The sequence below is a fragment of the Paenibacillus sp. FSL W8-0426 genome (assembly GCF_037969725.1).
Taxonomy (GTDB): Bacteria; Bacillota; Bacilli; order Paenibacillales; family Paenibacillaceae; genus Paenibacillus; species Paenibacillus hubeiensis.
Genome location: NZ_CP150203.1, coordinates 5,377,850 through 5,435,520 on the forward strand (window position 1 = coordinate 5,377,850; position 57,671 = coordinate 5,435,520).

Sequence of the window (57,671 nt, forward strand, 5' to 3'; positions counted from 1 at the left end):
TTTTGACATTAAGCAGCTGCATCGTCATGAACGATAAACCCGCAAAGATACAGTGTACAGCAAACAAAATCGGTGCAACGAACAGGAACGAGAACTCCAGCGGCTCTGTAATCCCTGTCAGGAATGATGTCAGTGCAGCTGAACCCATGATACCAGCAACATATTTTTTATGTTCAGGCCTTGCTTCATGGTACATCGCAAGTGCGGCTGCTGGCAAACCGAACATCATGAACGGGAATTTACCGACTTGGAACGTCCCGGCAGTCAGCGCAACGCCGTCACGCAGCTGGCTGAAGAAAATCTTTTGGTCTCCGCGAATGACTTCACCCGCTTTGTTCACATACTCTCCGAACTCAAACCAGAATGGGGAGTAGAAAATGTGATGCAGCCCGAACGGAATCAGTGACCGTTCTACTACACCGAAGATGAAGGCCGACAGCGTCGGGCTTGTATCAACCATGAAGTGAGAAACGGCATTTAATCCATTCTGAATTGGAGGCCAGATGACCACGAGCAGCAACCCGAGCAGCAGGGAAACTACCGAAGTGACAATTGGAACAAAACGTTTACCCGCGAAAAATCCAAGGTAAGACGGCAGTTCAATTTTAAAGAAACGATTGTAGCACAGTGCTGCGATGATACCGACAATGATACCTCCAAATACCCCTGTGCTTAAAGTTGGAATACCCAGGATACTCGCATAACCTGGCACATTGCCAATCATGGCAGGTGTAACACCTACGGCAGAGCCCAAAGTTACGTTCATGACCAGATAACCGATGATGGCTGCAAGTCCTGCAACGCCTTCACCTCCAGCCAGCCCGACGGCTACGCCGACCGCAAACAGCAATGCCAGATTATCAAATACGATCTGACCTGCGTTCATCATGATGGTTGCAATTGAGTTTACCCAAGGGGTATCGAGCGCAGTAACATATTGCAGGAAATCCGGATTTACCAGCATGTTACCAATTCCGAGCAGCAAACCTGCGGCTGGCAGAATCGCTACAGGCAGCATGAGAGCTTTACCTACTCTTTGCAATACACCAAAAAGCTTTTTAAACATCGCGTCGTATTCTTCCTTTCATGTGAGTATGTCGTGATGCAAGCAAGGGAACACAAAAAAGGCATGAACTAATAAAGTGAACTGTGCCTACCTTGGGGTATAGCATACCCTTAAAAAGGTAGAACAATCACACTCTAATTAACTCATGCCTGATCGAGTCAGTAACACGTCGCTTATGTTTATTCAGTTGCTTGATTACGGTCACCATTGTAGCATCACTTTGGACGCATTGCAAGCCTTTACAGAAAAAACGTTATTCCGGTGTTATTTCAGAGCTTATTTTACTGATTTTCTTCTTTCCGCTGGTTCAGCCGCTGAAGATGTATCGTTAAGTAGCCAACTTCTGCCGGATAAACAGGCAGCTTTAGTCGTTGCTCCATCACTTTGGTCAGCTTCCATGCAAGCGAGTACATTTCGGGATACTCCAATTTGAGTAGGGAATCCAGCTTGTGAAGCTCCTCCACTTTATCTCCGCGACGTATACGCTCAAGGGCAAACCGTAGATGCGTTAACAGACGGGAATAATCCAATGATTGCGTTTCAAAAGAATAATCCAGCTGGTCTGCGACCAGATTCACCAGATCCGTAATTAACTGCGAATGCTGCCGCACCTGGGAGATGTTCTGGTTTGTCATCGCGCTATAAATATGCAGCGCAATAAATCCGATTTCATCCCTTCCCAAATCTACGCCCATTTTGTCCTTGATCAGCCTGACGGCATACTCGCCCATCCGAAACTCTTCAGGGTATATCTCCCGGGTTTCGTACAGGAACGGATTTTGAATAACGATGCCCTGTTCCTTGCGCTTCAACGCAAAAGAAATATGATCCGTGAGCGCGATATGAATATGCTCGTTCAACGGCGCGTCCGCTCGCTCTGAAATATACGTAACCAACTCGTTAATGATCTCGATCAACGCCTCGTCCACTTGCGGAAGAAGCTGCTTATATTGCTCCTGCTCTTGCTGGTTCTTCAAAATGAACATTTTCTCCACAGCCATCAGCGGAAGGATATCGCCTGTTTTTCGGTTAAAGCCTATGCCCTTGCCGATGACGACGACCTCACCATGTTCGGGATGCTGTGCAATGATTACATTATTGTTCAGGGCTTTGGCTACGTGTAGGCCGCTCAATGTTCGCACCTCTTTTTATCAAACCGTCTTGATTCTTCCGATAGTCGATTGCAATGTCTTTTCATACATGAAATAAAAAGAACGAAAAAACACCCGGCGCGGGCAAACCACGCCGGACGTCTCGCTTAAAAAGTAACAAAATTTCGCTTCAAGGTCAATAGAGCTGCCTTACGGCACAAGCATTCCCTACTCTTCCGTTCCCGCTTTATTCAAAATGGTGTCTGTTGGCGATGCTGCCACAGCAACCGGCGTCGCTGTTTTGGGCTTGGTTAACCCCTGAATCAGCTGCTCCACATCGATGCCGGACACGCTCTTAAGCATTTCCGGCGCAGTCGCCATCAATTCGGTGACATAATTGCTCACGCGAGCTGCACCTTCGCCTTTGCCTGTATCCACGACCGTCAACTTGTCAATGGAAGAGATCGGTTCCGCAATTTTGCCGGCAAGCTCAGGCAGCATTTTGACGATGATGTCCAATACCGCGGCTTCGCCAAACTTCTGGAACGCCTCGGCCAGCTTTTCTTTGGCTTCCGCTTCGGCAAGACCTCGCAGACGGATAACCTCGGCATCCGCCGAACCTTTTGCCAGTTCGGCATCAGCCACGGCCTGACCTTCAAGCCGCTTCTGCTCGGCCGTTGCCTTGGCCTGCGTCTCGATCGAATACTGCACCGCATCCGCTTCGCGCATTCGTTTTGCCTTGTCGGCTTCGGCAGCCTGCTCGACGGCGTAACGGTCCGCCTCGGCCTTTTTCTTCACTTCCGCGTCGTATTGCTTCTCACGAACCATGATTTCTTTCGCCTGCAGGTCGATTTCCCGTTCTTTCCGAACCAATTCAACCTTCATCTGCTCTTCAACCACCGTTTGTTTCGCCCGGGCTTCCTGAATGTGGTAGGCCTGGTCGGCTTCTGCTCTAGCTGTATCCTGATCTCGTTTAAACGCCGCCACTTTCAGCTCTTTATCCTTTTCGGCTTCCGCAATGTTCGTATCGCGCAGCAGTTCCGCCTTTTGTCCCTGCTCTTCCGCGTTGGCCTTCTGAATTCTGGCATCTCTGACGGCCTCAGCCTCGGCAATCTCGGCATCCCGTTTCACGGCAGCGATTCTTGGCTTACCGAGCGCATCCAGGTAACCCTGCTTGTCGCGGACGTCTTTAATGGTGAATGACACGATTTGCAGACCCATCTTCTTCAGATCTCTTGCTGCCACGCCCTGAACCTCCTGCGCAAAACGATCACGGTTCCGATAGACCTCTTCCACCGTCATTGTGCCCAGGATGGCACGCAGATGCCCTTCAAGCACTTCCTGTGCTTCCCCGCGCAGCGCTTCCACCGGTTTGCCGATAAACTGCTCGGCTGCCGTCGCCACGTCCTCGACCGAACTTCCTACCTTGATGATCGCGACGCCGTCCGCAAGAACGGGCACCCCTTGCTCGGTATAAACTTCCGGCGTGGTTACGTCGAGCTTGTGGGACAGCAGCGAGATGAACTCGGACTGCTGAAAGACCGGCCAAATAAATGCACCGCCGCCGCGCACGATTTTGATTTTCCTGCCGGATTCGTCCTCGGATATATTTTTGTTGCCCAAAAATGAACCGGTTACAATCATCGCTTCATCCGGACCCACCGTTTTGTATCTGGCCCAGAACGCAAGACCCAAAATCAAAATCACGCCGACAACAATCGCGGGAACCAACAGCACTTCCATATCCAGAGTCATTCCGCATCTCTCCCCTTCTCGTTGTAAATGGTAATCAATACTACATCATACGCGCTAAACCCCTGTGTTACTTAAGTACATCCTCTTCCCATTCGGACACACGCAGCACGCCATCCGATATGTCTACTACAACGACACGCGCCCCAGCCGCAATGGGGCGATGTTCGAAGCTCGATGCGGTATGGATCGTATTGCCCGAGGCAATGCGTATCATGACTTCCCCGAAACCCTTTTCCGGCACGGGAATCGTGATCTCGCCGATCTTTCCCGCCAGTTCCTGCATGGAGAAACCGATGGACACCTCACTGTTGCGGCTCGGCTTAATATAAGCAAAGAACACCAGCATGGCTGCAGCGACTCCGATCAACAGGGCCAGAATCAAGGCGGCCATCGTACTTACCGAGCTGTAACGCGTCAGCATGATTCCCGCCCCGCCAAAAGCAGTAATGGAACCAGCCAGTACAACCGGTTTGAAAATATCAACGCCCGGAAACTCGAAAGCACCATCCAGCAAACCATCAATCAGATCTCCCAGTATCAGGCTGACGACCGCAAATATCGCTCCCCCGATCAAACACCCCCAATAAATCGACTCCATCCCTTTACCTCCCCTCTTCTGCTGCAACTCCATTTCGATAGATGACTTTCCTCATGTAAATAAATACGTACCAAATCCGGATATGTTTCAAAATCTTCCCTCTTTTGTCTTGAGCGCCCGTTATTGGGCATGATCGCATTCAAAGCATGCAAAAAAGCCGTAAAGCTCCCCGCTGGGGAACCTTACGGCCCAAATCTGAAATGAAACGATCCATATAGGCTTACAGAGATGCCTTGTAGATGGATACAACATCCTCACGCTGCAGCTTTTTGAAGTTGCCGAAAGGACCAAACAGCATCGCTTTGTCAGCCATAACATCGATTTTGCTGTCATCGATATCATAATCGGCCAAACGGCTAGGCGCTCCGATGGAGGTCCAGAATTGACGAAGAGCTTCAATGCCTTCCTCTGCAACCTGCTTGTCCGATTTCCCTTCCGGATTCACGCCGAATACGTTGACCGCCAAACGTTTGAAGCGATCCACTTTGACGTCGATATTATGCTTCATCCAGTGCGGGAACAGGATCGCCAGACCGCCGCCATGCGGAATATCATACACGGCCGACACGGCATGCTCGATATTGTGAGTCGCCCAATCGCCTGCAAGGCCCATGTTGAGCACGCCGTTGAGAGCCATCGTACCGCAGTACAGAATGGTCTCGCGCAGTTCATAGTTTTCGAGATCTTCGATGAGGCGAGGGGCCGCATCCATCACAGTGCGCAGAATCGTTTCGCAGAAACCGAGCTGCACGGGCGTGTTTTCATCCAGATGGAAATAATGCTCGAGCACGTGGGACATCATGTCGACCATGCCGTAAACGGTTTGGTCACGAGGCACCGAATACGTATTCACCGGGTCGAGAATGGAGAACGTAGGGAAAGAAACCGGGCTGCCCCATCCCAGTTTTTCTTGGGTATCCTGATTCGTGATGACGGAACCCGAGTTCATTTCCGATCCGGTAGCCGCCATGGTCAGAATCGTTCCGAGCGGGAGAGCGTCTTTCGCGACGGCTTTGCGTGCTGCAAAATCCCACATGTCCCCTTCGTATTTGGCGCCTACTGCGATCGCTTTGGCACAGTCGATGACACTGCCGCCGCCGACAGCAAGGATCAGTTCGATATCGTTCGTTTTGCACAGATCCACGCCTTTATGCACGGTTGCGAGACGAGGGTTCGGTTCAACGCCAGCCAGTTCGGTCACTTCTGCACCGATTTCGTTAAGCAGGCCGATCACTTGGTCATACAACCCGTTGCGTTTGATACTGCCGCCGCCATAAACCAGCAGAACGCGTTTGCCATACTTCGGAACTTCGGTTTTCAGCGTTTCAACTTGGCCCTTGCCAAAAATCAGGCGGGTCGGGTTATAAAATTGAAAAGTTTTCATATCTATGTCGCCTCCAGAGGAATTTGATGTTTTCAGCGCAACCCCCATTATAATACCCTATATCTATGAAAACAAATATATATATACCTATGCTCGATCGTAAATTTGCTTTATGGTCCTAAACGAATTTCAATGGAGACATGCTTCACAAACAGCTTTGTTAGTGTAACCTTTCACGGACTGGATTATGAAGGATTCCAATCAGAATACCTTAATCGCAATGATACTTTATCCCCTTTTCATTATACATTGCGGAATATCGCAATTCCATGTTTTGCCTACGGGAAGAGCACCGGGTTTTGAAATTGGTTTCGCAGGCGATGCGGAAGCATATAAATAAGAATGGACCCTGCCTCCCGGGAGACTGGATCCATTCTTCAACCCTTCTTTAACGAACAAACTATTCGGTGTATCCCATGCTGGCAATGAACCGGCGGAAGGCCGCACGGCCAGCCTCATCATGTTTGTATACCCCGGCGTGCTCCAAAATTTGCGAAAATTTCAGGCCGACTTCCTGCTGCACAAGCGCAACTGCCTGTTCCTTGTCCAGCTGGCCTCCGAACCGACTTTGCAGCTCTTCTGTCCAAAGCAGATGTTTGTTCAGCTCATGTTCTTCGGATTTTGCCGCTTCGGCCAGCTCGCTATTGCCGGCAAGGATTTCGGCGATGCCGTCCAATTCTTCTTTAAGGCGTCCCGGCAAAATCGCCAAGCCCATAACTTCAATCAGGCCGATGTTTTCCTTTTTCAAATGGTGCATCTCGCGGTGCGGGTGGAAAATGCCTTCCGGATGTTCCTCGTTCGTGCGGTTGTTCCGCAGGACAAGATCCATCTCGTAGCCGCCGTCCTCGCTGCGCCGTACAATCGGCGTCACGGTATTGTGCGGAACGCGCGCTCCATCCACTTCGCTGAATGCTTCCACCTCCGCGGAAGGATCGCTGTACCCTTTCCAAGCCTCGTAAACGGCATTTCCCGCCTCCAGCAGCTGTGCCGGATCATGGGAAGACAATCGAAGTACAGACATCGGCCATTTCACCAAACTAAGGGTAAGACCCGGTGTGTCCGGATGACGGAAGACCGCTTCCGCCTTGGCCTTCTGAATGGCAAACGTGTGCCGCCCTCCCTGGAAGTGGTCATGCGTCAGAATCGAGCCGCCCACGATCGGCAGATCCGCGTTCGAGCCGATGAAATAATGCGAATACTCGCCAACGAAAGCCAGCAATCTGCGCAAGGTATCCTTCGTCAGTTTCATCGGCACATGATCATGGTGGAAAATGATGCAATGCTCGTTATAGTACACGTACGGCGAGTACTGGAAGAACCATGGCTCACCGTTAAGCTCCAACGGAATGATGCGCAGGTTCTGGCGCGCCGGATGGTTGACCCGACCCGCATAGCCGACGTTTTCGCGGCACAGCTGACATTTCGGATACACCGGCGGCGGCAGCAATTTCGCCATGGCGATTTCCTTCGGACTTTTCTCCGGTTTGGACAAGTTGATCGTAATTTCCATCTCGCCGTATGGCGTCTCTTGCGTCCAGTAGACGTTTTTGGAAACTCGGTCCATACGGATATAGTTGGAGTTGATCGAAAGGTCGTAGAATTGGCTTGTCGCCGCCTCAATTCCTTCGCTCTCCGCCTTCTCGCGGAACGCCCGAACGACTTCCGAAGGTCTGGCCATCAAGTGGCCCATGATCTTGGCGTCGAGCAGGTCGCGATACGTATCGGTATTTTCCGGGATCAGCCCGATTTCGAACCCGTAGTCGATCAACGTGTCGATCAGAGGCTGCGGTCCGTCCAATACGGTTTCATCGAGCACGCCATCGTAAGGCTCGGAAAAACCGAATTGCTCCAACAGCAGGTTGCGGCCGTAATCGCGGTCTGCTTCCTCAATCAGTCGTTTCCGCAGGGCAAAGAGTACCAGACGCTCAATGGCATGCAGTGCTTCCTGCTGCTCCGGGGTCCGTTCTGTGGTGCCTGCTCCAGTGGTTGTCTGTGACATATCCTTTCGCCTCCTAGTTGTTTCCATAGCCTTGCGGGTGAGACTGATGCCAATCCCATGCGCTCTGAATGACGTCTTCCAGCTTCGAGCGTGTCGGGTTCCATCCCAATACCGATCTGGCTTTGGCGGACGAAGCAACCAGCACAGCCGGGTCACCCGCGCGACGTGGCTCCTGCACAACCGGAATGTCGAGTCCGGTTACTTTTTTCGCCGTTTCGATGACTTGTTTGACGGAGAAGCCTTGGCCATTCCCCAAGTTGAACACATTGCTGTTCTCGCCCTTGCGCAAATAATCCACCGCTCGCAGATGCGCGTCGGCCAAATCACTGACGTGGATATAGTCGCGGATGCAAGTGCCGTCTTCCGTCGGATAATCGTCGCCAAACACCGCGATATGCGAGCGCTGCTTCAGCGCCGTTTGCAGCACCAGCGGGATCAGATGGCTTTCCGGCTGGTGATCCTCGCCGATTTTGCCGCTTTCATGGGCCCCGGCTGCATTAAAGTAACGCAGGGACACGTATTTGATATTCTGCACCTTGTCAAACCAGGCCATCATGCGTTCCATCATGAGTTTGGTTTCGCCATATACGTTCGTTGGCTCGGTGCGGTCGCTTTCCTCGATCGGCACCTTCTCCGGCTCGCCATACGTAGCCGCCGTGGACGAGAAGACGATTTTGCGCACGTTCGCCGCGTTCATCGCTTCCAGCAGGCACAACGTACCGAATACGTTATTGTCGTAGTACTTGACCGGATTCTGCATGCTTTCGCCAACCAGGGAGTTTGCTGCAAAATGAATGACCGCATCGATCTCATTTTCGGCGAACAGCTTCGCCAACAGTTCTTTGTCGCGCAAATCGCCCTCGTACAATTTACCGCCCAGAAGCGCCTCCCGGTGCCCTGTCTGCAAGTTGTCAAGCACAACCACTTCTTCTCCACGCTCAAGCAAAGCCGCCACTGTATGAGACCCAATATATCCTGCTCCACCCGTTACCAAAATCGCCATCTTACTTCGCCTCCTTCAATTCTTTGACACCGTCGCCTACACCGCAAACGTAGAATTCGCCCTTTAGTCCGGTACGAGACTCGTACGCTGCTCCTACTTCCTTCACAAAACGTTCTGCATCATCTTCATGAACTAAAGATACTGTACATCCGCCAAATCCTGCGCCCGTCATGCGCGCGCCAAGCGTGCCCGGAATACGTCTTGCCTCTTCCACCATAACGTCCAGCTCTTCGCAACTGACCTCGTACAGATCGCGCAGCGATTCATGCGATGCGTTCATCAGCTGGCCGAACGTCTCAAGGTCGTTATTGCTCAGCGCCTCTACGGATGTAAGCACGCGAGCGTTTTCTTCAACGACGTGCCGTGCACGCTGTCTTACCTTTTCGTCCGTGATGTGTCCTTCATGCTCTGCAAATTGTTCCGGCGTCAGCTGCGCCAGATAGCCGAGCTCCGGCCGCTGCTCCTTCAGAATCGCGAGCGCTTGCTCGCACTGGGAACGGCGTTCGTTATACGCGGAGTCCACCAGACCGCGGCGCTTGTTGGTATTGCCGATGATCAGCTTGTATGCACCGGTACGGAAAGGCACCTTTTTGTATTCAAGCGTGTCACACATCAACAGAATCGCGTGATCCTCGGCTCCGTTCGCCACGGCGAACTGGTCCATGATGCCGCAGTTGACGCCAACAAATTCATTTTCCGCTTTTTGGGAAAGAAGGGCAAGCTGTACGGTGTCGATATTTTCGATCCCTTCCAGCGCCTGGATCGCGAATCCCGTCAACACTTCGAGGGAAGCCGAGGACGAGAGGCCCGCGCCATTCGGAATTTCGCCATGATAGAGAAAATCGTATCCTCTGGTGACGTTCACGCCTTTGGCCTGCAGTTCAACCATGACGCCGACCGGGTAATCCGTCCACTCTCCCGTTTTCGCCTTGCCAATCGTTGCAATCTCCAGCAGCCCTTCGTACTCCATATTCGTCGAAGCCAGCTGCAGCTTGTCGTCCTGACGTTCCCGGATGATCAATGTTGTTCCGAATTCCAGCGCTGCCGGGAGAACGTAACCGCCATTGTAATCGATATGTTCCCCGATCAGATTCACGCGCCCCGGAGAGTGGAATACACGAATGGCATCTTTGCTCTCTCCATACCTTTCAATAAACTTTTGTTTCAATTGCTGGATGTCCATTGATGCGGCACCTCATCTCGATGTTGTTGTTTTTCTAAGCTCATTATATAAGAAAGCGATCTCCATCGAAATGAATGCATGTGTGATCTATATGGATAAATGTGACCTTTATATCTATAATGAGAAGAGTATGCCACGATCATCAAAGTGGAAAAAGACATGAAAAGGAGCATCAGGATGGTCAAACAGCACCATGATCCGCCACCCGTACGGGAAGCAGCAGCTGACAAGAAACAGGAATTCTCGGTCAAAAGCGGTGCCCGTACCTACTCGGTCGCCTCCAATCCGAAGTACCATGAACAAGGGACATTGCATGTCCTGTTTGCCGGAGCGAGCGAAACCCTGCCCGGGCATGCGCTTGGCCCCAAGCTATACGACTACTTCCTGCTTCATTATGTAGAAAAAGGAACCGGAACCTTCCAGACCGAGCTTCATACTTACGAATTGTCCGCAGGCGACTGTTTTCTCATTCATCCCGGCCAGTTGGTCAGTTACCAGTCCGATGAGCGGGATCCTTGGCAGTACCGCTGGATGGCTTATACCGGCAAACAAGCAGCAAAACTTACGCATGATGCGGGATTCCGGCCAGAAAAATCCGTTTTCCATGCCGGAACGGCCTGCGGCGTCGCAGAACAGCTTGCCAGGATTCAGGCGACATTCACCGAGCGGAAGGAGAGCTCTCATTTTACGTCACTTGGCATGCTGTACATGATCCTCGCCGAAGCCCAAAATCATCTGGCCCAGGACGAGACACCCATCTCGGGGGAATCCTCCATTCGGCGCACGGTCAAACAAATGATTCAATATATGTCCACGCAATATGCATATCCGGTATCCATCGAACAGATGTCGGCCAGCCTGGGGTACAATCGCGCTTATCTTTCCCGCATTTTCAAACAGGAAACCGGCTTGTCGCCCGTGACGTACCTGCTGAAGCTGCGCATCGACAAATCGCGCCAGCTGCTGCGGGAACGACCGGATCTGTCCATCGAACAGGTCTCGGCTTCGGTTGGATTGCCGGATGCGCTCTACTTTTCGAAACAATTCAAGCGATTTCACGGCGAAGCGCCGAGCCACTACCGGGAACGCATTCTTTCGAGGGACATGCCTTTACAAAAATAAAGGAATGCAAAAAAGGGCAATCCCGGTTCAGAATCAACCGAAATTGCACCTTTTTCTTGAAAATTCACATTAAGCGGTAGGGCGAGCCCTGTGCCGCCTTTATTTTTTCGAGCGGTCACCATGCTCCGGCCGCAGGATCGATTCGATCCGTTCCAGTTCCTCCTCGGAGAAATCGGGCTGGCTGAGCGCCGCGACATTCTCCTCGATCTGCGACGGCCGGCTGGCGCCGATCAATGCGGACGTCACTTTGCCGTTGCGGAGCACCCATGCCAGCGCAAACTGTGCCAGACTCTGTCCACGCGCCGCCGCAATCTGGTTCAGCGCCCGGACCTTGCGCAGCGTTTCCGGCGAAATGTTGTTTTCGTTCAGGAAAACCGAGGGCCCTTTGGCCCGGGAATCCTCCGGAATCCCGTTGAGGTATTTGTTGGTCAGCACCCCTTGCTCCAGCGGGCAAAATGCAATGCTGCCTGCGCCATACTCTTCCAGAACATCCTGCAGTCCATCCTCGATCCAGCGGTCCAGCATGGAATAACGCGGTTGATGAATCAATAGCGGGGTTCCGAGCCCTTTGAGAATTTCTGCCGCTTCCCTTGTTTTCTCCGCCGGGTAATTCGATATGCCGACATATAGCGCTTTGCCGGATCGAACGATATGGTCAAGCGCTCCCATCGTCTCCTCAAGCGGTGTGTCCGGGTCGAAGCGGTGAGAATAAAAAATATCCACATAATCCAGGCCCATGCGCCGCAAACTTTGGTCCAGGCTGGATACCAGATATTTGCGGGAGCCCCAATCGCCGTAAGGCCCTGGCCACATGTAATACCCCGCTTTGGTCGAAATGACCAGTTCATCCCGATAAGACTTCAGGTCCTGGGCCAGCACCTGTCCAAACATCTGCTCCGCCGAACCTGCGGGAGGGCCATAGTTGTTGGCCAAATCAAAATGGGTGATGCCCAGGTCAAACGCCCGGGTAATCATGTTGCGGCCGTTCTCCGCATTGTTGATTCCGCCGAAATTATGCCACAGCCCGAGCGAAATGGCCGGCAGCTTCAAACCCGAACGTCCAACACGGTTATATTTCATCGTTTCGTAGCGTGCATCGCTTGCCACATAGACCATAAATGAATCCCTTCTTTCCCCAGGTTCCGCTTCCTTGCCGGCTGTCTGCCGAGAAATGCGGTCATTCAACACATGTCACGGTCAGCCGAGAAGCCGATCAACAGTATTCATTACCTCACCAATCGGATCGGTAATCAACAGATCGGCCCGATGATCGTAGGCGGTAGGCGTTGCGTTCAGCAGCACCGTATGTTTTCCGCGAAAATAGGTAATGAGCTGCGCGGCGGGCTGGACGGTCAGCGACGTTCCGCCAACCAGCAGCAGATCCGCGGAAGAGATGGCATCGACTGCCCCAAACAACACCGATTGGTCGAGCTGCTCCTCGTAGAGCACGACGTCCGGCTTGACGATTCCGCCGCAAGCCGTGCAGCGAGGCACGATCGATGCAGAATCGATCATGTGATCCAATGTATGAAAACGTCTGCAGTCCATGCAATAGTTCCGGTGGACCGATCCGTGCAGTTCCAGCACGGTATGGCTGCCTGCTTTTTGATGCAGGCCGTCGATGTTTTGCGTAATGACGGCCTGCAGGCGTCCTTCTTGCTCCAAACGGGCAAGCAATCGGTGGCAACCGTTCGGCTCTGCGTTTGGATGAAGCATTTTGCTGCGGTAGAAATCAAAGAAGATATCGGCATGCCGATCAAAAAAGCTGCGGCTCAGCAGCTCCTCCGGCGGATATGGGGAGTGCTGTTCCGTCTGATATAGGCCTGCAGCGGAGCGAAAGTCGGGAATTCCGCTTTCCGTCGAAGTTCCTGCCCCTCCAAAAAAAACGATCTTCTCGCTTTCCCGAATCCAGGAAATGAGCTGCTCGGTTGCGTTCATCCTCTCTCCCCCTTATGTGATGATGCTCCGTCAGGCATCTTTGATGATGCTGAGTTCAGCGTAATCTCGAATCATGATATCGGCGTCTCGTAACCGGGCCGCTTCGCCTCCTGGCGGACTTACGCCAATGAGCAAAGCAGCGCCTATGCTGCGCCCCATCTGCATGTCGCCATTGCTGTCGCCGACGATTACTGCAGACTCCGGACGAATGTTCAGCTCACGGCAAGCCAGCAAGGCCGACTCTCCGTCGGGTTTGCCCAGGGTCACCCGGTCGCAGCCCACGATCGATGCAAAAAAAGGACGCAGCCCCATCCATTCCAGATGTTCTTCCGCTGCCGCCGTGCTATCGGAGGTGACGACGGCGAGCGGCAGCGCTGCTTCCATGCAGCTCCGGACAAATGCGGGCAGCCCATGCAAAGGCTCGGCATGCCGCTTCTCCCGCACATGGCACATCGCTACTGTGGACATGCTCCGGATTGCGGTCACCGCGTCGTTCCACGCCATTCCCGCCGCATAGAGCTGCCCGGCCAGCAAACCGGTGCTTTCGTCCACGGTGGCAATGGCCAGCGGGCCCTGCGGATCATAACCCACAATCCGTCCATGCGGATCGTGCACCGTACCGAAGACCTGTTCCTTCGGCAGCGTAAACGTGCCACCCATCTGCTCCAGCTTCCGTTCAAGCTGATTCAGCAAAGATTCGGCCCACGGCCCCCATAACTGCAAAAATTCCAGCAGCGTGCCATCCTTGTCGAACAGAATGCCGTCGCAGGCGATCTGTCTGCCTTGCACCTGAAGTATTGCCATGGATATTCCTCCTGGAAACAAGGATGTATTACTCGATGCCGTGAAGCCAGTCGGAGATTGTTTTTACGGTCTGGGACTGCTGTTCCTGCACATCGATGCCGGCTTCACCGTCTCCGCTCTGATGGCCGTAATCGCCGAATTGCGAGTGGTTGCCTCCCTCAATCGTGTAATATACGGTATCTTCAGGCAAATATGAACGGCCTTTTTGGTACTTTTCGGCATTGACGACCTCATCCTTCGTACCCAGAATGGACAAAGCAGGCATGCCTAACGATTTCACGCTTCCTTTTTCATCAGGATAGGAGGCGAGAAAAAATATGCCTTTCAACGCGTCCGGATGAGACGCAGCATACCTCGCAGCCATCGAGCCGCCCAACGAATGACCGCCCATAACGAATTGTTCTTCCGGGTATGCATTTCGAATGTCATCCGCCAAGTTCTGCTTCAGTACCGCCAGGTTAACAGGCATCTTGGCAATAATGGTGTGATGTCCCATCTCGGCAAGCCCGCGAGCCAGCGGGGCATAACTCTCCGGTTTGACCAAACCGCCAGGATAAAAGATGACGCTGACTCCTATGGATTTTGCAGGAGCGAAATCAATCCACTTTTCCTGTTCGCTGACGGTAACCTGCTCCGAGGTTTCCATAGCTTTGCCAGCCAGCTCCTGCGGCCCGTAAGGGGTCAACAGCTTCCAACCGACATATCCGCAACCAATGACGACAAGCGCCAAAAGCACCAGCAAAAATTTGCCGACGCCTCTTCTTTTGCGCCCTGTATTATAATTTTTTGCCAACGACAATCACCTTTCTCCGCTATCGCTGGTACCGGGTTCCGCGAGACAAGAGCCAAAGCTTCCGCATGGCCCTCGTCTTCGCATATTTCCGTTCTATTCGGCCTTGGCCTTGCGATAAGCGTCCATGTATTGTTCCGCCTTCCGCCGCACATGGCTCAAATCTCCCGTTTTGACCGCTTCGCTGGTCAGGTCGGACCCGATGCCCACGGCCACCGCTCCCCCTTTGATCCAGTCTCCCAGGTTGGAAAGCGAAACACCGCCGGTTGGCATGAAATTCGCCTGCGGCATCGGGCCTTTCATCGTTTTGATGATAGATGGGTCGTACAGATTGCCTGGGAACAGCTTCACGATGTCCACGCCAAGCTCAAGCGCCCGCTGAACATCGGCAATCGTCATCACCCCCGGCAAGATAGGGATGCGATAGAGGTTGCAGATCTGCACCGTTTCGGGGTTCAAGGACGGTCCAACGACAAACTCGGCCCCAGCCATGATGGCTGCACGCGCCGTCTGGGCTTCAAGGACAGTCCCGGCCCCGATGATGGCAAACTTTTCGGGATCCTGTGTATTCCAGTGATACATGCGGCTCAGTTTCTCAATGGCTTTCAGGGCACTAGGCACCGTCATCGTAATCTCGATTACCTTGATGCCGCCCGCGATGGCCTGTTCGGCCATGGCAATGACCTGATCGGCGGAATCGCCGCGCAATACGGCGACAACGCCATTTTCCGTAATTTTCTGCAGCAGCTGAAGCTTCTTCATTTCGTTCTCTCCCTTGTCCATGTGGTTGTTCGGTACATCCCTTACATTTTCAAAAAAGAAGATGAGACATGCATGATTTCAGCAACAACTAACGCTCAACATGAGCCACGTTGTTCAATTTGGCCTCCACCTGATCCCAGGTCGGTAAAGCCTCCCAGTCACCCACGGCCTGAATGACCATGGAACCGGTCAGGTTACCCAGTCTTGTCGCTTCCTGGGGAGTATACCCTTTCAGGATGCCCGTCAAAAATCCGGCACAGAAACCGTCCCCCGCACCCACCGTATCGAGCACGTGATCTGCCTTGAAGTACGGAACTTCCGTTAGGGTACCATTGACCAATGCATAGGTCAAATCGGGTCCGCCCTTCACGATGCAGATTGCATTCATGGCGGACAGTCGTTCTAACACCTTGGCATCGCTATCTTCATCGTAAAGCAGTTTCATCTCGTCCAGCCCCGGCAAAAAGTAGTCGGCCTGCTCGGCGAGCCGAAGCAGCACGGGACGGGCTTCCTCGGCCGACCATAGCTTCAGGCGCAGATTCGGGTCAAAGCTCACCTTCACGCCAGCCTGTTTGGCGATATGTATGGCTGCCTCCACCGTTTCCAGCCCCGACGCGCTGATGGCGGCCGTAATGCCGGTAACATGCAATATTTTGGCACCGGCGATATAATCCGCGTCAAGATCATCCGGCGTCATTGCGCTGGCGGCGGAAAGCTTCCTATAATAGTGGACGGAAGCTTTGCCGGAAGCGTTCTCACGAATCATCAAACCCGTCGGTTCCGCATCGCTCATGCGGGCTCTCGAAACGTCCACGCCTTCGCCGCGGATCGCCTTCAAAATCATATGGCCGATCGGATCCTTGCCAAGGCGGCCAAACCAGCCGCTTGTATGTCCAAGCCGGGATACGCCGATCGCCAGATTGCTCTCCGCACCGCCGAACGATTTATCCAGCGAAGCCGCATATTCCAGCCCTCTCGTATCCTTTGCCGTCAACAATCCCATACTCTCGCCGAAAGTAATGATTTCGGGACTTCCTGAAGCAATAACAGGCATGATCTCTTTCCTCCCTATATTTACAATCCTCATCTTCTTTTACCATTGTCATGTTCGATGTAACCGTTGTCAATCCCTGCCGTTCATTTTGTTGTCACAGTTCATGGAATGGATAGCGCTTTCCCTTGTGAATTATATCACAATCAATACACAACTTCCGTATTACCCTTAATACAGATGCAAAAGACTCGCTTATGACGAGTCAACTGGGGGGCGACAGCATGAATGGCGGAATTCGACTTCGCGATGATCAAGAATCCTTTTTCTATAACCTGCGCTTTCTGCTCATCGTATGCGTACTTGTGGGGAACGCGCTGGAACCGCTTGTCGCCCGCTTTGCAGAAGCCGAAGCACTCTTCTTTTGGATCTATACATTTCATATGCCTTTGTTCGTCTGGGTGACCGGATATTTTGCCAAACCTTCCTTAAGGGGAACTTCCGGGCGCAGCACGCTGGCGCACATCGCATTGCAATATATCCTGTTTCAATCGTTGTATTCCTTGATGGATTATACGTTATTCCATACGCCGCACATGCGGCTTTCCTTCTTTGCTCCCTATTTGCTGTTATGGTTTTTGGCAAGCCATTTCTGCTGGAGGCTCCTGCTGCGGCTCACCCTGTCATGGAAACCCGTGCACCGCTTGACGGCGTCCATCCTGCTCGGCGTTCTTGCCGGGTACATGCCTGTGGACGGATTTTGGCTTAGCTTCAGCCGCACTTTTGTATTCCTGCCTTTCTTCATTATAGGATACGATTACGGCAGCAGCATCCGTTCCCGTCTGCGTTCAGGCTGGGGACGACGCTTCGCCGCCATATTTTCGGCCGGTATGCTGATATGGCTCTTACTTGGCGGACCACGGGTGGCGCATGGTTGGCTGATCGGCAACATGACTTATATGGAACTCGGACACCGCGAATGGTATGCAGGTTTTTACCGGCTTGGCATTTACGGGCTGCAGGTGGTATCGGCCGCCGTTTTTCTTGCGTGGGTACCGTTCATGACCTCCAGAATGACCGAGCTCGGCCGAAGAACGCTGTACGTATTTCTGCTGCACGGCTTTATCGTCCGCTTGGCCGTCTGGTCTGGCATCTTTGGACAGATTGAGAGCAGCTTGTATATTCCGGTCGTCATCGCGGCGGCTCTTCTGTTTGCGGTATCGCTCGCCCATCCGGCCGTTCGGCAAACGTTTCGTCCTTTGGTCGAACCGGATTTGACTCGTTTTTCATTGAAACGGCACCACATATTCAAGCGTTCGGCCTGATGCAGCCTGCAAAAGATAACCCAAAGAAGGAAGCTGTTTAAAGCTTTTGCGCTCCACCCATCAATGTTTGAAACACTTCGCTTCATCCAGAGGAAGCCGGGCTCCAGTAAATTGGGCAGACGGCTTCTTTCTTATTGAATGTAGAAATATGACGACGATTGTGATAGACTCAATAGAAAAACCGGGCTTTTCATGAGTTTAAAGCAGCAAAGGAATGTTTAAACGATGGCAGCCTGATACCGGCCAAACCGGTCTATTTTTTAGAGTACAAGATGAAATTAAACGACAGATGCACTGCCTTTTTATTTCCATTCATGTTGCTCGATCACAATATATATTTGGGGGGAATACACCATGTCAGCCAAGAAGATGCGTTCCGATATGATCAAAAAAGGTTTTGACCGCGCACCTCACCGCAGTTTGCTCCGCGCGGCGGGCGTCAAAGAAGAGGATTTCGGCAAGCCGTTCATTGCTGTATGTAACTCTTACATCGATATCGTGCCAGGACACGTTCACCTGCAGGAATTCGGTAAAATCGTCAAGGAGGCCATCCGCGAAGCTGGCGGCGTTCCTTTTGAATTCAACACCATCGGCGTCGATGACGGCATTGCGATGGGACACATCGGCATGCGTTACTCGCTGCCAAGCCGCGATATCATTGCGGACTCCTTGGAGACCGTTGTATCGGCTCACTGGTTCGATGGCATGGTATGTATTCCGAACTGCGACAAAATCACGCCAGGCATGATGATGGGCGCACTGCGCGTCAACATCCCTACTGTGTTTGTCAGCGGCGGTCCGATGAAAGCCGGACGCGACAGCAACGGTAAAGCACTCTCCCTGACATCCGTATTCGAAGGCGTAGGTGCTTATCAAGCCGGCAAAATCGACGATAAAGGTTTGCTGGAACTCGAACAGTACGGTTGTCCTACCTGCGGCTCCTGTTCAGGTATGTTCACGGCCAACTCCATGAACTGCCTCGCCGAAGCGATGGGTCTGGCTATGCCGGGCAACGGTACCATCCTGGCGGTAGCTCCTGAACGCCGCGAGTTCGTTAAACAGTCTGCAAAACAATTGATGGAACTCATCAAAATGGACCTCAAGCCTCGCGATATCGTTACGCTGGAAGCGATCGACAACGCGTTTGCCCTGGATATGGCCATGGGCGGTTCCACGAATACGGTTCTGCATACGCTGGCGCTGGCGCACGAAGCGGGTCTTGAATACCCGATCGAACGCATCAATGAAGTAGCCAACCGCGTTCCGCATCTGGCCAAACTTGCGCCTGCATCCGATCTTCACATCGAAGACGTTCATAATGCGGGCGGCGTAAGCGCCGTGCTAAACGAGCTGCTCAAAAAACCGGGTGCGATCCACGCCGACTGCATCACCGTAACAGGCAAAACGATCCGCGAAAACGTGGAAAACTCGCCGATTCTGGATCACAACGTGATTCATTCGCTGGATAACCCCCATTCCGAAAAAGGCGGCTTGGCCGTATTGTTCGGTAACCTGGCCCCTCAAGGCGCCATCATCAAAGTTGGTGCGGTTGACAAGTCGGTTGGCGGCTACCACAAAGGCCCTGCAATCTGCTTCGACTCCCAGGATGATGCACTGTATGGCATCGCCAACGGCAAAGTCAAAGAGGGTCATGTCGTCGTTATCCGTTACGAAGGACCGAAAGGCGGCCCGGGCATGCCTGAGATGCTTGCTCCTACCTCCCAAATCGTTGGTATGGGGCTCGGCGCCAAAGTCGGCTTGATCACGGATGGACGCTTCTCCGGCGCATCCCGCGGCATCAGCATCGGTCATATCTCTCCGGAAGCGGCTGAAGGCGGTCCGATCGCCTTTGTTGAGGATGGGGACATCATCGAGCTTGACCTGAATAACCGCGTGATCCAATTGCACATCAGCGACGAAGAATTCGAAACTCGCCGCGCTGGCTGGAAAGGCTTTGAACCGAAAGTAAAAACCGGTTACCTGGCCCGTTACTCCAAACTCGTAACCAACGCCAGCAACGGCGGTGTATTGAAAATTTAATCGGGCGAAGCGGATCTTTAGGGGTCCGCTTCACAACACACCGAAACGAACAAAGGCTGCTCCTTCATCAGAATGAAGGGCAGCCTTTTTCGTCTGTTGAGCGCAGGGGCAGCGTGCATTAGCTCCGCTCTGCCAGTATATCGTTTTCGGGAGCAACAAACTCTTCTTCCGTTTCCTTCGCCTTTGCTGCAACAAATTCCGTCTGGCCGTAACGTTGCAGCAGGTCTTCTACGGGAATCACAATCAACTTGGGCACAAGCTTTTCCGATCGCTCGCGCAGCCGTTTTGTACCGGAAGGATGAATGACGCTTAGCAATAGCTTGAGGTAAACTTTGGAGGCGGAACTGAACGGCCCTGGCGGCAAATCGCGAATCGTAAAACCAAACTTCTCCGGTCCGCGATTGATCATGCTCACGCCATACAACGCTTTTGCGGATGAAAGTTCGGGATCGGCCGCGATCTGGCGCGCCAGATCCGGAAGCTGTTGTTCCATCGTACGGATCATGCGTATGGCTAAATGCATGCTGGAGCGAGAGGTGCTGCCCAATTCGAACAATTTTTTGTTGTCGAAATGCAGCTCGATCATCGGATCGCCATTGCGGAGCCTTTTTCCGCCTTCTAACTCGACCTGTGCCCCATGATACACCCGTGTTCGATAATGAAGCATGGGGTCCTTCGGCGAAGCCGTCCGCAAATGGTAAACCCAGTGGAACAATTTCTCCCAACCTAACCAAGCAGCAACGATCACGCGTTTCCATAAGGTGAGTGGTTTGGCCGACTCCTGTTGTCCATTTCGGGATACCGCCACTTCTTTCCCCCCTCTCATCAACGTATCGATGCGCACGCTCCGCAGTCCCTGCTTTTGCGCCTTCTGCAATACGACCTCAAGCGCCTGCAGCATCTGTTCCGGAGCATTCGCGTCCGCTCCGAATGTCGTGCCGCGATCATGCAGCAGCATGACTTCACCGGCGCGCAGTTCCTTGAGCATGCGTTCTGTCAGCTTTTTGGCACCTACACGGCTTTTCCAATCCTCGAACATGGATGACCATAGAACGATCTGACGATCCTTCTTGCTGAAGAAATCAAACAAATTCATAATGCCCCACGGTGGACGGTAAAAACACGTTTTTTCCCCGGTAATCTCCTCAATGATCTGACCGGTACGCCGAATCTGTTCCTGAACTGTACGAGGCCGCATTAACCAATTGGTTTTATGGATATAGTTATGAATGCCGAGAAGATGTCCCTCCTCATAAATATCCCGGATCAGCTGCGGATGATTGGCAGCATGCTCCCCTACGACAAAAAACGTTGCCTTGGCGTCATATTGTTTCAGCAGCCGAAGCAGCCTTGGCGTATAAACGGGATCTGGCCCGTCATCGAAAGTCAAGGAAAAATCCGTATCGCTTTTGCCACGCCTGAATACCCGCAAACCGAAGATGCGACTGATCAGGCTCGGAATAAAGGCATAGAACGTTGAGATGTACAAAAGCCACAGCAAAATGCTCTGAAGTAAATTTGTCATGCTTGAATTCCCCGCTTCTAATGCTGAATTGCCTAAATGATGACTATGAAAAGTAAACCACCTTTAATTTTATCACAGTTCACACTTTTCTTGAATGCCGATTTCCAAAAACAAGGCTATCGTGTACAATAAATGGATTAACGACATGACAAAGGAGTAAAGCCCATGCTTCCGTTGTACCGAAAATATGGACGAACCGTGTTTGACATCGCACTTCTGATATTGACAGTGTATTTTATCATGTACGGTTTTAGTCGATTATATCAGCTCGCCGCACCGGTATTCCTTTCCTTTCTTGTACATTGGATGATCGAACCCTTGGCGAGGTTCTTGCACCGGAAGGGATTGCCCAAAGCTGCCGGTTCTGCTATTTCGGTATTGTTATTTTTGGCCCTGATTGTGGCTGCCTTTTTTGGGATCGGGTTGATTATCGTGTCGCAAATTGCCAATCTGCAAGGCAGCTTCCCTACGTACATCGCGATGCTTCAAAAAGAATTTACCAGCCTTGTCATCTGGACGCAGGATACGTCTGATGCGTTGCCCGACGGGATCATGGAAAAAATCAACGATTACTTTGCTACGCTGACAGGCCTTCTCTCGGGTTGGGTCACGAACGGTGCACAGTACATTATCGGATTTTTGACGTCATTTTCCACGTTTATCACCAATTTTGGAATTGCGATCATTTTGGCCTTTTTCCTTAGCATCGAGATTGAATCCTGGCGCAATTTTGCGCGAACCAAGACGCCAAAAACGTTAAAGAATGCCGCGGATTTCATGCGGAACCACGTCTTCAAAACGATTCGTGCTTACCTGAAGGCACAGGTCGTCATGATGCTGATCACCTTTGTGATTATTTACGTTGGACTGCTCATTCTGGGAACGAACAACGCATTCACCATTGCAGCTATATGCGCGGTCGTCGATCTTGTGCCTCTGCTCGGCGTGCCCGTTGTGTTCATTCCCTGGATTGCCTATCTTTTCGTAGTGGGGGACAGTTCGCTAGCCATAGGGTTAATCGTATTGCTGGCCGTGACGATGCTGACACGCCAACTGCTGGAGCCCAAAATATCCGGAAATTCCATCGGGGTATCTTCCGCGTATTTGATGCTTTCCTTCATGCTGATCTCGCTCTCGATTTTCGGCATAGCCGGGGTGGTCCTGTCTCCGGTGCTGTTGATCCTGCTCAAAGAGCTGCTGCAGCAGGGCTACCTTCAACGATGGATTCACCTGCCTAAAGACGAGTTCGATTCGTCCCCTCTTGTCATGGACACCCCTGTTCACGAGAGCGGAACCAGAGCCGGGACTGAGGGTGACCCAGCCGAGTTCTCCGCAGCGTCCCAAGCTCATGAAGAGGATTCGGACAAATAATCCATCACTTGACGGAACAAATCCGTCGCTTGATGGCGACCACCTGGCTTCACATGCTGAACCAATACGGCAACGGCATAACGCGGTTGCTCCACAGGCCCATAGCCGATAAACCATTGATGATTCAACTTCTCGCCCTTCCGAACAACCTGAGCGGTGCCCGACTTCCCTGCAACATGCCATCTGGCGCGCTGCAGGGATTTTCCCGTTCCATCGCTGACTACCTTGCCCATCCATGTAAGCAGGCGATGCGTCGTCGACGGGGAGATGCGCCCGAAGCGGGACGGCGACGTTTGCAGGGGCATGTCCAGCATGGTTCCTCCATCGGCATAACGAATGCGCTGGACCAGTCGCGGGGCTCTCACTTCGCCTTCATGCAGCAATGTCACGACCAGGTTGGCCGCTTGGAGCGGGGTAACCCGAGTGTCTCGCTGCCCGATTGCCGTTTGTGCCCTAGCCCCCTCATCATCCGCGACAACCGTCGGCAGACTGACCCTGCCCGCATCTTCGTGGTCAAAATGGCGCAAGAGCGGCATGCCTGCCATTTGCTTGTGTTCCCACCCAACTGTTCGGGCCAAACCAAGCTCATCCGCAGTGCGTTCAAGCTGTTTCATCGTGAGTCGTTCGGACGTCTCGGCAAAAACGATGTTGCAGGACCGGGCAAACCCTTGCTCCAGATTGAGCGTACCATGCCCGTGTTCTTTCCAGCAGGAAAGGCCATATTTCCCCCAATCGCCTTCGCAATGGAATTTCTCTTTGCCCGATACGGCATGGGTTTCAAGCGCTGCCGCCGCCGTCACGATTTTGAAGATGGAACCGGGCGCAGCCTCCTTTACGGCACGATTGGCCCAGAAAGATTGCCCAGGATCGACGTGGGCAGCATTATAGAACGGCATGGACACCATGGCGCGTACATCGGCGTTCGCCGCATCCAATACAACAACAGCCCCCTCTTTCATGCCGGAGCGCTCGGCCATCTGCTCCAGTTTATGCTGCATTTCTACATCGATGGTCGTTTCGACTTTTAACGGATAATGGCCGTTATGGGGTGCAATCACGCGAGGAGCGAGTTCTGGAATGGCTTCCCCCGCTCCATTCACCATTCTGGTCAACAACGTGGGACCGACCCCCATCAACAACGGCTCCAACGTCCGTTCCAGTCCGGCTGCACCTCGTTTTAAAGCAAAAGGCTGCCTGATCTCATCCCGGTGATCTTGCAGCTTTCCAGCCTCGTTTGGCAGTTCAGCCAAATAGCCGAGCCACTGCATGCCTGAACGTTGTAATCCTTCGTAACGCGTCATCATCGGATAAACCTCGGCGTTGGCCGGTTTCAATTGGCGAATGCGCAATATTTGCCGCTCATTTAACGGGGCGGGAGCATTTTTGCCTGCCGTCCAGAAATGGGGAGCATATCCTTGCTCCCATTCGCTTAAGATTTGTTCAGGGGCGGTATGCAAAATATTCGCCAACTTCACTGCGGCGAGATGGTTTGCCGAAGCAGCAGCCTTCTTTCCCGACGGGTTGGGGGATGGAAAAAGCACAAGCCCCCAATGCATATTTCCCGTGATCGGCCTGCCTTGGAAATCCGTGAAATGCCCCCTTCCCGAATCGAGCATAACCCCGCGCTCCCGCTGCAATACGGACATTTCCCGCAGCGTATGTTGAAAGCCCGGTACGACCCGATTGGCCTGTATCGTTTGAATCCACCCGAGCCGGAGCACAAGCAATGCGATCAACCCCGTCAACATCATGCATCCGATCCAAATTCTCCGCTGCCGTTCCATAATCATCCCCTGCCTCTTGCTCATCATTTGGGATAGTATCCATCATCCAAACTGGGATTATTCGGAAAAGAAAAAAACCGTTCCGGATGATGCCGGAACGGCGTGAAATGAAATGGTTAACAGCTCACATTAGACTGTAAACCGGGACAACGTATCTTTAAGTTCGGCGGAGACGTTCTCCAGCTTCTCGGACAGTTTCACCAGTTGGTTGCTGATGTTTTGCTGCTCGCTGCTCAGTGAAGCAACCTCTTCGGACGTCGCCGAAGATTGTTCTGCCACTGCGCTTACGTTGCTCATCGCTTCGGACAACGTCGTTTGAGCTTCATTCAAATCCTCGATGGAATCCGTCACGGAATCCAGACGTTCAACGAAAGCACCCATTTGCTGCTGAACCGAGTCAAAAATGACGTTGGTGTCTTTAACGGCATCCATTTGCTCTTTGAACAAAGGATACGCGGCAGACAGTGCTTCCACCGTTGCATTCATCTCGTTCATAATGTTGTCGGCAATCTCGCCGACCATGTCGATGGATTTTCTGGATTGCTCCGCAAGCTGGCGAACCTCGTCCGCCACAACCATGAATCCTCTGCCTGCCGCTCCGGCTCGGGCGGCCTCAATGGTCGCATTCAAGGACAAAATATTCGTTTGCTTCGTAATGTTTTGCAGTACTTCAAGCACTTTGAGCACGGACGACGTGCTATCTTTAAGGGAATCGACCTTTTTGACGAGTGCGCCAATCATTTCTTCGGTCTTCTGCGTTTTGGTCATGAGCTGATTCAAATGCCGCGTTCCCTGCTCGCTGGACTGTTCAACATGGCGAGCGGATTGCCCCATCTGTTCGTTAGCCGATATCACGCTGGCCATCTGGGTCGAAATGTTATCGGTCAATTCATTGCCACGCTCGGCTTCAGTAGCCAAACTGCTCGCTCCGCCGGCAATCTCCTCCGTGGCGACAGCAATTTCCGAAGCGGAAATCGCCGTTTTCTTCGAAGCGCTGCTCAATTCGGTAGCGGTATCCAATACCTCGCGGGCCGAACGGTTGGTTTGCTCGACGAGATTGGTAATCTGCTCCATCATGAGGTTGAAGGCGGACGACAATTGGCCGATTTCATCACGCGAAGTGAATGGTGTTCGCACTCTCAGATTTCCCTTCGCTCCTTCTTGCATCAAATCCTTTAATTTGGCGAGCGGACGGGCAATCATGCGTACCATCCACATGCCGATCAAAACCGCAATGGCTGCGTCAACCAAAGCCATCCACAGCGTCGTCGTCAGAATGCCTTTGGCGTCTTTGACCAGCATGGACGTTGGCACCATGCCGATCAGTTTCCAACCCGAGGTGTCCATCGTGCTGTACACAACGAGCATTTCCGTGGATTTTCCGTCAAGCGTATAAGAAGCATTAACGCTTCCGGTATTTTCGGTCAGGTCCTTCACAAAGGATAATTCGGTTTCCTTTCCAGTTCGGTCGGAAATGCTGGATGCCACCACTTTGTTGTCGGGAGCAATCAGCTGCAGAATGGCCCCTTCACCCAGGTTGAGCGATTTAAGCTGCTCTTCGAGCACTTCCAGCTTCAGCTCGATGATGAGTACATAAGACAAACTGGAGCCCTGCAGGTTTTTCATGGAACGGGCGATGCGGAACGTTGGTGTGCCTCCGTCTTCCGGAACTTCCGTTGGAAGCCAGCGATATCCGCCGGATTCGGTAATCTCGGCATACCAAGGTTCATTGCGGATATTGGCCACGCTGGAACTGTTGCCGCCCGTGCCCATCGTCGATTTCGTTTCATCCGTCGGCACCAGATAAATCGCTTCCATGGATTTGTTTGTAAATGCAACGTTGGACAACTGTTTATTGATGGAGCTTGAATTGATGAAACTATCGTAGGCCGACAAATTTTTATCGCCCATTTTTTGCAGCAAACTTTGCATTTCCGGATCAAAGAAAATCTGCGTGGACGTATCCACGAACCGCTCCAGAATGATATCCATTTTCTCCTTGGTCTGATCGATCGTTTCCTGATTTGCCCGTGAAGCGTTTTCTTCAATCGTGCCCTTTGCCTTGGAATAGGACAATAGGCCCAAGCTTACCACAAAGACCATAATGGCCGTGAAAAAGACCAAAAACAGCTTCACGCCCACCGATTTGATCGGGTTTGCTTTTTTGATCTGGGAAAACGTCGTCCCCCCCACCTGTTTCCATTCGATCTTGTTCAAGCGAAGCTTGCCCAAGCCTGATTTAAGAGGCTTTTCGTTCGGGCTTTGTCCATCACCCGTTGCCTTGCCTTTGAACAGCTTCACCTTCTTGAATATATTTTCTTTGGGTGTCTTTGTGTTCTTCTCCCTCTTCTCCTGTACCGATTTACCTAATTGTTCCCCGCTGTCTTTCTGCTTCTTTTGGACCAATCCCATTCACCTGCCAGTTTTTACTTGTTGTATTTTTTCTCTCCCCTATAATGTTTATTTATTCGACAACTTTCCCCTTTCCCCTCTCCTTTTGTAAAATTTCTTTACAACTTTTTTCCTATTTTTCTATAAAAAAAAGACCCCCGTTTGCCGATATACGGAGGTCTTTTCAGCGCAATTTATAACACAATGTTGTTATTTTATAACATTATTTTGTTTATTCATAGGAAATACAGCCTATTTCTTTTTTCTCATCATGTCAAAATAGGATACAGGCTGATCCACCTTCATTTTGACAGGCTGCAGCGGGTGGCGTGCCGCATCGAGAACATTGCCCTCTTCGTCGCGAAGCTCACCGACCACCTGTTTGAAAAACGTGCCCCCTGGACCGAAAAATTCGATTTCTTGCCCAGGTTTGAAATGATTGCGCTGCTGAATGGTTGCGATGCCCGTAGCGGCGTCGTAATCCAAAACCAGTCCGGCAAAATCATAAGGCACCGCTTTTTCTTCCGGCTCATAGATATGATCCTCATGATCCGGCGTATCATAGAAAAAGCCGGTATTCAGCGGACGATTGGCTGCCTTGTTTATTTCTTCGACCCACTCCGGCTTCAGCACGTAGTTTTCCGGATCAGCCATATAGGCGTCAATCGCTTGCCGATATACGTTAACGACCGTCGCCACATAGTGGATCGATTTCATGCGTCCTTCAATTTTGAAGCTGTCGACGCCGACATCGATCAACTCGGGAATATGCCCGATCATGCACAAATCCTTCGACCCCATCGAGAATGCATTATCATTTTCCTGGAAGAGCGGCAGTTGATTTTCACCCAGCTTAAATGGCGCAGGCGATTTCATCTGCATCTCCTCTTCGCTAACCCATACCGCGTCTTCGCGCGCATCCTCGAACAGGTCATATTTCCAGCGGCAAGACTGGCAGCATCCGCCCCGGTTGGAATCGCGATCCGTAAAGTGGTTGGACAATACGCAGCGTCCCGAATATGAAGAACACATCGCTCCATGGATGAATGCCTCAATCTCGATATCCACGTTGGCTTTGATTTCTTCGATTTCCTCAAAGCTGGTTTCCCGCCCAAGGACGACACGCGGCAATCCTTCCTCTTTCCAAAACTTCACCGCCTGCCAATTCAGCGTCGACTGCTGGGTGCTCAAATGCACCTCCAGGCCCGGAACCGCCCGCTGAGCCACTTCGATAATGGCCGGATCGGCCACGATGACGGCAGCAATGCCCGCGTTGTACAGGTTTTGCAGGTACTCCTCGATGCCCTCGATATCTTCGTTATGCGCATAGATGTTAGTCGCCACAAATACCTTCGCACCGTATTTGTTAGCGAACTCCACGCCTTCGCGCATTTCCTCGAAGCTGAAATTGTCGGCGTTGGAGCGCAGACCGTAGGCCTGACCGCCGATGTATACCGCATCCGCGCCGTAGTGGATGGCGAATTTCAATTTTTCCAAATTCCCTGCCGGAGCGAGCAGCTCCGGTTTGTCCAGGCGGTTCCGTTTGCCTGAAAATTTGCGTTTGACCGCCACTGCTTCCATAACGTTCACCTCTTTCATTAATACACCTGTTCCTTATAGAAAAAGCCAAAAGACAACTCCCGCTCGGGGTCCTGCAGCTCACGCACCCGCTCCAGCCATTCATCCCGATATTCATAACCTTCAGGATCAGCCTGATAGCTGTCGATTGCCGCACGATAGGCACGTACGACCGCTTCATTATAAGCGAGAGGTTTGAGGATGCCTTCGATTTTGAAACTATGCACCCCCGCCTCCATCAGCAGATGCAAATCCTCCAAAATGCAGATATCTTCCGAACTCATGATATGTGTACCGTTCAGATCTTCATAAATCGGGAATTTCTCATCGCGGCGCTCTGCCTCAATCAGGAAAAGGCCTCTTTCTTTGCCCAAATCCCCTTCCACAGGACGGCCTTGGTGAGCCATGTAGCTCTGTACCAGGCTGCGCTTCGAATGATAAATATTCGTCATGCCGTGAACCTGCACTTGGGCTTCCACCTGCAAATAAGGCATCATCTCGGTGATTTCATCCATGTTCAGCTCGCGTGCCAAGACGACACGGCTAGCCCCTTTGCTTCCCCAATAGTTGGAGGTCGCATAGTTTGTGGAAGTCATTTCGGCGTTCCAATGCAGCTTGATGTGCGGAGCAAGCTCGCGCACGGCGCGGAGCACGGACGGATCGTTAAACTCCACCGCATGAATGCCGATTTGCCCCAGAGCCTGCACATATTCGGGAATTTCCTTCAAAAGCTCGTTCGACATCAGGTTGTTCATGGATACAACCACACGGGCATTGTGTTTGGCGGCGATGTGAACCACCTCTGCCGTTTCCTCGAGGTTGAAGCTCCCCGCAAGGCGCATCCCGAACCGATCGTCTCCGATGAGCAGGGCATCCGCCCCGGCCTGAAGAAGAGCCTCCGCTTCCTTTACATTGGCTGCCGTGACAAGCAGCTCATGTCTGTTACTCATTTCCATCCCTCCGCTTATTGCGCAGCCTTACTTTTGGCTATATTTTGCTGATGTTCCTTGTACGTTCTGGCAAACAGATGCTCCGAGGAGCCGTCTTTCTTGGTCACATAGAACAAGTAGTCCGAAGCTTGCGGTTCCAGTGCCGCCTTAATGGACGCCAAGCTTGGGCTCGCAATCGGTCCCGGCGGCAGTCCTTTGTTCAGGTACGTATTATAAGGACTCTGAACTTTCAGATCGGCAAAGAGCAGCCTTGCCTTCGGTTTGTCCAACAAATATTGCACCGTCGCATCGATCTCCAGCTTCATGTCCCGGTTGATCCGGTTATAGATCACGCCGGCCACAAGCGCACGTTCCTTGTCCACTACAACTTCCCGTTCAACGAGCGAGGCAACGGTCAACAGTTCATGCAGAGACAAGTCCCGCTCCTTCAGCTTCGCTTCCAGATCGGGAATCGTCTGCAGTCGGGTCTCCAGCTCTTCCATCATGCGCTGCATGACGTCATGGGTGGAGCTATCCTTTTTCACCTCATACGTTTCGGGAAAAAGATATCCTTCCAACACGTAACGCAGTTCTTCGTCCACAGGAGCACCCTTGATGAGGTCCAGGTCGAATGCGGACGGCTCATTGGCCAATGTAATGAATTCTTCCCGGTTCACGATGCCCTCCTCGGACAGCTTGTCCGCCATTTGCAGTATCGTGTAACCCTCGGGAATGGTGAATTTCACCATTTCCGAGGGCACAACATCACCGCTGCTGAGCTTGCTAATAATTTCATCAAAGGTCACGCCGGGATTCATCGCGTACGTGCCTGCCATGAAATTTGAACCCTGGTTCTTCCATTTCAAATAGGCTTTAAATGCAAGCGAGCTCCGGATCAACCCCTCCCGCTGCAGTTGGTCCGCAATGGCCGAAGTTCCCGAACCGCTCTTAATCTCCAGCGTGATCGGCGTTTCCGAAGCCTTGACTGGGCGTGTCAAACTCCAGGCATATGTGCCGGCCCCTCCCGCGGCAATGATGATCATAAGCAGAATGACTATAATCGCTTTTCCTTTCAAAAAAGACACAACTCCTCTACACAACCAAAAAGAGCGGACTGCTCCGCCCTTTCGGTTTCTACAATTTGAAGCTGATCAATCTTCATCAATCGGAAGTGTGCATTCATCATACAGCTCCGAAATGTTCTCCCACTCGTCATCGTCGTCAATGGTAACCAGTTCAGGCATGACCTGGCCTTCTTTGGCAGGCAAAACCCGCAAGAGCTCTACCTCGTCGTATGGCCGCAGTGAACTGCGAAGCACCGCATATTGCTGACCCTTCACCTCAAATTCAGCCAGCAAGTCATACGGATGCGATTTACCGTTCTCTTCTTCAAGTTCAACGTGGGCACCATAAGCCAAACGCAGCGAATCTGTCCATTTTAGGTCTTTGCGGCTGTACTCTGTCATTTAGTTCGCTTCCTCTTCATCTTCTGCAAGAAATGTATTAAAGGTTTCCTCAACGATTTCCCATTCGGCATCGTCCTGGATCACGAAAAGTTTAATGTCGTCTCCCTCTTCTTCGTAACGGAATGCATAGACATCCGTTTCGCCATCTTCGGGTTCAACCGGAGCAACCATCATGTACTTGGCCTCCGAACCGTCCACCTCAAATTTCATGATGACTTCGAATTCCTCTTCATTACCCTCATCATCCGCGATGTAAATAATCTCCGATTCTTCTTCCATACCCAGTCGATCTTCAGCCATTGTTGATCCCCCTCACCTTGTACTGTTTGCATCCAAATAGTTTTGCAAAATCAAGCTGGCAGCCATCTTATCTACAACCTGCTTGCGTTTTTTGCGACTGACATCCGCTTCGAGCAGCGTTCGTTCTGCTGCCATCGTTGTCAGCCGTTCATCCCAAAGGTGAACGGGTAAATTCAATTCGCCACGCAGGCGCTCGGCAAACGCCATGCAAAGTTCGCCACGCGGCCCTACGGTGCCGTTCATGTTTTTGGGGAGCCCTACGACGATTTCACCAATCTCGTGCTCACGCACAAGCTCGGCAATTCGACCAAACTCGCCTTCATCACGGCGGCGTTCAAGCACTTCCAATCCCTGGGCAGTCCAACCGAAGGCGTCACTGACGGCAACTCCGATTCTTCGGTCCCCATAATCCAAACCTAGTATTTTCATCGATGCTCTCCCATCCTCAAGCCTGCTTAGGGGAAAACGCCTTCCCTTCTCAAGCTCCAGGCTGTCTTCTGTCGGTTATGCTCTTCCTGCCTGCTTGGATGCAATGCAGAAAGAGCGATATCCTTTACCGGTGATTGGCCAGATAAGAACGAACAAGCTCTTCAATGAGCTCATCGCGCTCTTTTTTTCGGACCAGACTGCGCGCATTATTGTGACGAGGGATGTAGGCGGGGTCACCCGAAATGAGGTACCCGACGATCTGGTTGATCGGATTGTACTCCTTATCCACCAGGGCATCATACACCGTGAGCAGAATCTCTTTGGAGGAAGCTTCCTGCTCATCACCCTTCACGTTGAATTTAACCGTCTTATCCATGGAGTCCATTGATGACACCTCACTTCTGCATGAACATGGGGACCATGTTCTGCCGAATTGATTACTGCTTCTATAATAACATATTCTGACTCCTACAAGTAAATAAAGGACCCGACAAATATGTTTTTTGCTTGTCTGTTATTTGCTAACGAGCGAAACAGCCAATTTGAGCGCTTCATCCAGCTTGGATGCATCCTTACCTCCGGCTTGCGCCATGTCCGGACGGCCGCCGCCGCCGCCGCCGCATACCGCGGCAACTTCCTTGACGATTTTTCCTGCATGCAGGCCTTGTTTCACTTGCTCGGCCGGCACGGCAACAACGAAATTGACTTTGCCGTCTACAGCCGCACCCAGTACTAACACAGCTTCAGGCAGCTTCACTTTCAACTCGTCCGCAATCGTACGCAGTGCATCCATGCTTGGTGCATCAACGCGGGCGGCGAGCACTTGCGTATTGCCTGCTTGAACGACCTGATCCGTCAATTGGCCGGCTTCCATGGCACTCAGCTTGCCTTGCAGCGATTCGTTCTCTCTTGCCGCTTCTTTCAATTGGTGATTCAAGCCCTCGATGCGTTTAGGGACGTCAGCTACATTGGCTTTAAGCAAAGCTGCCGACTGTTTGAGCAGATCCAACTGGCTCTCCATATACATATATGCGCCACGGCCCGTAACGGCTTCGATCCGGCGCACGCCTGATCCGATTCCGCTTTCGCTCACCAGTTTGAACAAACCGATCTCCGACGTATTGTTTACGTGGCAGCCGCCGCAAAGTTCCAAGCTGTAGTCTCCGATCTGAACGACGCGAACGATATCTCCGTATTTTTCGCCGAACAAGGCCATTGCACCCATCGCTTTGGCTTCATCGATCGGTTTCAGCTCGATGTCCACGTTCAGATGATTCCAGATTTGCTCATTCACCTGGCGTTCGATTTCCGTCAATTCTTCTGCCGTAATGCTGCCGAAATGAGAGAAGTCGAAGCGCAGGCGCTGCGGTTCAACAAGGGATCCAGCCTGGTTGACATGGGAGCCCAGCACATCTTTGAGCGCTTTGTGCAACAAATGGGTTGCCGTATGGTTTTTGATGATATCACCGCGTTTGGAAGCATCCACTTCCGCCTTGATGACATCGCCTACGCGAAGTTCGCCGGCTTCCACGTTCACGACGTGCACATGCTGCCCCAGCGGTGCTTTGAACAACCCTTGGACTTTCGCGGTAAAGTTTGCTCCGCGCAGCAGTCCCTGGTCGCTGACCTGGCCGCCGCTCTCTGCATAGAACGGGGTTTTGTCCAAGATGACTTGGCAGATCTGTCCTTCGCTTGCCGAATCGACAAGCGCATCGCCTGCAACGATGGCAAGCACTTTCGATTCCGTCAACAGCTCAGTATACCCAACAAATTCGCTTTTAACCTCCAGGTCGGCAAGTGCGCCGCCTTGTACCTTCATGCTCTCGCTTTCCTGGCGCCCTGCGCGCGCGCGGTCGCGCTGTTCCTGCATGGAGGCGTCAAAACCTTCGCGGTCCACGGTCATGCCGTGTTCCAGCGCATAATCCTCGGTGAGGTCAAACGGGAAACCGTACGTATCGTACAGCTTGAACGCTTCCGGACCACTGATGACGGTGCGTCCCTCCGCTTTGGCTGTGCTGCTGATGTCAGCCAGGATCGCCAGCCCGTCGCTGAGCGTTTCATGGAAACGTTCTTCTTCCGTTTTGATCACTTTGGCGATGAATTCCTGCTTGTCGACCACTTCCGGATAGTATACGCCCATCACTTCGCCTACCGTTGTTGTAAGTTCATACAGGAACGGGCGGTCCAGGCCGATCACTTTGCCGTAACGTACCGCGCGGCGCAGCAGACGGCGAATGACGTAACCGCGGCCTTCATTGCTTGGCAGAACTCCGTCACCCACGGCAAAAGCAACGGTGCGGATATGGTCGGCAATGACTTTCAGCGCAACGTCCGTTTCGACGCTGTCATTGTACTTCACGCCGGCGAGCGCAGCCGTTCTTTGGATCATCGGCTGGAACAGGTCGGTATCGAAGTTGGAATCCACGTTTTGCAGAATGGACGCAAAGCGCTCCAGGCCTGCACCGGTATCGATGTTTTTGTTCGGAAGCGGCGTATAGCTGCCATCCTTGTTGTGGTTGAACTGGGAGAACACGAGGTTCCACACTTCCAGGTAACGTTCGTTTTCCCCGCCCGGGTACATTTCGGGATCGTTCATGTCGCTGCCGTAAGCTTCGCCGCGATCATAGAAAATTTCGGTACATGGTCCGCACGGGCCTTCGCCGATATCCCAGAAGTTGTCCTCCAGCTTGATGATGCGCTCGGCAGGAATGCCGATTTTTTCGTTCCACAGTTTGAATGCTTCTTCGTCTTCGGGATATACCGTCACGGACAGGCGCTCCGGATCGAAACCGATCCACTCCTTGCTTGTCAGGAATTCCCATGCCCATGTGATGGTCTCTTCCTTGAAATAGTCTCCGATCGAGAAGTTGCCCAGCATTTCGAAAAACGTATGGTGACGGCGAGTTTTGCCGACGTTTTCGATATCGTTGGTACGGATGCATTTCTGGGAATTCGCGAGGCGCGGGTTCTCCGGTTTCTCGCGGCCGTCAAAATACGGCTTGAGCGGTGCCATACCTGCATTGATCCACAGCAGGGAAGGATCGTTGTGCGGCACGAGCGAGGCGCTCGGCTCGATTTTGTGACCTTTGCTTGCAAAAAACTCTATCCATTTGGACCGGATTTCACTGGCTTTCATACTGGCTGCCCCCATTTGAAAAAGATATGTTGGTCCGGTGCGGAATCGCCCGGTTTGTTCCGATACAACAACAAAAAACGCCCCTGAGTATTCAGGGACGATGTTATCGCGGTACCACCCTGGTTATTGCCTGCGTTCAATCCATCCGTAACGGAGGGAACGTGCAAGCAATCGCCTTGTTGACGCGAGTAACGGTCGCTCCCGGCAGGGTTGTCCTGCACTCCGAAATCAGCTTTCCGCCGCTTCAACTTTCAAGACCCTTCCAGCCATCAGCAGCAGAATAACCCTGCTACCGAAGGGGTCTCTTCTCTGAGAAAGGAACGCCCGGCGTACTTCATTTCATCATCGATTTCATTATACAAACATACTTTTTTCATTATATCGGCAACGTCAATGCCTGTCAAATGAAGGCAGCAGCCGTCCATCACAGCTTGTATCAGTCCGTTCTTCGCTTAATATAGTATGCGAAAAAATGCTGGACAATGACTTTTAACACCGCAAATACAGGGACGGCCAAAATTAGGCCGAAGATGCCCGCAATTTCCCCGCCGACAAGCAGGGCAAAAATAATCGAAAGCGGATGCAGATGAAGCGTTCGCCCAACCACCTGCGGAGAGATAATGTTGCTTTCCAGCACCTGGCACAGCATGTTCACGACGACAACCAGCATCATCATTTTAAACGATACCGTCGATGCCATCACCACAGCCGGGGCCGCGCCAAGGAAGGGACCAAGATAAGGCACGATGTTGAACACCGCCACAATGCTCGCCAGCAGCAGGGCATAAGGCATATCAATGATGATATATCCGATATACGCGAAAATGCCTACGATCACACAGACGATGAACTGGCCGCGAATGTAGTTGCCAAGCGCAGCATCGATTTCTTTCATGACCGTAACGATTGCTTTTCTCCGGGAACGCGGAAGATAAGCCACGACGGTCCGTTCAAACACCTCAAAATCTTTGAGCATGTAAAAAATGAGGAACGGCACGATAAAAATGTTGAACAACACGTTAATCGTCGCCCCGATATTGTCCATCAACACCGTAATTCCTTGGCTAAGCCGATCCTCCATTTGATAAAACCAGCTGTTCATGCCTGAACGAACGCTCGGCGGCATCAGTTTGTTGTCCATGTTATTCATCAGACTCTGGGCGCGCATCGACAATTCGGGCATGTGTTCGTTCAGTTCCTCCAACTGCTCCATCAGCACCGGGATCACGTTAACCAGGATGACTCCGATACAAGTCAGGAAAAACGCATAGATCAACAGTACCGCGATGGAACGCGGCACTTTGCGCCCGCCCAGCATGCTGACGATCGGGTTAAGCACATACGAAATGATGAGCGCAATGACAAACGGCGCCAGCACGGTTTTCAGAAATCCATATATATGCAGCAGCAATGGCCGCAGCAGCCAGATAAAATACAAAATGATCAAGCCAAGCAGCAGCCAGATGGCATAACGGAACAGCTTGTTTTTGGTTAATTGCTCCACAGTGCCTCACTCCTCTTTGGACTGGCTCTGAAAGTCAGTATATGTAGGAGCAGGAGTATTTATTAATTGTTTCAGTTTTTGGGAAGCTGCCTTTGGCCGAAAGATCTTCTGCCATCTCGAAGCAGGTCCGATAGCGCGCTGCGTTTTTGGGAGAACATGAAAAAGACGCCTCCTTTACTATAAAGGAGACGTAACCGATGCATCTTGCACTTCGCCTCTGCATACGATAAAGTAATGCGATACGCGAGTACAAGCCTTTCGATCGAATGCATATCGTAATGTAACCCTTGCAGGCTGCACCTTGGTGCCCGGCGCCTGACATTGTCACAAAACCGCATGTAAACGAAGTTTTGTTTGCAATTAAGAAGAAGCGTGCAAATGGGGAAAATCCTGCGGCAGCTCTTCGCCAAAAAACAAATCGTCCAGCGAGCTAAGCGTACCGTCCTCCTCCACTTGATATACGGACATCTTGTCGCCGTTGACGTTCAATTCAATAAAGCATCCCCAGCAATAAAACTGATGGGAGCCGATTTTACCGATATCTTTGGAACTACAGTTTGGACATTTCATATTCATTCACCTATCCGTTCACAGAATGAATGGCATTTTCCAAGCGCTGTTCACTCAGCGGGGGCACCATTACAGCACTCTCTCCAATGGACATATCACTTGTACATGGCAGCCATTTGCGGCCTTCGATCAAGTCGGACACAAAACCGTCCGTAATTTCGATCCCTTTTATTGTATTTCCCAACTCCTGGTCAAAATAAACATCAGAGACGCGTCCAAGCAGCAAACCGTCGCCGGTCAACACCGACATCTCTTTTAATTTGGACTGACCGAGGAGGTACGTATGTTTTATGTTGTCGGCTCCCGTCTTGCGGACAGCCTGTTGATTACGGATCATGACGGCATCTTCGCCGTAGGCAACGATATCTTGCCACTGCACGATTTTGACATGACTGGTAAACAGGCCTTTGCTTTCAAGTTCAATGCCTTCAATTTTCCAATCGTCGCTCACAATGAAATCCTGGATTTTCCCGACCTGTTTTCCGCCTTCCACATCAAAAACGGCAAGACCGATCATTTCCTGAAGCTTCATCGCAGTGTCCTCCTCATCATCTTATCGTGAAACAGACGCGGCATCATTGAATTTAGGTATTCCCCGAATGAACGAAAAACCATTCACCGTCGCCCCAGACCGCTCCATTCAACCGATAAATTGGAACTCCTCCCCTCCTTCTGTTCCGCAGATAAAGAGACCCTCAAAGTCTATTACGAAGTCGCAAAAGAATGGTTCCAATTTTTTCGCCCGTTTTTATCATTTCTTCCGTAGTATTACCCAACCCCCAGCTAAAACGAATCGCGGAGTGCAATAAAGCTTCCGGAAGGTTCATCGCTTTGAGTACATGGGACACTTCAAGCGACCCCGAGGTGCATGCCGACCCACTCGCCACCGCAATGCCTTCCATGTCCAGGTTCATGAGCATCGTTTCTGTCGACACTTCCGGGAAGCTGACGTTAAGGATATGCGGAAGTGTATAATCGGGGTGGCCGTTCACATGAAAATGCTCGGCGCCAACATGCTTCTCCAACTGTTCCAACAACAGGGAGCGTAAAAGAAGATCATGCTCATAGCGTTTTTCTGCCTGCGACACGGCTATTTTGAGCGCTTCGGCAAAACCGGCAATACCCGCCATATTTTCGGTTCCCGCACGCCGCTGACGTTCCTGCAGCCCTCCATGCGCCCTTGCTTCCAGCATCGTGCCCCTGCGCACGTACAGCGCACCGACGCCCTGCGGACCGTTAATTTTGTGCGCGGACAAGCTGATCATGTCGACAGGCATGTCTTTGCAGGAAATATGCTGCGTCCCCAGCGCCTGTACCGCATCCGTGTGAAACAGAATGCCGCGTTCGCGGGCAAGTTCACCGATCTCCCGAATCGGCTGGAGCGTGCCGACTTCATTATTAGCGTACATGATCGTGATCAGCACGGTATCCGGACGAATGGCCTGCCGCAATTCCTCCATGCGGATTCTTCCATGCTCGTCCACGCCCAAATAAGTCACGTCATAACCTTGGCGCTCCAGTTCCTCGCAAGTATGCAGCACCGCGTGGTGTTCGACGGCCGACGTAATGATATGCCGCCCTTTGTCTTTCCGGGCCGCGACTGCGCCGAAGATCGCCAAATTATCGCTTTCCGTGCCTCCGCTGGTAAATACCAATTCGTCAGGGAAACAGCCAAGCAAGGCAGCGATGGCATCCCTGGCTCCATTGACGGTTCGTTTCGCTTCTCGACCGAAGGCATGGATGCTTGAGGCATTGCCGAATTGCCCGGTCATGATATCCATCATCGTTTGTGCGACCTGTGGATGCACAGGCGTGGATGCAGCATGGTCCAAATAAATTCTATTCATGTTAATCTTTCACCTCGTAATCGCTATAATGGAATTGGAAATCAAATCGAATGTTTTTGTAATGCAACTTCAAGTATAATGGAATCACTACATTTGATAAGGAGGAAGAGTGTTATGAGCGATGCCGTACTTGAACAAATTTTGGTCCAGCTGCAGCAGATGAACAAACGTTTTGATCATATAGATCAGCGTTTGGACAACATGGATGGACATCTGGATGGCATGAATGGGCGCCTGGATAGCATGGATGGTCGTTTCGATCATATTGAAGGCAGATTGGATACCATCGAACAGCAGACCAAAGATATTCCGCTGCTCAAGCAAGCGGTGCTGGAAACCCTTGAAATCACCAAACGCCTGGAAGAAAACCAGGCAAGCTTCGAACGCAAGGTTACGGCCGAATTGAATACCCATCAACACAGCATTGATATTTTGAATCGCCGCCAGCTGCGAATGGAGGCTGACATCGAAACCCTCAAAAATCGCTAGTCCAATAGCCGGGCTTAAAATTCCAGGCCGAGATTTGCGTTTTTCATACATAGACCGTTAACAGCCATTGTTGCATATGTTGTTAGTATTTCGACTTAGCTCAACCAACAAGCCTTATAAAAATGCCATTTGCACGCGAAAGCCCCCAAATTGGGGGCTTTAATGTTTTTTCCGTGTGTGCGTGTCGCAGCCTCGATCAAAATGTTAATCATTTAACTGAAAGTTTGGCCACAGTAATGAAGCCAAACCCTTGCATCAAGGATTTATTAAATCCCATACCTGAAAATTAAATGTAAAACATGTAGCTGTCCTTCTGCTCCTGGTCCTGATACGAGATCAGGTCTTGCAGCGTCGTCGAATCCAGCACCTCGGCAATGCTGTCGCGGATACGCAGCCACAGGTCCCGCTTGGCCGGATCGTCTTCCTCGGTGAAGTCCACCGGGGAGATCGGGCCTTCCAACACACGAATGACGTCACCTGCAGTCACGCTGGCCGGATCGCCGGCCAGAATATAGCCGCCGTACGCTCCGCGAATGCTTTTAACAAGTCCTGCATTGCGCAGGGGAGCGATCAATTGCTCCAAATAATGCTCCGAGAGCTGATTGCGCTCCGCAATGCTCTTCAGGGAAGTCGGGCCTTCGCCGGTTCTGGCAGCCAGCTCCATCATGATGGTAAGGCCATAACGGCCTTTTGTCGATATTTTCAAAGGAGTCACCTCTTTCAATTTTCAGAAAACCTGTTTAGTGTTTGTTCGCTCAGCACATGTGGCCATGATTTCCCGTCACTGATTCGCCACAGCGGGATATGAAAAAACGGCCCATGTTCCTTAAACCTCCGTATTCCGATCATAACCCTCGCCTAATGTTAACATAACTGCATGCCCAAAGGAAACATGGATGGCAATTAATCTGTGCGCCTGGAGTGGACAGTATCCAAAGTTCCCCGGGTGTATCGTAAGTTGGGTCCGGTTATGCTAGAATAAGAAAAGCGTCTACCGACGCGGTTCAACACATTTATATATAGAAGTGGTGATGACGATGTCCAAAACAAAAGAAAATACACGGGTCGTCGTTGGCATGTCCGGAGGTGTCGACTCTTCCGTAACCGCACTGCTGCTGAAAGAGCAAGGTTACGATGTCATCGGCATTTTCATGAAAAACTGGGACGATACGGACGAATTCGGCCATTGTACCGCTGAAGAAGATTCAGAGGACGTGCGCCGGGTGTGCGAGCAGATCGGCATTCCCTACTACACTGTCAACTTCGAGAAAGAGTATTTCGATAAAGTATTTACCTATTTCCTCGATGAATATAAGTCCGGCCGGACTCCGAATCCGGATGTCATGTGCAACCGCGAAATCAAATTCGGCGAATTCCTGAACAAGGCTCTTGATCTTGGCGCAGATTACGTCGCTACCGGCCACTATGCGCGCCTTGTTGAAGAGAATGGCGCTTACAAGCTGCTTCGCGGTGTGGACAGCAACAAGGATCAGACCTATTTCCTGAACGCGCTGAACCAAAATCAGTTGTCCAAAGCCATGTTCCCGATCGGTCATCTGCCGAAGCCGGAGGTTCGCAAAATCGCTGAGGCCGCCGGGCTGTATACCGCTAAGAAAAAGGACAGCACTGGTGTCTGCTTCATTGGCGAACGCAACTTTAAAGAATTCCTGAGCAACTACCTGCCTGCCAAAGGCGGGGACATGATCGATATCGTGACCGGCGAAGTCAAAGGTCGCCATGACGGACTGATGTATTATACGCTGGGTCAGCGCCAAGGTCTTGGCATCGGCGGATCGGGCAATGGGGAACCATGGTTCGTTGCCGATAAAGATCTGGAACGCAACCAGCTGCTGGTTGTGCAGGGCGATTCTCATGCAAGTCTTTATTCCACGGGATTGACCGCAACCGGCGTGAATTGGATTGCCGGTTCAGAGCACATTCCGAGCGGGTCTTTCCGTTGTACGGCGAAGTTCCGTTACCGTCAACCAGACCAAGGCGTTACGCTCACCTGGAATGCGGACGGAAGCGTGGACGTGCAATTCGACCAACAACAAAAAGCCATTACGCCTGGACAGGCGGTCGTGTTCTATGATGGCGACGTCTGCCTTGGAGGCGGAACAATCGACCAGGTGCAAAAAGTGCCTGTGCCGGCTTTGGGCTGATCAGTCCACGAATTCCATACCTGTATGTATGGAGCTTTCTACACAAGCATAAAAGCCAATAAAAGCCATCCCTATCATGTATACCATGGAGGATGGCTTTTTTCCTTCTTTTCCCTGCAAAAAAATCCGAATACCCGGTTTATGCAGTGATCCACGTGCCGCAAAATGAGGCCAACATGCCCACGATGACCGAACTGACGACGTAAAGGGCTGCTCTACCATACCGTTTCCGGCTTATTAGACCCATGGTCTCATAACCAAATGTGGAGAAGGTCGTGTATGCACCGCAAAATCCTGTACCTACGATGACCCACAGCATATCGGAAATGGCTGCAGACGCGTGCCAGCCATAAAGCATTCCAAGCAGCAGCGAACCGCTGATGTTGATCAGCCATGTTCCCCATGGAAACGACGTGCCTAACCGGGCAGACACCCATCGTCCCAGCGAGTACCGCAGGATCGAACCCATCATGCCTGCTGCACCGATCCAGATGATCATGCCTGCGCACCGCCCCTTCCATCCCTTCTCAACATTTGCTCTCCCCAGCGGATACCGACCGAGCAAAGCAAGAGCCCTGCCGCGATGCTAGTGAATACATACGCAGCCGCACTTATCCAATGTCCGCCTTCCGCCAATCGCACCATATCGAGCGCAAAGGTTGAAAAGGTCGTGAACGCGCCGGTAAACCCCGTGCCGATGGCCAGGCGCAGCTCAGCAGAAATTTTGTGAGGTACGGCTACCGTGAAAAACCACCCCAGAAACAGGCTGCCCACTGCGTTGATCAGCAGCACCCCCCAAGGGAACCCCCCATTGTCCTGCGGTATCCACAGCTGGACGCCGTAACGGGTCAACGTGCCCGCAATGCCGCCAAGCCCAACATAAACAAGTTCCTTCATGACGCAAGACATCTCCAGACGTTATACTTTTTCCTTCTCCCTAATGATAGTGGATTATCGAGATTTAAACCATGGGGTCCCGCAGGTACAAGGGAAAAGGCGGTCGGAAGCTGAATTTCTCACGCTGGCAAATGCGGATCAAAATAACGCCAGGTTCTTCATGGCCTCTTTTACTTTATCTTTATTCAACAGGAAGTATTTTTCTCCCGGCGCATGGAACGTCGTGGCTGGAGTATCCGGGCCGCACAGCCGCATGATGGGTGCGTCCAAATCGAAAAGCAGTTCTTCGGCAATGATGGCCGATACCTCTGCCCCAATACCTCCTGTTTTGTTGTCTTCATGAACAATCAGCACCTTTCCCGTTTTCCGGACAGCCTCCAATATCCCTTCTTTATCTAAAGGTTGGAGTGTTCGTAAATCGAGCACATGTGCAGAAATCCCTTCTTCTTCAAGTTCTTCTGCAGCATGTTCTATAAACATAAGCGGCATGCTGTAACTTATTACAGTTATATCGGTCCCCTCGCGAAGCACATTGGATTTGCCGATGGGTACCGTATAGTCGTCTTCCGGCACTTCACCCTTCACCAGCATGAAGCATTTCTTGTGCTCGAAGTACAGTACGGGATCGGGATCTCTGACTGCGGCTTTCAGCAAACCTTTTGCATCGTAAGGTCTATAAGGGGCTACGATTTTAAGGCCCGGGGTTCCGAAAAACACCGATTCTGCACATTGGGAATGATAGAGTCCACCGAAGACTCCGGCTCCGATGGGAGCACGAATCACAAGCGGACAACTCCAATCATTGTTGGAACGATAGCGGATTTTGGCTGCTTCGCTGATAATCTGGTTCGTTGCCGGAAACATGAAATCGGAATACTGCATTTCGGCGATCGGCTTCATTCCATACATGGCAGCACCGATCGCTACCCCGGCAATCGCCGATTCGGCAAGCGGCGTGTCCAAAACTCGTTCTTCGCCAAACATGTCGATCAGCCCTTTTGTCGTTGTATAGACTCCCCCCTTGACTCCGACATCTTCGCCCAATACAAAAACGTTCTCATCCCTCGCCAATTCTTCCTGCATCCCAAGGCGGATCGCCGATACATAATTCATGATTGCCATTGACCCTACTCCCCCTCTAATTCATTCTGCATATACATGGTCCAACGAAGACTCCGGCGTTGGCAACGGGGCCTTATCCGCATAGTTTATCGCATCATCGATTTGTTTTTTGAGCTGAGATTGCAGTTCTTCCTCATGAGCGGCACTCCATATTCCGCAATCGATCAAATATTGTTGGTACTTGGGAATTCCGTCCTTAGCCCGGTTCTCCTCTACTTCGTCCTTCGTCCTGTACAATAAATCATTATCGGCAGTGGAGTGCGGCGAAAGTCGGTATAACATGGCTTCAATGAGCGTTGGCCCTTCCCCGCGAATCGCTCTCTCCCGAGCTTCCTTTACGGCTTTGTAAACCTCAAATACGTTGTTCCCATCCACTCGTACACCTGCAATCCCATAGCCTCGCGCACGGTCAACAACCCGTCCACCAAGCTGCTTATGGATCGGCACGGAAATCGCATACTGATTATTCTCACACATCAAAATGACCGGAAGTTTGTGAACCCCCGCAAAATTGCAGCCTTCGTGAAAATCTCCTTGATTGCTGGATCCTTCCCCAAAGGTTACAAAACTCACTAACTTCTCATTTTTCATTTTTGCCGCCAGCGCTATGCCAACGGCATGGGGCACTTGCGTAGTAACCGGACTGGAACCAGTTACGATCCGAAGCTTTTTATATCCAAAGTGGCCAGGCATTTGACGGCCTCCGCTATTGGGGTCTTCCGCTTTGGCAAATACGGACAGCATCAATTCTTTGATGCTCATGCCTAGCGCTAGGACGAGGCCATAATCGCGATAGTAAGGGAGGAAGTAATCCGTCGACTTGTTGAGGGCATATGCAGCAGCGACCTGTGCCACTTCTTGTCCAATGCCTGAAACATGAAAATTAATTTTACCTGCGCGCTGAAGCAGCAAATTGCGTTCATCAAATTTCCGTGCCATTACCATCGTTTTATACATGTCAATAGCCTCTTCATCGGTCAATCCCAGTGAATGATGAAGAACACGTTCTCCCGCTATGCCAGTTTCGCTCATGAAAGTGCCCCCCTAAAGTCGGATTCAAGTTCTATTACATCAATTTACTATATTACTATCTCAATTCAATCAAATCAATAATTTGGAATTACAAGAATACTCTAACTATTTTGGGGTCAGATCAAGCCTGCTGTTAAAAATCCTCTAACCTGATCAGCGAATCATCATTATACTTCGAAACCGACGATGTTAATCCACAGCTCTTTCTAGCTTATTATGCAACTATGAAATAAAGCAGCACGAGCTTTGCAGAAAAAGAAAAAAGCCGCCTTCAGAGAATACTGAAAGCAGCTTATCGTGCACAAACCACATATTACATTCTACTCATTCCTTAAGGTAACCAGACACGTAGACATTCATATCCGTTACCCTCTCCGACGCTGCTGGTTGAGGCGAATCTTGGATTCGTTCCCCTGCTCGGTCGCCTCATAGAAAATGCGTCGCGACAGCTGTTTCGGCAAATACTCCTGCTTCACGTAATGTCCCGGATAGTTGTGTGGGTATAGATACCCTTCGTGCCCAAGCTTGGCCGCTCCCGCGTAATGGGTATCACGAAGATGCAGCGGCACCTCCGCCGACTTCACTTCCTCGATCGCTTCCATCGCTTTGGAAATGGCCGTATACACGGCATTCGATTTCGGACTTTCCACCGCAAACAGGATCGCCTGCGCAATGTTGAGTTTGGCCTCCGGCCAGCCGTTGTTGCGATACGCGTCCAGCGCGCCGATGGCCTGCGTCATGGCCTGCGGATTGGCAAGGCCGATATCCTCGCTGCTCGCCGCGATCAAACGGCGAATAAACACCATCGGGTCCATGCCCAGCTTTTCCACCGCGTACAGAAACCAGAACAGGGCGGCATCGCTGGAACCGCGAATGCTTTTGTGAAACGCCGACAACACGTCGTATTGCGTCGACTCGTCCGCGCGCACGATGGGACGGCGAATGGATTCTTCCGCAACCGCGAGCGTAATATGGATGGAACCGTCCGTTTCCGGCGGCGTGGTCAGTGCGGCCAGTTCCAGGGCATTCAGCGCGCGCCGAATGTCCCCGTTGGCCATCGTCGCGATATGCGATAGCGCCTCTTCGTCCGCCTTCAGCTCCATGAAACCGAGGCCCTTGTCCGCATCTTGCAGGGCACGACGCATGGCAATCAGCGAGTGCTCCTTGTTCAGCGGCTCCAGTTGAAACAGCGTTGAGCGGCTCATCAAGGCCCCGTTCACGTAATGAAACGGATTCTCCGTCGTCGCCCCGATAAAAATAATGGTGCCCTGTTCCACCGCAGGCAGCAGCGCATCCTGCCGCGAGCTGTTGAAGCGGTGCACCTCGTCCAGAAACAGAATCGTTTTGGTGCCGTACAGCTGCTTGTTCGTCTGGGCTTGCTCGATCACTTCACGTACGTCCTTCACGGACGCATCCACCGCGTTCAGCCGAACGAAATTGCCCTGCGTGTGCTTGGATATGATATGCGCCAACGTGGTTTTGCCGCATCCTGGAGGACCATACAGCAGTATGGATGAAATCTGGTCGGCCTCGATGGCGCGGCGAAGCAGCTTGCCCGGCCCGATGATATGCTCTTGCCCGATATATTCTTCAAGCTTCTCCGGACGCATCCGATCGGCTAGCAGTCTCGCCTTCGGCTCCGCATCCTGTTGAAACGAAAACAAATCCATCATTATTCACTTCCTTAACTGATTGGCCTGCTCTCTATCATACCATATTCCTGCGCGATCAAATCGATAAACGCCCGCATGGCGCTGCTGATGAACGCATCCTTGCGCGTAATGAAATACGTCGTCATATGATCCTTTCCTGCAGGGAGCGAATGCTTGCGAAGCATGCCGCCGGCAATCTGCTGCCGCACGACAATCTCGGGCAGGAGGGAAATCCCCATACCTGAAGCCACTCCGCTAATAATGGCCTCCAACGTGCCGAACTCCATGATCGCTGGGCGGTGAACACCACTTTCCCTCAGCCAGTTTTCCAATATTTCGCGATAGGAGCACCCGCGGCTATAGACCAGAATCGGCTTGGCGTACAACTCTTCCTGATCGGCATTCATGCCGGACGATACGATAAACACTCGCTCGTTAAATACCGGAATCGCGCGCAAATCGGGATGATCGCAAGCACAGCCGATGAACGCCCCCTCCAGTTCGTAGCCAACGACCTGATCGATCAATACCTGAGAGTTGCCGGTCGTCAGAGACAACGATACTTGCGGATGGCTCTTGTAATACAGCGAAAAAAGCTCGGGTAAACGCACCGCAGCCGCAGTCTGCGTCGAACCGATGCGCAGCGGTCCGGACGGCGTCCCGGTGGCTTGAAGCGCCTTCGTTGCTTCTTCAAGCAACCCTACGACTTTGTCCGCGTAAGTCAATAGAAGCTCCCCGGCCGGAGACAGCGTCATGCCCCGGTTATGCCGAATAAAGAGAGACGTTCCCAATTCGTTCTCCAAATGCCGGATTCTTGCGGTCACATTGGACTGAACATACCCTAACCTTGCCGCTGCCCTGGTCACGTTTCCCTCCTGTGCAACGCATTGAAATATGCGCAAATCTCCGCTTTCCATGGCAACCTCCCCTTCCGATACTACCTTGATCCCGTTTTTGATATCACTCAAAATGATTTCTGGTTCATTAACAATCATTATACAGCATGCTCGCTCGGCGCTACAATCAGTGTAACAGGCAAGCCGGTTTGCTAACATCACTGAATCCAATTCATCAAGAGGAGTGTAACCATGAAAATATCCGAACAAACCGTAGCGATCGTAACTGGCGGCGGCACAGGAATCGGCAGAGCCGCCAGCGTGCTGCTGTCCCGGCACGGGGCAACCGTAGCAGTCAATTATTCGCGTTCCCGGCTGGAAGCCGAGGCGACCGTGCAGCAGATACGGGACACCGGCGGACGCGCTTTTGCCGTGCAAGCCGACATCGCCGATGATCAGGCAGTACGTCAGATGGTTGCCGGCATTGAGCATGAACATGGCCCCATAACGGCACTGGTTAACAATGCGGGCATCACGAGACATATTCCGCTGCAAGATCTGGATGCCGTCGACGATGACGCATGGGACACGCTTTATAACGTCAATGTCAAAGGCATGTTTTATTGCGCAAGGGCTGTCTCCAAAGGCATGCAGCGGGCCGGACATGGCGCGATCGTCAACCTTGGCAGCATTGCCGGCATGACCGGATCAGGCTCCTCCGTCCCTTACGCGGCATCCAAAGCCGCCGTGCATGGGTTGACCCGCTCTCTTGCCCATGCACTGTCTCCCCACATCCGGGTTAACGCCATCGTTCCTGGAGCGGTTTCCACGCGTTGGTGGGCAGGCAACGAGGCACGTATGGAACAGTTGGGCGGACAACTGTTATTGCAGCGCATATCCTCTCCTGAGGATATTGCCCATATGATCGTTGCCGCGCTGGAGCAGCCGTCCATGACCGGACAGCTCATCACGGTCGACGCGGGTCAAACGTTATGAGCATTGGTGAACAAGTTAAAGGAAATGTTAACGATCGAGCCAAAGGAATAAAACCATTAAAGTACGTTGTTTTGATTTTGCTCACAACGCTGATTATGGGCACGTCGTTCCCCGTCGGCAAAATCGGCATGGCGTACGCCCCTCCTTTTCTGCTGATGGGACTTCGTTATGTGATGGCAGGCGCTTTGCTGGCGTGGATCGTCAGAAAGCGACCATTACCAAAAGGCTGGAAGCAGTGGATGCAAACATCCATTATCGGCTTGTTTCAATCCGCAGGGGTCATGGGCTGTGCCTATTACAGCATGAACTGGCTCACTTCGGGGGAATCCGCGATCATCACGTTTACGAGCCCGCTGCTGTTCATTCTGTTTAGCACATTGCTGGATGGCGTATCATACCGGCTCAGTCAGTGGAGCGGCGTACTCCTTGGCATCGCGGGTGTTGCCATCGGTTTTGGCTTTCAACTCAGCTTTAGCCCGGGAACGCTGATCGGATTGGCGGGAGCCGTCTTTTTCGCCATTTCCACCATACTGGTCAAACGTTGGGGAAGCGAACAGAATACCTACGTACTCACTTCCTATCAAATGCTTGCGGGCGGTATCGTCTTACTGATGCTGAGCGCATTTACCGAGCAACCCGCGTTTGCGCTAAACGCAACCTCGATTATAGTACTGATATGGCTGGTGCTGGCCTGCTCGATGGTGCAGTTTTCGCTCTGGTTCTATTTGCTGCACAATAGCGACCCTGCACGCACCAGCTCGTTTCTGTTCCTCGCGCCGTTATTCGGTGTTGCTTGCAGCTGGGTCCTGCTTGGAGAACGGGTGCAATGGGTTATGGGCGTTGGAGCCGCTTGCGTCTGCATCGGCATTTATTTGGTTAACCGCAAAGGAAGCGCTTCTGACAAGAAGATCCCATCGAAATTCATCTCGCCTCGGCCATCCAAAGGATAGAAAAGAGAAAACACGGAATGTCGACCTCGTATTCATTTGCAAGCCAAAAACAACCTGTTCCGTGTAGTACATCACCCTTGCCATAAACATACAGAAAAAGCATGGCGCCCCCGGCACCATGCTTTACTATTTATCTTATCGTTATATCGAATCGTCAGGCCACCCTTGTACGCTGACCACATCACCTTCCGGATTTTGCGTTGCCGCAGCATATTCGGGCAGCGCTCCGTCATGGAACAGCCACAGTTCATGCAGCGCCCGCGTGCAGCCGACGTATAACAGCTTGGCGTCACCCGCATTTGGCAAGTAGTGCGCTCCGTCCACGTCGGCCACGATGGCCGCATCGAACTCCAACCCTTTGGAAAGATAGACCGGCAGAACCGAATGGCCGCCAGCATACTGCTTTTCGCCCCCGTCGATGAGGTTAAGCTCCCATCCTGCCTGCTCCAGCTCGCGATGCAGTTCAATCGCTTCATGCAGCGTCCGAGTCAGAATCGAAACCGTGCGGTAGTCTTTGCTTGTGAGCCATTTCAATGCACGTTCCAAACTCGCGGTCCTTCCCGTCTGTTCGTACGGTAACACACGCACCGGGTCACCGCTCCGGAAGACCGGGATGGCCGTAATACCACTTCGAACCCCCTGCTCGAGAATCGTGTTTGCATAGTCAATGATCTCCATCGTCGAGCGATAACTTCGAGTCAGGGCGAAATAGGCATTATGTTCCTCGGCAAACAGCGAGCTCATCTCATTCCAAGCATGGACGCCGCGGTATTCGTGAATCCCTTGGGAGAGGTCACCCAAAATGGTAAACGAATGTCCTTTGACGTACAAATCCAGCAAGGCCACATGGAACGGGGAGAAATCCTGCGCTTCGTCGATGACCACATGATCGAACCGCGCAGCGCCGTCAATATCGTGAACTAATGTGTGGATATACACGAGCGCGGGCAGGTCCTCTTCGCGAATCACGTTTTGTTTCAGGTCGGCCGCCGTCTGTTTAAGCACGTTCTTCGGAATGCGCGCCATGATCCCTTCTGGCACGGTTCCGCCTTTGGATGCCTTGAACAGCTGTTTGTACAGCGTCAGCGGTTCATACTCCGCCCACTTTTTGGCATATGCCTTCTCGCGGGTGGCCGCCTTCTTTTTGCGCTCCTTACGCAGTGATTCGGAGGAGGTTTTCTTGAGTTCCATTTCGATCCAGCGATGAATCCGCGCCATCACCCGTTCCTTGCGTTTAGCCAGCGGGTAATGCTTGTATTCGTCGCTGAACCAGCCATCGATTTCCTTTTTCGCGAGCACGGCTCCGTCCCACGGACTGAAATCCAGATCCGGTACCGCACTGGCCTCCATGCCGGTCAGCCACTCGCGCAGTAGCTCCATGAAACGGATCGAACCCTTGTACCTCCCAGGCACGTCATCGTTCAGCTCCGGCTTGGCATCCGGCGTTTCGAACCACGCCTGCAAGGTTTCCTGCGAGTCTGCCAGCGGCAGCTCCAGTCCCAGCAGGTTCACCGCCCAATCCGGGAACGTGCTTTGCTGGATATCGCCCACGCCCAATTCTGGCAGGACGTCCGAGATATAATCGAGAAACATATGGTTGGGCGCAAAAATGACCATTTTTTCTGCCGATACCTGCTCCTTATACTGATACAGCAAAAAGGCGAGCCTATGCAGGGCCACGGTCGTTTTTCCCGAGCCTGCCACGCCCTGGATGATCAATGCGGTGTTTTTGGCGGCGCGAATGATCTGGTCCTGCTCCGCCTGGATGGTCGATACGATATCCCGGAGCTTGTTGTCCTTGTTTTCGCCGAGCCGATATACCAAAAATTCATCCGAAACCGCCGGCTGATCGCCTTCGCGGTTATATGTATCCGCCACCCGTTCCAAAATGCGCTGGCGAATAACTACGTTCCGTTTCAGGTAAACGAGCCCTTCGACAAGCCCTTCCGGCGCTTCATACGTCGCCATGGCTTCTCCGCCGGTAAACGAGTAAAACAGGCTGGCAACGGGTGCGCGCCAATCGATCACGAGCGGATGCTCACCCACCTCTTCGCGGTCCACCCCGATTTTGCCGATATACAGCGGCTTTCGTTCATCGCTGCCCTGTTCTTCAAAATCAAGACGCCCGAAATAGGGTTGCTGCGCGCTCTTGGCCAAATTGCTGCGGCGTTCCTCACGTCCCGCCTCCAGCACTTGCTCCGTGAAATCGTGGCCGGTATAGACCGGAATGTTTCTCAACCGTTCCAACTGGCGGTCCACTTCTTCCATCGTTCGCTTCAACCTGTTTTCTTCTTCTTGATAGGCACTTTGAAAGCTTTCTGACATGTTTCAGTTACCTCCTAAGAATATGTTATTTTGCATAGCCGTTTACGGACGACACAAAAGGATATTTACTATATCACATTGACAGCGCGAAAGCTATATATCCTTGCGATTTAAAGGAAGCCGGCAATCTAAAAGCACGCCTCAATTTCTGTCCATAAGAGGAATTTGACGCAAAAAAATACGACACCCTCTTCAAGCCTTGACAGGCATGATTCGGGCACCGCATGAATCCCCAATATACTTTACGATGTCGCATCGCCGGCCTCTTCCGTTTGCGACACGAACTGTTTTTGCGCCAGCTCGCGGTACACCTCGTGACTGCCAAGCAGCTCCGCATGCGTGCCCGTTCCGGTCACATGGCCGTGCTCCAGCACAACGATTTGGTCCGAGTCCACCACGGTGGACAACCGATGCGCGATGACCACCGTCGTTCGACCCTGCATCAGGTTGGACAAAGCTTGCTGCACCTCATGCTCCGATGTGCTGTCCAGGCTTGAGGTTGCTTCGTCCAGCAGCAGCACGTCAGGGCTGCGCAGCAAAGCGCGCGCAATGGCGATTCGCTGGCGTTGTCCCCCCGACAGCTTGATGCCGCGTTCCCCTACCTCGGTGTCGTATCCTTGCGGCAGCTTCTCGATAAACTCCTTGGCATAGGCCATCTCGGCCGCCCGCCGGATCTCCTCCACACTGGTTTCACGTCCCAAGCCGTAGGTGATGTTGTCCTTCACCGTGCCAGCCATGAGCGGACTTTCCTGTGAGACATAACCGATTTTGCTGCGCCACGAAGATAACGAATACGCCGTTATTGATTTCCCGCCGTAGGTGATGCTGCCTGCCTCGGGGCGATAAAACTGCTCCAGCAAAGAAAAAATGGTCGATTTGCCGCTGCCGCTCGGCCCCACGATCGCGGTCACTTTGCGTGCAGGCAGCATCAAATCGATGCCGTGCAGCACTTCTTCTCCGGTCACGTACGAGAAGCGCACGTTGTTGAACGCAATGTTTTCATTGCCTTTGGGAGCCTCTTCGGTCTGATCGCGCGGCTCCTCCTCGTGGGCCAGTATGGCCTGGATGCGCTCGGTGGCTCCTACCACCTTTTGCAAACGAGAATATAGCGTCGTGAATTGCCCCATCGGCATGATGACTTGGAACAACAGCAGAATGAATGCTACCAGCTCCCCGGCCGACAGCAGGCCCGATGCCACGCGCATGCCTCCTACGCCGAGAATGACGACCAGCACCGCGGTCATGACAAACGTGAACAGCGGTCCGATCAGCGCCAGTATCCTCGCCTCCTGCAGACCAAAAGCAAACATTTTACCGATTCTGGAGCTGCCCGCGTCGCTTTCTTGCTTTTCGGTACCGTATGCTTTTACGAGACGGATTTCACCGATGACCTGACTCAGCACCGACGTAAAACCCGCCATCTCATCCTGCTGTTTCTTCGAAATCTGGTACATTTTCCGGCCAACGGGCAGCAGGATCAGCAATGTTAGCGGAACGAGGCTTAGAATGATCAACGACATGACCCAATCCAGGTAAAACAGGAGAGCCACGCCGCCGACCACCGCCACGATGTTTGATATGAACGAAACGAGGTAATCGGCGATCAGCGTCATAATTTGACTCGTATCGTTGGTAATGCGGCTCATCGTATCCCCTGTGCGGTTGCGGTCGAAATACGGCATCGGCAGCGATAACACCTTGTTCCACAACTTGGTGCGGAGCGTTGCGACGACCCGTTGTCCCGCATAGTTCAGCAAATAAATGCTGATTCCCGCTGCGATCGCCTGAATGACAAAAGCGGCAATGAGCATGATGATGACGGATTTATTCAATGCAGACATCGTCAGTCCGTCAATCAGCCCTTTGGTCATGAGCGGCACGATCAATCCGGCCGTCGTCTGAATCAGCGTGAGGATCAGGGCCACGATGAGAATCAGCTTCGGCGGCTGAGTCGAGGCGATCAGTTTTGCGAAATCCTTGAATCCCTTTTTCCCCAATTTAGGTTCTGTTTGCTTCTTTTGCTCCGTATCTTGCATGGTCCTCCTCCTTACCCTTCATTCACACCTCAATCATACGACTGAACGCCCCATTTCGTTTCTCGGATTCGGATTTGCTTGATGATGTCTTTTAGACTACAAAATGCCGTGCAAAATGAAATTGGCCAAGAACAGAATGGAGATGCCGTACATGACCCCCGGAACGTTTTTTCCTTGTCCTGCAGCCAGCTTTGCGAGCGGATAAGCGATGAATCCAAACGCCATGCCGTCCACGATGCTGTACGTAAAAGGAATCATGACCATGATCAGAAATGCCGGGAAAGCTTCGGTAAAATCGCGAAAATCCATCTGCCTTACGTCCTGAACCATCAAGCCCCCGATGATGATCAAAATAGGTGCAATCGCGCTGTCCGGAATATAACCGAGCAGCGGAATGAAGAAAAAGGTCGCGCCGAACAGCACGGCCGTCACGAGCGGCGTAAGGCCCGAACGCCCGCCTGCGGCGATGCCTGCCGTCGTTTCCGCGGCTGCCACAGCCGGGCTGCTGCCGAAGATGCCTGCAAACACATTGGTTACGGACAGGGCACGCAAACTGCCTTTGAACCGTTCCGGACGGCCGATCAACTGCGTCTGCGCAGTGATCAGGCCGATATTTTCGAATACAACGATCAACAACAACAGGAAAACCGCGATCCAAAAGGCGAGCTGCGCCAAATGATCGAACGACAGCTGGGCGAACAGGCCGCCGTATTGGCGGATCGCTGCTCCGGCTGACACCGGCTCTCCCGGCTGCACGGCTCCAAGCACATAGGCCAACGCCGTTCCCGCCAATATGCTGATCAGCAGGCCGCCGGGCACGTTGCGAATGAATAATATCAGCGCGATGACCAGCGTGACGCAAGCGGTGATGACCCCCGGTTCGCCGAAATGCCCGATCGTCACAAACGTCGTCTGGTGCGCGATCACGATCCCGCTTTTTTGCAGGCCGATAAAGGTCAAAAACAACCCGATGCCTACGGTAATGCCATGCTGCAAGTTTTTGGGTATGGCTTCGCTGACCATTTTATATAACGATGTAAAAGCAACGACCGCAAACAGAATGCCCGTAACGGTGACGACGGCCAGTGCCTCCTGCCAGCTCAGCTTCATGGAATGCACCAAGGTATATGTAAAAAACGCGTTGATCCCCATGCCCGGCACAACCACGATCGGGGATTTGCCCCAGAACGCCATGAGCAGGCAGCCTGCGATGGACGTCAGCAGCGTGCCAACCATCGCCGCCTGCAGCGGCATGCCGGCATCCGCCAAAATTGTAGCATTGACCATGACGATGTATACCACGGCAAAATAGGAAATCGCTCCTGCGATCAGTTCCTTTTTCCACTGGTTCCCCGGCTCCAATCCGAGGCGTCTGGTCATCCATCCTTGTTTCATCTGATTTCTATTCCCCTCTCTGACGCTGCAGTTCCCTATGTATTCAGCATGACGCGCAGCACCCCATATCATACACGCTTTTGTTGTTGAAGTACATGACGTACGCTTGACGCTTGGAAGGTTTTTCGGGATTGCGAACATGGGTGATACATCGCGGATTGCAGTCGAATTTCACAAAAAAGGCAGGCACCGTAACGGCACCTGCGCTTTTTATGAAAAGCTTAATTTTTCTTCTTTTTCTCGGCGATTTCAAGCAGCTCTTTGACCACGACGCTGACCATGATCAGTCCGACCACCGGAGGGACGTAGGCGTTGCTTGCCGGCGGCTGCTTGGCTTTGCGGATTTCCGGAGCGTTCTCGGGAACGATCTTCTCCGTAACGTCCGCGCGAGGTTTCATCGGCTCCTCGGTGGAGAATACCACCTTCACGCCTTTTTTGATGCCGTCTTTGCGCAGCTTCGTGCGCACGACGCGGGCGATCGGGTCCATGGACGTTTTGGAAATGTCCGCCACCTGGAATTTCGTCGGGTCCATTTTGTTGGCCGCACCCATGCTGGAAATGATCGGAATGCCGCGCTTCAGGCACTCCTTGATGAGATGGATTTTGTAAATGATCGTATCCGAAGCATCCACCACGTAATCCAGCTCGTATTTGAACAATTCTTCATACGTCTCTTCGGTATAGAACATGTTCAGCGCGATCGCTTCGCACTCGGGATTGATCAGCTTGACCCGTTCCACCATCAGGTCTGCCTTTTTTTGGCCCACGGTCGTGGTCAAGGCATGGATCTGACGGTTGATGTTGGTGATGTCCACGACATCCTTGTCGATCAGGATGATACGACCAACGCCGGTACGGGCGAGGGCCTCCACCGCGATGGAGCCGACGCCGCCAATGCCGAGCACCGCAACGGTGCTGTTTTTCATCGTTTCAAGACCTTCAGGTCCGATTGCGAGCTCTGTTCTTGAAAATTGATGGAGCATTGAGAATCAGATGCCTCCTTTATTTCTTTTCCGCCACCGGTTTGCGGGCTACGCGGATATGCAGCTGTTCCAGTTGATCCAGATCTACTTCGGATGGAGCGTTCATGAGCAGGTCCGTTGCACTTGCCGTTTTCGGGAACGCAATCGTTTCGCGCAGGTTGGTGCGTCCAGCCAGCAGCATGACGAGACGGTCGAAACCAAAGGCGATCCCGCCGTGTGGTGGTGTTCCGTATTCGAATGCTTCAAGCAAGTAACCGAATTTTTCTTTCGCCACTTCCGGGGAAAGGCCCAGTGCGTCGAACATTTTTTCCTGTACGTCGCGTTTGTAAATACGCATCGAACCACCGCCGACTTCGTAACCGTTCAATACGAGGTCATACGCTTGGGCACGGATCTCGCCCGGATTGCTGTCGAACAGGTGCAGATCCTCGTCTTTCGGACGTGTGAACGGATGGTGTTCAGCTACATAACGTTTTGCTTCTTCATCATAACCGAGCAGTGGGAAGTCCACAACCCAAGCGAATTTGAATTTGCTGTCATCGATCAGGCCAAGCTGGCGGCCGATTTTGAGACGCAGGTTGCCGAGCACGTCGGCAACGACTTTTTTGTTGTCGGCAGAGAAGAGCAGCAAGTCCCCTTCTTCGGCTCCAGTACGTTCTTTGAGCGCTTCGATCTCTTCCGGCGTGAAGAACTTCACGATTGGCCCTTTGAATTCGCCGTCTTTCACTTGAATCCAAGCCAGACCTTTGGCGCCATAACGTGCAGCGAACGGTCCGAGGTCGTCGATTTCCTTCCGGCTCCATGTGCCGCAGCCTTTCGCGTTCAGCACTTTCACTTCGCCGCCTTTTTCGATGACGGAAGCAAAGACTTTGACGCCGCTGGTCGCAACGATGTCGTTCACTTCGATCAATTCCATGCCGAAGCGCAGATCTGGCTTGTCGGAGCCGTATTTGCCCATGGCATCCGCATAAGTAATGCGTTGGAATGGCAGTTCGAGCTCAATGCCTTTCGTCTCGCGCAGCAATTTCGCCATCAATTGTTCCATCATCGGCAGCAGGTCATCCTGTTGCATGAAGGACGTTTCAATGTCGACTTGCGTGAACTCCGGCTGGCGGTCAGCACGCAGATCCTCGTCACGGAAGCAGCGGGCGATCTGATAGTAACGCTCCAGTCCACCGACCATCAGCAACTGCTTGTAAATTTGCGGGGACTGAGGCAGGGCGAAAAATTCGCCTTCATGCACGCGGCTCGGCACGAGATAGTCACGCGCGCCTTCCGGCGAGCTCTTGGTCAGGATCGGCGTTTCCACTTCGATGAACTCTTCGCCATCCAGGAAGTCGCGGAATACTTTGGCTGCTTTGGAACGCAGCTTCAGCGTATCGAACATTTCCGGGCGGCGCAGGTCCAAATAACGATATTTCAAACGAAGAGACTCATCGACTTCAACGCCGTCTTCGATGAAGAACGGAGGTGTTTTGGCCGCATTCAGCACTTCGATTTCGGTCACTTGCACTTCGATTTCACCTGTAGGCAGGTTCGGGTTTACCGTTTCGGCATCGCGCTTCACGACTTTACCGGATACGGCAATGACGTACTCGCTGCGCACTCTGTCCGCAATGGCAAGGGCTTCGCCGGAATATGCCGGGTTGAATACCACCTGCACGATGCCGCTGCGGTCGCGCAGATCGATGAACAGGACGCCTCCAAGGTCACGACGGGTTTGAACCCAGCCGTTCAGTGTTACGGTTTCACCGATGTGTGCGTTCGTCAAAGCGCCGCAATGATGACTTCTTTTCATAATCAGACTCCTTATTATTTGAAATTCCCTCCCTGTACGAAGGCAGCCGCTCAAGGCCGCCCTGTCCAGTTCGGTTGTGTGAATAACGTTAATTTAGCCGCGAACCTTTCCAGCTCGTTTCCGATTCGGGATGAATGTTTAGCGGTTCAGTGGTTTCCTCTTACCGCAGCGGCCAGGTCATCCAGCTTCACGGTCCGTTGTTCTCCCGTTTCCATCGCTTTCAGCGCAATCTCGCCGCGCTCCAGCTCGTCATCCCCAAGGATGGCCGTATAACGGGCTTTGAAACGGTCTGCCGATTTCATCTGGGCTTTCATTTT

51 protein-coding genes (2 of these 51 running past the window's edge) are annotated in these 57,671 nt (G+C 52.3%); 8 read left to right on the forward strand and 43 right to left on the reverse strand.

Annotated features, from left to right (window positions below):
- The 8 genes from ptsG to MKY59_RS24310 form a co-directional block, all read right to left on the reverse strand.
- On the reverse strand, nt 1–1,066 hold the 5' portion of the coding sequence (gene ptsG, locus MKY59_RS24275) for a glucose-specific PTS transporter subunit IIBC (RefSeq protein ID WP_339274210.1). The gene continues 989 nt to the left of window position 1, outside the view; 1,066 of the gene's 2,055 nt are visible here — the first part of the coding sequence; it begins with the start codon at nt 1,064–1,066; its stop codon lies beyond the left edge, outside the window.
- A 281-nt stretch (nt 1,067–1,347) separates the two neighbouring features.
- Entirely contained in the window at nt 1,348–2,199 is an 852-nt protein-coding gene (locus MKY59_RS24280) for a PRD domain-containing protein (RefSeq protein ID WP_236415502.1), read from the reverse strand.
- A gap of 186 nt (nt 2,200–2,385) precedes the next feature.
- Nucleotides 2,386–3,912, reverse strand: coding sequence for a flotillin family protein (locus MKY59_RS24285; protein ID WP_339274211.1), 1,527 nt, complete (start codon nt 3,910–3,912; stop codon nt 2,386–2,388).
- A 67-nt stretch (nt 3,913–3,979) separates the two neighbouring features.
- Nucleotides 3,980–4,510 (reverse strand): NfeD family protein, encoded by a 531-nt coding sequence (locus MKY59_RS24290; RefSeq protein WP_236415501.1) that lies wholly within the window; start codon nt 4,508–4,510, stop codon nt 3,980–3,982.
- 220 nt (nt 4,511–4,730) lie between these two features.
- On the reverse strand, nt 4,731–5,894 hold the full coding sequence (locus MKY59_RS24295; protein WP_339274214.1) for an iron-containing alcohol dehydrogenase: 1,164 nt from the start codon (nt 5,892–5,894) through the stop codon (nt 4,731–4,733).
- Between the two features lie 400 nt (nt 5,895–6,294).
- Nucleotides 6,295–7,893 (reverse strand): UDP-glucose--hexose-1-phosphate uridylyltransferase, encoded by a 1,599-nt coding sequence (locus MKY59_RS24300; protein ID WP_339274216.1) that lies wholly within the window; start codon nt 7,891–7,893, stop codon nt 6,295–6,297.
- A 13-nt stretch (nt 7,894–7,906) separates the two neighbouring features.
- On the reverse strand, nt 7,907–8,896 hold the full coding sequence (gene galE / locus MKY59_RS24305; RefSeq protein ID WP_236415498.1) for a UDP-glucose 4-epimerase GalE: 990 nt from the start codon (nt 8,894–8,896) through the stop codon (nt 7,907–7,909).
- A gap of 1 nt (nt 8,897) precedes the next feature.
- Nucleotides 8,898–10,079: a galactokinase gene (locus MKY59_RS24310; RefSeq protein WP_339274217.1), complete on the reverse strand. Its 1,182-nt coding sequence runs from the start codon at nt 10,077–10,079 to the stop codon at nt 8,898–8,900.
- 177 nt (nt 10,080–10,256) lie between these two features.
- Here MKY59_RS24310 and MKY59_RS24315 point away from each other — a divergent pair, with 177 nt between their 5' ends.
- On the forward strand, nt 10,257–11,201 hold the full coding sequence (locus MKY59_RS24315; protein ID WP_339274219.1) for an AraC family transcriptional regulator: 945 nt from the start codon (nt 10,257–10,259) through the stop codon (nt 11,199–11,201).
- 99 nt (nt 11,202–11,300) lie between these two features.
- On the opposite strand, the gene mgrA is transcribed toward MKY59_RS24315, so the two are convergent.
- From mgrA to MKY59_RS24345, 6 genes are all read right to left on the reverse strand, one after another.
- Nucleotides 11,301–12,317, reverse strand: coding sequence for an L-glyceraldehyde 3-phosphate reductase (gene mgrA, locus MKY59_RS24320; protein WP_236415495.1), 1,017 nt, complete (start codon nt 12,315–12,317; stop codon nt 11,301–11,303).
- An 81-nt stretch (nt 12,318–12,398) separates the two neighbouring features.
- Nucleotides 12,399–13,139, reverse strand: a complete 741-nt coding sequence (locus MKY59_RS24325; RefSeq protein WP_236415494.1) for an NAD-dependent protein deacylase — start codon at nt 13,137–13,139, stop codon at nt 12,399–12,401.
- 30 nt (nt 13,140–13,169) lie between these two features.
- Nucleotides 13,170–13,943 carry an HAD-IA family hydrolase gene (locus tag MKY59_RS24330; protein WP_339274221.1) on the reverse strand — a complete coding sequence of 258 codons (774 nt, stop codon included), beginning with the start codon at nt 13,941–13,943 and terminating at the stop codon, nt 13,170–13,172.
- A 28-nt stretch (nt 13,944–13,971) separates the two neighbouring features.
- A complete protein-coding gene (locus MKY59_RS24335) occupies nt 13,972–14,736 on the reverse strand; it encodes an alpha/beta fold hydrolase (protein ID WP_339274223.1) in 765 nt (254 codons plus the stop codon).
- A gap of 93 nt (nt 14,737–14,829) precedes the next feature.
- Nucleotides 14,830–15,495 carry a bifunctional 2-keto-4-hydroxyglutarate aldolase/2-keto-3-deoxy-6-phosphogluconate aldolase gene (locus MKY59_RS24340; protein ID WP_236415491.1) on the reverse strand — a complete coding sequence of 222 codons (666 nt, stop codon included), beginning with the start codon at nt 15,493–15,495 and terminating at the stop codon, nt 14,830–14,832.
- 88 nt (nt 15,496–15,583) lie between these two features.
- On the reverse strand, nt 15,584–16,549 hold the full coding sequence (locus MKY59_RS24345; RefSeq protein WP_236415489.1) for a sugar kinase: 966 nt from the start codon (nt 16,547–16,549) through the stop codon (nt 15,584–15,586).
- A 221-nt stretch (nt 16,550–16,770) separates the two neighbouring features.
- Between MKY59_RS24345 and MKY59_RS24350 the strand changes: the two genes are divergently transcribed.
- Together MKY59_RS24350 and ilvD are read left to right on the forward strand one after the other, a co-directional pair.
- Complete coding sequence (locus MKY59_RS24350; protein ID WP_339274225.1) at nt 16,771–17,811, forward strand: fucose 4-O-acetylase; 1,041 nt, start codon at nt 16,771–16,773, stop codon at nt 17,809–17,811.
- A 354-nt stretch (nt 17,812–18,165) separates the two neighbouring features.
- Nucleotides 18,166–19,851, forward strand: a complete 1,686-nt coding sequence (gene ilvD, locus MKY59_RS24355) for a dihydroxy-acid dehydratase (RefSeq protein WP_236415485.1) — start codon at nt 18,166–18,168, stop codon at nt 19,849–19,851.
- A 118-nt stretch (nt 19,852–19,969) separates the two neighbouring features.
- On the opposite strand, the gene MKY59_RS24360 is transcribed toward ilvD, so the two are convergent.
- The gene (locus tag MKY59_RS24360; RefSeq protein WP_236415484.1) at nt 19,970–21,376 is read right to left on the reverse strand and encodes a polysaccharide deacetylase family protein; all 1,407 of its coding nucleotides are present in this window, start codon (nt 21,374–21,376) and stop codon (nt 19,970–19,972) included.
- Nucleotides 21,377–21,541: 165 nt separating this feature from the next.
- Between MKY59_RS24360 and MKY59_RS24365 the strand changes: the two genes are divergently transcribed.
- The gene (locus MKY59_RS24365; protein ID WP_339274227.1) at nt 21,542–22,747 is read left to right on the forward strand and encodes an AI-2E family transporter; all 1,206 of its coding nucleotides are present in this window, start codon (nt 21,542–21,544) and stop codon (nt 22,745–22,747) included.
- Here the strand turns inward: MKY59_RS24365 and MKY59_RS24370 are convergent.
- The 15 genes from MKY59_RS24370 to MKY59_RS24440 all read right to left on the reverse strand — a co-directional run bounded on the left by MKY59_RS24370 (nt 22,723) and on the right by MKY59_RS24440 (nt 38,681).
- Nucleotides 22,723–24,537, reverse strand: coding sequence for a penicillin-binding transpeptidase domain-containing protein (locus MKY59_RS24370; RefSeq protein ID WP_339274229.1), 1,815 nt, complete (start codon nt 24,535–24,537; stop codon nt 22,723–22,725). The two genes, MKY59_RS24365 and MKY59_RS24370, sit on opposite strands and share 25 nt — an antisense overlap.
- 123 nt (nt 24,538–24,660) lie before the next feature.
- On the reverse strand, nt 24,661–26,937 hold the full coding sequence (locus MKY59_RS24375; protein ID WP_339274231.1) for a methyl-accepting chemotaxis protein: 2,277 nt from the start codon (nt 26,935–26,937) through the stop codon (nt 24,661–24,663).
- Between the two features lie 237 nt (nt 26,938–27,174).
- Nucleotides 27,175–28,503: a U32 family peptidase gene (locus MKY59_RS24380; RefSeq protein WP_236415480.1), complete on the reverse strand. Its 1,329-nt coding sequence runs from the start codon at nt 28,501–28,503 to the stop codon at nt 27,175–27,177.
- Between the two features lie 17 nt (nt 28,504–28,520).
- Nucleotides 28,521–29,450, reverse strand: a complete 930-nt coding sequence (locus tag MKY59_RS24385) for a peptidase U32 family protein (RefSeq protein WP_339274234.1) — start codon at nt 29,448–29,450, stop codon at nt 28,521–28,523.
- Between the two features lie 14 nt (nt 29,451–29,464).
- Nucleotides 29,465–30,505, reverse strand: coding sequence for an endolytic transglycosylase MltG (mltG, locus tag MKY59_RS24390; RefSeq protein ID WP_339274236.1), 1,041 nt, complete (start codon nt 30,503–30,505; stop codon nt 29,465–29,467).
- Between the two features lie 75 nt (nt 30,506–30,580).
- Nucleotides 30,581–30,895 carry a DUF1292 domain-containing protein gene (locus MKY59_RS24395; RefSeq protein ID WP_236415477.1) on the reverse strand — a complete coding sequence of 105 codons (315 nt, stop codon included), beginning with the start codon at nt 30,893–30,895 and terminating at the stop codon, nt 30,581–30,583.
- Nucleotides 30,896–31,195, reverse strand: a complete 300-nt coding sequence (locus tag MKY59_RS24400) for a DUF1292 domain-containing protein (RefSeq protein WP_236415476.1) — start codon at nt 31,193–31,195, stop codon at nt 30,896–30,898. It abuts the gene before it with no gap.
- Between the two features lie 12 nt (nt 31,196–31,207).
- On the reverse strand, nt 31,208–31,624 hold the full coding sequence (gene ruvX, locus MKY59_RS24405) for a Holliday junction resolvase RuvX (protein ID WP_236415475.1): 417 nt from the start codon (nt 31,622–31,624) through the stop codon (nt 31,208–31,210).
- Between the two features lie 124 nt (nt 31,625–31,748).
- On the reverse strand, nt 31,749–32,009 hold the full coding sequence (locus MKY59_RS24410) for an IreB family regulatory phosphoprotein (protein WP_036616950.1): 261 nt from the start codon (nt 32,007–32,009) through the stop codon (nt 31,749–31,751).
- Between the two features lie 129 nt (nt 32,010–32,138).
- Nucleotides 32,139–34,760, reverse strand: a complete 2,622-nt coding sequence (gene alaS, locus MKY59_RS24415; protein ID WP_339274239.1) for an alanine--tRNA ligase — start codon at nt 34,758–34,760, stop codon at nt 32,139–32,141.
- Nucleotides 34,757–35,008: a hypothetical protein gene (locus MKY59_RS24420; RefSeq protein ID WP_339274240.1), complete on the reverse strand. Its 252-nt coding sequence runs from the start codon at nt 35,006–35,008 to the stop codon at nt 34,757–34,759. The genes alaS and MKY59_RS24420 overlap by 4 nt, the downstream gene beginning before the upstream one ends.
- Before the next feature lie 188 nt (nt 35,009–35,196).
- Entirely contained in the window at nt 35,197–36,264 is a 1,068-nt protein-coding gene (locus MKY59_RS24425) for an AI-2E family transporter (RefSeq protein ID WP_236415472.1), read from the reverse strand.
- A 360-nt stretch (nt 36,265–36,624) separates the two neighbouring features.
- Nucleotides 36,625–36,834: a hypothetical protein gene (locus MKY59_RS24430; protein ID WP_236415471.1), complete on the reverse strand. Its 210-nt coding sequence runs from the start codon at nt 36,832–36,834 to the stop codon at nt 36,625–36,627.
- A 10-nt stretch (nt 36,835–36,844) separates the two neighbouring features.
- A complete protein-coding gene (locus MKY59_RS24435) occupies nt 36,845–37,366 on the reverse strand; it encodes a PRC-barrel domain-containing protein (RefSeq protein WP_236415470.1) in 522 nt (173 codons plus the stop codon).
- A gap of 163 nt (nt 37,367–37,529) precedes the next feature.
- Entirely contained in the window at nt 37,530–38,681 is a 1,152-nt protein-coding gene (locus tag MKY59_RS24440) for a cysteine desulfurase family protein (protein WP_236415468.1), read from the reverse strand.
- A gap of 114 nt (nt 38,682–38,795) precedes the next feature.
- Between MKY59_RS24440 and MKY59_RS24445 the strand changes: the two genes are divergently transcribed.
- Nucleotides 38,796–39,170 (forward strand): hypothetical protein, encoded by a 375-nt coding sequence (locus tag MKY59_RS24445; protein WP_339274242.1) that lies wholly within the window; start codon nt 38,796–38,798, stop codon nt 39,168–39,170.
- Nucleotides 39,171–39,456: 286 nt separating this feature from the next.
- Here MKY59_RS24445 and MKY59_RS24450 read toward each other — a convergent pair whose 3' ends face one another.
- Nucleotides 39,457–39,876, reverse strand: coding sequence for an Rrf2 family transcriptional regulator (locus MKY59_RS24450; RefSeq protein WP_236415465.1), 420 nt, complete (start codon nt 39,874–39,876; stop codon nt 39,457–39,459).
- 325 nt (nt 39,877–40,201) lie between these two features.
- Here MKY59_RS24450 and mnmA point away from each other — a divergent pair, with 325 nt between their 5' ends.
- Complete coding sequence (gene mnmA, locus MKY59_RS24455; protein WP_290371445.1) at nt 40,202–41,332, forward strand: tRNA 2-thiouridine(34) synthase MnmA; 1,131 nt, start codon at nt 40,202–40,204, stop codon at nt 41,330–41,332.
- A 139-nt stretch (nt 41,333–41,471) separates the two neighbouring features.
- Here the strand turns inward: mnmA and crcB (MKY59_RS24460) are convergent, their stop codons facing one another.
- The 6 genes from crcB (MKY59_RS24460) to MKY59_RS24485 all read right to left on the reverse strand — a co-directional run bounded on the left by crcB (MKY59_RS24460) (nt 41,472) and on the right by MKY59_RS24485 (nt 46,952).
- Nucleotides 41,472–41,831, reverse strand: a complete 360-nt coding sequence (gene crcB, locus MKY59_RS24460) for a fluoride efflux transporter CrcB (RefSeq protein ID WP_339274245.1) — start codon at nt 41,829–41,831, stop codon at nt 41,472–41,474.
- Nucleotides 41,828–42,229, reverse strand: a complete 402-nt coding sequence (crcB, locus tag MKY59_RS24465; RefSeq protein WP_236415462.1) for a fluoride efflux transporter CrcB — start codon at nt 42,227–42,229, stop codon at nt 41,828–41,830. The genes crcB (MKY59_RS24460) and crcB (MKY59_RS24465) overlap by 4 nt, the downstream gene beginning before the upstream one ends.
- A 138-nt stretch (nt 42,230–42,367) precedes the next feature.
- Nucleotides 42,368–43,351 carry an alpha-ketoacid dehydrogenase subunit beta gene (locus MKY59_RS24470; protein WP_236415461.1) on the reverse strand — a complete coding sequence of 328 codons (984 nt, stop codon included), beginning with the start codon at nt 43,349–43,351 and terminating at the stop codon, nt 42,368–42,370.
- Nucleotides 43,352–43,372: 21 nt separating this feature from the next.
- Nucleotides 43,373–44,383 (reverse strand): thiamine pyrophosphate-dependent dehydrogenase E1 component subunit alpha, encoded by a 1,011-nt coding sequence (locus MKY59_RS24475; protein ID WP_339274247.1) that lies wholly within the window; start codon nt 44,381–44,383, stop codon nt 43,373–43,375.
- 365 nt (nt 44,384–44,748) lie between these two features.
- Entirely contained in the window at nt 44,749–46,053 is a 1,305-nt protein-coding gene (locus tag MKY59_RS24480) for a replication-associated recombination protein A (RefSeq protein ID WP_236415825.1), read from the reverse strand.
- A gap of 14 nt (nt 46,054–46,067) precedes the next feature.
- Nucleotides 46,068–46,952 (reverse strand): LysR family transcriptional regulator, encoded by an 885-nt coding sequence (locus tag MKY59_RS24485; RefSeq protein WP_339278469.1) that lies wholly within the window; start codon nt 46,950–46,952, stop codon nt 46,068–46,070.
- Between the two features lie 171 nt (nt 46,953–47,123).
- Here MKY59_RS24485 and MKY59_RS24490 point away from each other — a divergent pair, with 171 nt between their 5' ends.
- Both MKY59_RS24490 and MKY59_RS24495 read left to right on the forward strand, forming a co-directional pair.
- A complete protein-coding gene (locus MKY59_RS24490) occupies nt 47,124–47,867 on the forward strand; it encodes an SDR family oxidoreductase (RefSeq protein WP_339274249.1) in 744 nt (247 codons plus the stop codon).
- Nucleotides 47,864–48,817, forward strand: coding sequence for a DMT family transporter (locus MKY59_RS24495; protein ID WP_339274252.1), 954 nt, complete (start codon nt 47,864–47,866; stop codon nt 48,815–48,817). The genes MKY59_RS24490 and MKY59_RS24495 overlap by 4 nt, the downstream gene beginning before the upstream one ends.
- A gap of 141 nt (nt 48,818–48,958) precedes the next feature.
- Here MKY59_RS24495 and MKY59_RS24500 read toward each other — a convergent pair whose 3' ends face one another.
- The 6 genes from MKY59_RS24500 to hisS all read right to left on the reverse strand — a co-directional run.
- On the reverse strand, nt 48,959–51,142 hold the full coding sequence (locus MKY59_RS24500; RefSeq protein WP_339274254.1) for a UvrD-helicase domain-containing protein: 2,184 nt from the start codon (nt 51,140–51,142) through the stop codon (nt 48,959–48,961).
- Between the two features lie 242 nt (nt 51,143–51,384).
- Nucleotides 51,385–53,178, reverse strand: a complete 1,794-nt coding sequence (locus tag MKY59_RS24505; RefSeq protein WP_339274256.1) for an ABC transporter ATP-binding protein — start codon at nt 53,176–53,178, stop codon at nt 51,385–51,387.
- 96 nt (nt 53,179–53,274) lie between these two features.
- A complete protein-coding gene (locus MKY59_RS24510; protein ID WP_236415450.1) occupies nt 53,275–54,573 on the reverse strand; it encodes an NCS2 family permease in 1,299 nt (432 codons plus the stop codon).
- Nucleotides 54,574–54,794: 221 nt separating this feature from the next.
- Nucleotides 54,795–55,556 (reverse strand): tRNA threonylcarbamoyladenosine dehydratase, encoded by a 762-nt coding sequence (locus MKY59_RS24515; RefSeq protein ID WP_236415448.1) that lies wholly within the window; start codon nt 55,554–55,556, stop codon nt 54,795–54,797.
- Nucleotides 55,557–55,575: 19 nt separating this feature from the next.
- Nucleotides 55,576–57,354, reverse strand: coding sequence for an aspartate--tRNA ligase (gene aspS, locus MKY59_RS24520; protein WP_236415446.1), 1,779 nt, complete (start codon nt 57,352–57,354; stop codon nt 55,576–55,578).
- A 146-nt stretch (nt 57,355–57,500) separates the two neighbouring features.
- Nucleotides 57,501–57,671: the end of a histidine--tRNA ligase gene (hisS, locus tag MKY59_RS24525; protein ID WP_339274259.1), read on the reverse strand. 1,083 nt of this gene lie beyond the right edge of the window; 171 of the gene's 1,254 nt are visible here — the last part of the coding sequence; its start codon lies off the right edge, out of view — the gene reads right to left on this strand; the stop codon is at nt 57,501–57,503.

What these genes read in the sequence shown, in the direction of transcription:
- MKY59_RS24285 (WP_339274211.1), bottom strand. Translation starts at nt 3,912, where the DNA reads ATGACTCTGGATATGGAAGTGCTGTTGGTTCCCGCGATTGTTGTCGGC.
- MKY59_RS24330 (WP_339274221.1), bottom strand. Translation starts at nt 13,943, where the DNA reads ATGGCAATACTTCAGGTGCAAGGCAGACAGATCGCCTGCGACGGCATT.
- MKY59_RS24510 (WP_236415450.1), bottom strand. Translation starts at nt 54,573, where the DNA reads ATGAAACAAGGATGGATGACCAGACGCCTCGGATTGGAGCCGGGGAAC.
- MKY59_RS24480 (WP_236415825.1), bottom strand. Translation starts at nt 46,053, where the DNA reads ATGGATTTGTTTTCGTTTCAACAGGATGCGGAGCCGAAGGCGAGACTG.
- MKY59_RS24515 (WP_236415448.1), bottom strand. Translation starts at nt 55,556, where the DNA reads ATGCTCCATCAATTTTCAAGAACAGAGCTCGCAATCGGACCTGAAGGT.
- MKY59_RS24400 (WP_236415476.1), bottom strand. Translation starts at nt 31,195, where the DNA reads ATGGCTGAAGATCGACTGGGTATGGAAGAAGAATCGGAGATTATTTAC.
- ilvD (WP_236415485.1), top strand. Translation starts at nt 18,166, where the DNA reads ATGTCAGCCAAGAAGATGCGTTCCGATATGATCAAAAAAGGTTTTGAC.
- MKY59_RS24315 (WP_339274219.1), top strand. Translation starts at nt 10,257, where the DNA reads ATGGTCAAACAGCACCATGATCCGCCACCCGTACGGGAAGCAGCAGCT.
- MKY59_RS24470 (WP_236415461.1), bottom strand. Translation starts at nt 43,351, where the DNA reads ATGGCAATCATGAATTATGTATCGGCGATCCGCCTTGGGATGCAGGAA.
- MKY59_RS24500 (WP_339274254.1), bottom strand. Translation starts at nt 51,142, where the DNA reads ATGTCAGAAAGCTTTCAAAGTGCCTATCAAGAAGAAGAAAACAGGTTG.
- MKY59_RS24345 (WP_236415489.1), bottom strand. Translation starts at nt 16,549, where the DNA reads ATGCCTGTTATTGCTTCAGGAAGTCCCGAAATCATTACTTTCGGCGAG.
- MKY59_RS24475 (WP_339274247.1), bottom strand. Translation starts at nt 44,383, where the DNA reads ATGAGCGAAACTGGCATAGCGGGAGAACGTGTTCTTCATCATTCACTG.
- MKY59_RS24360 (WP_236415484.1), bottom strand. Translation starts at nt 21,376, where the DNA reads ATGACAAATTTACTTCAGAGCATTTTGCTGTGGCTTTTGTACATCTCA.
- MKY59_RS24340 (WP_236415491.1), bottom strand. Translation starts at nt 15,495, where the DNA reads ATGAAGAAGCTTCAGCTGCTGCAGAAAATTACGGAAAATGGCGTTGTC.
- mgrA (WP_236415495.1), bottom strand. Translation starts at nt 12,317, where the DNA reads ATGGTCTATGTGGCAAGCGATGCACGCTACGAAACGATGAAATATAAC.
- MKY59_RS24410 (WP_036616950.1), bottom strand. Translation starts at nt 32,009, where the DNA reads ATGGACTCCATGGATAAGACGGTTAAATTCAACGTGAAGGGTGATGAG.
- MKY59_RS24495 (WP_339274252.1), top strand. Translation starts at nt 47,864, where the DNA reads ATGAGCATTGGTGAACAAGTTAAAGGAAATGTTAACGATCGAGCCAAA.
- MKY59_RS24295 (WP_339274214.1), bottom strand. Translation starts at nt 5,894, where the DNA reads ATGAAAACTTTTCAATTTTATAACCCGACCCGCCTGATTTTTGGCAAG.
- MKY59_RS24435 (WP_236415470.1), bottom strand. Translation starts at nt 37,366, where the DNA reads ATGAAGCTTCAGGAAATGATCGGTCTTGCCGTTTTTGATGTGGAAGGC.
- MKY59_RS24350 (WP_339274225.1), top strand. Translation starts at nt 16,771, where the DNA reads ATGAATGGCGGAATTCGACTTCGCGATGATCAAGAATCCTTTTTCTAT.
- MKY59_RS24505 (WP_339274256.1), bottom strand. Translation starts at nt 53,178, where the DNA reads ATGCAAGATACGGAGCAAAAGAAGCAAACAGAACCTAAATTGGGGAAA.
- MKY59_RS24490 (WP_339274249.1), top strand. Translation starts at nt 47,124, where the DNA reads ATGAAAATATCCGAACAAACCGTAGCGATCGTAACTGGCGGCGGCACA.
- MKY59_RS24325 (WP_236415494.1), bottom strand. Translation starts at nt 13,139, where the DNA reads ATGAACGCAACCGAGCAGCTCATTTCCTGGATTCGGGAAAGCGAGAAG.
- mnmA (WP_290371445.1), top strand. Translation starts at nt 40,202, where the DNA reads ATGACGATGTCCAAAACAAAAGAAAATACACGGGTCGTCGTTGGCATG.
- galE (WP_236415498.1), bottom strand. Translation starts at nt 8,896, where the DNA reads ATGGCGATTTTGGTAACGGGTGGAGCAGGATATATTGGGTCTCATACA.
- MKY59_RS24380 (WP_236415480.1), bottom strand. Translation starts at nt 28,503, where the DNA reads ATGGAAGCAGTGGCGGTCAAACGCAAATTTTCAGGCAAACGGAACCGC.
- crcB (WP_236415462.1), bottom strand. Translation starts at nt 42,229, where the DNA reads ATGAAGGAACTTGTTTATGTTGGGCTTGGCGGCATTGCGGGCACGTTG.
- MKY59_RS24395 (WP_236415477.1), bottom strand. Translation starts at nt 30,895, where the DNA reads ATGACAGAGTACAGCCGCAAAGACCTAAAATGGACAGATTCGCTGCGT.
- MKY59_RS24445 (WP_339274242.1), top strand. Translation starts at nt 38,796, where the DNA reads ATGAGCGATGCCGTACTTGAACAAATTTTGGTCCAGCTGCAGCAGATG.
- ruvX (WP_236415475.1), bottom strand. Translation starts at nt 31,624, where the DNA reads ATGAAAATACTAGGTTTGGATTATGGGGACCGAAGAATCGGAGTTGCC.
- MKY59_RS24290 (WP_236415501.1), bottom strand. Translation starts at nt 4,510, where the DNA reads ATGGAGTCGATTTATTGGGGGTGTTTGATCGGGGGAGCGATATTTGCG.
- MKY59_RS24440 (WP_236415468.1), bottom strand. Translation starts at nt 38,681, where the DNA reads ATGAATAGAATTTATTTGGACCATGCTGCATCCACGCCTGTGCATCCA.
- MKY59_RS24370 (WP_339274229.1), bottom strand. Translation starts at nt 24,537, where the DNA reads ATGATTATGGAACGGCAGCGGAGAATTTGGATCGGATGCATGATGTTG.
- aspS (WP_236415446.1), bottom strand. Translation starts at nt 57,354, where the DNA reads ATGAAAAGAAGTCATCATTGCGGCGCTTTGACGAACGCACACATCGGT.
- MKY59_RS24365 (WP_339274227.1), top strand. Translation starts at nt 21,542, where the DNA reads ATGCTTCCGTTGTACCGAAAATATGGACGAACCGTGTTTGACATCGCA.
- MKY59_RS24385 (WP_339274234.1), bottom strand. Translation starts at nt 29,450, where the DNA reads ATGAGTAACAGACATGAGCTGCTTGTCACGGCAGCCAATGTAAAGGAA.
- MKY59_RS24310 (WP_339274217.1), bottom strand. Translation starts at nt 10,079, where the DNA reads ATGGACATCCAGCAATTGAAACAAAAGTTTATTGAAAGGTATGGAGAG.
- alaS (WP_339274239.1), bottom strand. Translation starts at nt 34,760, where the DNA reads ATGAAAGCCAGTGAAATCCGGTCCAAATGGATAGAGTTTTTTGCAAGC.
- MKY59_RS24430 (WP_236415471.1), bottom strand. Translation starts at nt 36,834, where the DNA reads ATGAAATGTCCAAACTGTAGTTCCAAAGATATCGGTAAAATCGGCTCC.
- crcB (WP_339274245.1), bottom strand. Translation starts at nt 41,831, where the DNA reads ATGATCATCTGGATCGGTGCAGCAGGCATGATGGGTTCGATCCTGCGG.
- MKY59_RS24300 (WP_339274216.1), bottom strand. Translation starts at nt 7,893, where the DNA reads ATGTCACAGACAACCACTGGAGCAGGCACCACAGAACGGACCCCGGAG.
- MKY59_RS24485 (WP_339278469.1), bottom strand. Translation starts at nt 46,952, where the DNA reads ATGGAAAGCGGAGATTTGCGCATATTTCAATGCGTTGCACAGGAGGGA.